The organism is Nonomuraea sp. NPDC050643, from assembly GCF_040654715.1.
Lineage (GTDB): Bacteria > Actinomycetota > Actinomycetes > Streptosporangiales > Streptosporangiaceae > Nonomuraea.
Window position 1 is genome coordinate 57672 of the sequence record NZ_JBFAIM010000008.1, and the last position, 57140, is coordinate 114811.

Genomic DNA, 57140 nt, shown 5'->3' on the forward strand with positions numbered 1-57140 from the left:
CGCCTGGCCCGACGACACCCGCTGGCCGCAGGCCGGCTGAGCCCTGACGTCAGCTCTCAGGCGGGGCGTCCATGTCCTCGAGCGCGAGCGTGGACGCCTCGTCCAGATCGAACCGGGCGCCCTCCTCGAACGCGTTCTTGTAGGCCAGGTCGCCCATCCGCCGCCGGCAGTCGTTGATGCAGGCGTTGTGGCCCTCGGTCAGGAACGGCGCCCCCATCTGCGGCAGCCCGGCCGTCCGCCAGTTCTGCTGCAGCGCCCCGAGCAGCTTGGCGGCCAGCTCGAGCTGGTCCTTGGCGACGAAGATCCGCGCCAATGTCTCCAGCACCAGCAGGGTGCCGAGCGTGTCGTGGAAGTGCCGCTTGATCCGCAGCCCCTCCCTGGCGCTCTCCAGCGCCTCCTGATGCCGGCCCGTCATCAGCTTGGTGTCCGACATCGCCCACTGCGCGTAGGAGCTGACCCACAGCTCGCCGCGCTCCCTGCACACCTGCAGGCAGTCCTGCAGCAGCGACTCCGCCTCATAGAGCTCGCCCTGCGCCGACAGCACCAGCGACAGCTCCACGATGGCGGGCAGCAGGCCGGGGTTGAGCTCCTTGTTGTCGGTGTTGAACTCGATCGCCACGCCCAGCAGCGCGCTGGCCTTCTGCAGGTCGCCCTGGAGCAGCGCCGCCGTGCCCTGCATCTTGGAGCCCAGGATCACCGCCCTGGAGTCGCCGACCCGGACGGCCTCGGTGCTGCAGTTCTCCGCCGCGGCCTGGGCGCCGGTGCTGTCGCCCTGGGCGCTCTTCACGTAGGACAGCACCCACAGCGCCTTGCACCGTTCCTTGCTGACGCCGGGGTTGGCCTCCAGCGCCCGCTCCAGGTAGAGGCGCCCCTCGCGGACGAACCCGCAGCACACCCACATGAACCACAACGACGAGAGCAGCGTCAGCGCCAGCACCGACTTGCCCGGCGTCTTGAGCGCGTGCTCCAGCGCGACCCGGACGTTGTCGTGCTCCTGCCGCATGCGGATGAACCAGTAGATCTGCCGCGGCCCCGACCAGGCGTCCTCGCTGCGCTGGGCCAGGCTCAGGTAGTACTCCAGGTGCCGCTGGCGCATCTGGTCGGCCTGGCCCAGCTTGTCGAGCCACTCCTCGCCGTATTCGGCCAGGGTGTCGATCAGCTTGTAGCGCACGCCGGCGTGGTTGCTCCTGATCAGCAGGATCGACTTCTCGACCAGCCCGGTCACCAGGTCGGTGATGTCCTCCGAGGGCAGCCTCCCGTCGGAGCAGACGAACCGGGCCGCGTCGAGCTCGAAGTCGTCCGCGAACACCGACAGCCGCGCCCACAGCAGCCGCTCGGCGGGCTCGCACAGCTCGTGGCTCCAGCCGATGGCCGCGCGCAGCGTCTGGTGCCGGGGCAGCGCCGTACGGCTGGCGCCGGCCAGCAGGCTGAACCGATCGGCCAGCAGCCCGAGGATCTGCTCCACCGACAGGGCCCGCAGCCGCACCGCGGCCAGCTCGATGGCGAGGGGGATGCCGTCGAGCCGGCGGCACAGCTCGGCGACGGCGCCGATGTTCTCCTCGTCGAGCACGAAGTCGGGCACGCTGGCCCCGGCCCTGGCCGCGAACAGTTGCACGGACTCGTTGGTGAACAGGCTCTCGGCCGGGTCGTCGCCGGGCACCTGCAGCGGCGGCACGGGGATCACGTGCTCGTAGGGCAGGTGCAGCGACTGGCGGCTGGTGGCCAGCACCTTCAGGTTGGGCGCGGCCTCGAGCAGCTCGTGGACCAGCTCGGCGCAGCCCTGCACGAGATGCTCGCAGGTGTCGATGATGAGCAGCATGTCGCGCTCGCCCACCCACTCCGACAGCGACTCCGACTCCGCCCGCGAGGACTGGTCGGCGATGCCGAGCGCGGAGGCGATGGTGTGCTTGACCATGCCCGCGTCCTGCAGCCGGGCCAGGTCGGCGAACCAGACGCCGTCGGGATATTGCGAGCGCACCTGATGGGCCAGCCGCAGCACCGTGCGGGACTTCCCGACGCCGCCGATGCCGGTGACGGTCACCAGGCGTGACTCGCTGAGGTGTCGTTTGAGGTTGGCGAGGAGACGGGTCCGGCCGACGAAGCTGGTGAGCTCCGCCGGCAGATTGCCTTCACGCCGCCAGCCTGTCGGGGTGGCCATGAGCAGCCTCACGGGGGGTAGGCGACACCTGCCCTCGCATCGTACCGCCGTGCCTCCCGGGTGTCCTTGGACCTGCGGACACGCCGGGTACTGGTTTGTACGTCCGGGTAGCATGTCCGACGTGGATGATTTTCTACCTGAGCAGACGGCGGACGACACCGACCTGGGCTGGGGCGACTGGCGGGAGAGCGACCCCGACTCCTTCCTCCTCGACAACAAGCCTCCGCACTGGGGCTGACCGTCATCGCCTACGACCTGCGCGCCGCCACTCCCGGTGACTACGACGCCATCGCCGCCGTGGCCGACGACTGGTGGGGCCGGCCGATCCTGCCCGTCCTGCCCAGGCTCTTCCTCGACCACTTCCACCGTACGAGCCTGGTCGCCGAGGGTCCTGACGGGCTGGCCGGCTTCCTGGTCGGCCTGCTGTCGCCGTCGCTGCCCGATGAGGCGTACATCCACTTCGTCGGCGTCTGCCCCGACGCCAGGACGAGCGGCCTGGGCCGCACGCTCTACGAGCGCTTCTTCGACCTGGCCCGCGACGACGGCCGCCACGTCGTCAAGGCCGTCACCGCGCCGGTCAACGCGACCTCCATCGCCTTCCACCGCCGCATGGGCTTCACGGCGAGCGACCCCGTGCCCGGCTACAACGGCCCCGGCACCAGCCTGGTCACGTTCGCCCGCACGATCTGACGTGCCTCAGGCGGTGGCCAGGTCGGGGCGCGACGTCCTGGCCTGGGCGAGCGCGGTGCGCTCGGCCTCCACCAGGTTCCGGCAGCGGGAGATCTCCCGCTGCACCCGGTCCTCGTCCCAGCCGAGCACGTCGGCCATGAGCCCGGCGATCAGCGGCGCCGCCTTGTAGGCCAGCTCACCGGACTCGATGAGCATCCGGGTCCGGCGGGCGACGATGTCCTCGGCGTGCAGGGCGCCCTCGTGGGTGACGGCGTAGCAGACCTCGGCCTTGAGCCACGGGCCCGGCTCGGCCAGCGGCTCGCCGAGCGAGGGATCCTCGACGTGCCCGACGCCAGGTCCCGGCTCTCCACGAGCGCCACCCGGAGCCCGCGCGAGGCGGCGTCCAGCGCGGCGCCCGCGCCCGTCACACCCCCGCCGACGACCAGCACGTCATAGGTCTGCTCGCAGAGCCGGTCGAGCGTCTCCTGGCGGGTCCGGGCGTCGAGTCTGCCGGTCAGGCCCATGGCGCATCGCTCACTTTCCGCAACATTTCGAGCACAAACCGTATGCATTCCCTTGGAGGGGGAATGCACACAACGCTCACGGATACCGGCGGGGGAGGTGTGCGGTGGCGGAACAGGTCGCCAGGAAGAGCCTGGCGGGCGAGATGGTCGCCGAGTTCGCGGGGACGATGGTGCTCATCCTGTTCGGCGCGGGCGTGGTCGCGCAGGTGGTGGCGGCGGGCCTCGGCGACCACGACAGCATCGCCTGGGCGTGGGGCATCGGGGTGGCGCTCGGCGTCTACGTGGCGGGCCGGACCACGGGCGCGCACCTCAACCCGGCCGTCACGCTCGGCTTCGCCGTCTTCCGCGGCTTCCCCTGGCACAAGGTGATGCCGTACGTGATCGCGCAGGTCGCCGGAGCCTTCGTCGGGGCGCTCATCGTGCGCTGGAACTACACCGAGATCCTGGCCATGGCCGACCCCGGGCACACGATCAAGACCCAGGGCGTCTTCTCGACCCTGCCCGGCAACGGCACCCTGCCGATCGGTACGTGGGGCGCGCTGCGCGACCAGATCATCGGCACCGCCATCCTGCTGTTCGTCGTCTTCGCCCTGTCCGACACCGCCAACATGGCGCCCAGCGCGAACCTCGGGCCGTTCGTCATCGGCCTGCTCGTCGTCGCGATCGGCATGTCCTTCGGCAGCGCCGCCGGCTACGCGATCAACCCCGCCCGCGACTTCGGCCCGCGCCTGGCCAGCTTCCTCACCGGCTACGGCGGCGCCTGGCGCGACCAGTACGGCTCCCTCTACTTCTGGGTCCCCATCGTCGGCCCACTGGTGGGCGCGTTCATCGGCGCCGGTCTCTACCAGGTGATGATCGCCCGTTTCCTGCCGCAGGGCGAGGACCGCGACACCGTGAAGCCGTCTGACTGAGGAGAACGCCATGCCTGACTTCGTCGGCGCCGTCGACCAGGGCACCACGAGCACCCGCTTCATGATCTTCGATCACGAGGGCGCCGAGGTCGCCAAATACCAGCTCGAACACGAGCAGATCCTGCCCAGGGCCGGCTGGGTGGAGCACAACCCGATCGAGATCTGGACCAGGACCGCCGCCGTCATCCAGAGCACGATCCAGCGCACGGGGCTGCACGACGGCGACCTGGCCGCGCTGGGCGTCACCAACCAGCGGGAGACCACGGTCGTGTGGAACCCGCGCACCGGGCGGCCCTACTACAACGCGATCGTGTGGCAGGACACGCGGACCGACCGGATCGCCGCCGCGCTGGAGCGCGACGGCCGCGGCCAGGTCATCCGCGACAGGACCGGGCTGCGGCCCGAGGCGTACTTCTCCGGCGGCAAGATCCAGTGGATCCTCGAGAACGTCGACGGCGTCCGCGAGGCGGCCGAGCGCGGCGAGGCCGTCTTCGGCACCACCGACACCTGGACCCTGTGGAACCTCACCGGCGGCGTCAACGGCGGCGCGCACATCACCGACGTGACCAACGCCAGCCGCACCATGCTGATGGACCTGGACACCCTGGAGTGGGACGACGAACTGCTGTCCTTCTTCGGCATCCCGCGCGCGATGCTGCCCGAGATCCTGCCGTCCGCCGACCCGGACCGCTACGGGACCACGCTCCGCTCCGGGCCCTTCGGCGGCGAGGTGCCGATCGCCGCGGCCCTGGGCGACCAGCAGGCCGCCACCGTCGGCCAGGTCTGCTTCGCGCCCGGCGAGGCCAAGAACACCTACGGCACCGGCAACTTCCTGCTGCTCAACACCGGCACCGACCGCGTCCGCTCCGAGAGCGGCCTGCTCACCACCGTGGCCTACAAGTTCGGCGACAGCCCCGCGGTGTACGCGCTGGAGGGCTCGATCGCGGTGACCGGCTCGGCGGTGCAGTGGCTGCGCGACCAGCTCCACGTCATCACCTCCGCCGCCCAGAGCGAGACCCTGGCCCGGCAGGTGCGCGACTCGGGCGGCATGTACTTCGTGCCGGCGTTCTCCGGCCTGTTCGCCCCCTACTGGCGGGCCGACGCCCGCGGCGCCATCGTCGGGCTTTCGCGCTACAACACCGACGCCCACCTGGCCAGGGCCACGCTCGAGGCCATCTGCTACCAGAGCCGCGATGTCGTCGAGGCCATGCAGCAGGACTCCGGGGTGGTGCTCGACGTGCTGAAGGTGGACGGCGGGGTCACGGCGAACGACCTGTGCATGCAGCTCCAGTCCGACATCCTCGGCGTGCCGGTCAGCCGCCCGGTCGTGGCCGAGACCACCGCGCTCGGCGCCGCGTACGCCGCCGGGCTGGCGGTCGGCTTCTGGAGTGACACCGAGGAGCTGCGGGCCCACTGGGCCGAGGACCGCCGCTGGCTGCCGACGGCGAGCGAGGAGCAGCGGGAGAAGGGCTACGCCGGCTGGAAGAAGGCCGTGAGCAAGGCGTTCGACTGGGGCGAGACCGACTGAGACCGACCCGGAGACAGCGCCCCCCGGTCCGTCGGGGTCTACGACATGAGGCCGTGAGAGGAGGTCCGGGTGCGTCCGCAGCGCCGCACCCGGACCGGCTCTCAATATCCGTTCCCGCTCCTGCTTGGATCGTTCCAGGCGTCGGCGAGCATCCGCGCGACCGCCGTGCTCAGCACCCGCACGCCCCGCGTGGTGCCGGGCTCGATCCCGACCAGCTCCTGCACGCGGCGCAGGCGGTAGTCGAGGGTGCGGGGATGGATGTGCAGCGAGGTCGCCGTGCGCAGACGGTTCATGTCGTTGCGGTAGTAGGCGTCCAGCGTGGTCACGAGTTCGGGCCCGCCGGACAGTCGTAACGCCACCTCCTTGAGCCACTCGTCCACCTGCGGCGTCTGCGCGGCCCCCAACTCGGGGAACATGTCCGCCGCACTGTACGGCCGCAGCGGCATCTTCTCGACCGGTGCCACCCGGCTGACCCGCCGGGCGAGCGAGGCGGCCGGCGCCAGCGCGGACGCCCGGCCCTTCGCCATGCCGACCGAGCAGGGCCTGCCGAGCGCCTCGGCCAGGTCGCGGCCCAGCTCCAGCCCCGTCTCCTCCGCCGCCGCTGCGCTGCGCGCGTCGGCTCCCGAGCACGGGACCAGCACCACGACCTCGTCCGGATCACACCAGAGCAGCGGCATCCGGTACCGCTCGAGCAGCGCCTGCGTGATCTCCTCCCGGCGTCCCCTCGGCATCCGCGGGTTGCGGTCGGCGACCCGTATCACGGTCACCATGTAGTGCTCGGCCAGCGGCATCCCGACGCTGGCGGCCAGCGGGCCCGCCATGTCGTCGTCGTCGAGCAGCATGCCGGCGAGCCTGCGGACCCGGGCCACGAGGGGCAGGAGCGGCTCCTGGCCCTTGAAGTAGCCGCGGGTGTGGGCCTGCGCCGCCGTCACGCCGTACCGGTCGAGCCAGTCGAGCATGAGCATGGTGTCGTCGACGTCGCACGGGCCGCCCGCCTCCGACATCTCGCGGAGCGTGGCGCCCGCGTGCAGGGCCAGGGCGTGCCGGTAGGCCACCACCGACACGCCCTGGGCGGCCCGCTCCTCGCCGGCGGATTCGATGAAGACGAGCTCCGACTCGAGTAACGGCTCATCCGCCTCCGTGAGTTCGATCGTGCGGCGTCGTATGATCACCGCGAGTTCGAGCATCGACGTCTTCGCCTCGGAGGCGATGACCTGATAGTCCGGTATTTCGTTCACACACGCCGCGACAACCCTCCGAGCGTTGTCGTCGATCCGGCGTTTGAGCGTGCCAAAGAAGTCCCCCATGCCTGATTCCCCCAGAAACGACTGAAGTTCGTTCCCCGTCACTTCACACGCATCCGCCTATTCGCGCGAAACTTGACTCTGGATCAACAACTCGGGTGGAAATCCGGTCCCCGTCCGGACGAACCCGTGCGTCGCGCACTGCGGACGCTAGCGCGCCGCGGGCCGCGGTGCGCCACGGGTTCGGGTGGCCGAAGAGGCGGGTGCGTCAACTCACCACGTCCTTGCGGCGGAAGCGCCGGAAGGCCAGGGCGATGAGCAGGGCCGCGTACGTGATCGACACCGAGGCGCCCTTGGCCATGCCGCTCCAGTCCAGTTCGGGCGCCAGGGCGTCGAGCCAGGCGTTGTTCCAGAACGTGGGCAGGAACTCGCGCAGCACCCCGAGGGCCTCGACGGCCTGCAGAATCGTGCACACGATCCACAGGCCGACCGCCCCGCCCACCGCGCCCAGCGGGGAGTCGGTCATGGTGGAGATCAGGAAGGCCAGGGCGGCCACCACGAGCTGGCTGACCAGGGCGTACGCGATCACGATGCCGAAACGTGGCAGCACGTCCAGCGCCGGGATCGTCTCGCCCGTGCCGGGCACCTGGATGTCGTCCCAGCCGAACGCCAGCGTGCCCGCCAGCAGCGCCATCAGCGGCAGGCAGACCACCGCCGCCGCCGAGTAGCCCAGCGCCACGATCAGCTTCTGCCGCAGCAGCCGATCCCGGGGGACCGGCGCGGCCAGCAGGTAGCGCAGCGACGACCAGTTCGCCTCGCTGGCCACGGTGTCGCCGCAGAACAGCGCGACCGCCACCACCAGCAGGAAGCTGGCCGAGACGGACAACGCGAACGCGGCGAAGTTCAGGCCGCTCTCCATGGCCAGGTCCGAGATGCGCAGCGACGACTGGCCCTGCTGGTTCGACTGCGGCCCGAACTGGAACGCGATCACGAGGATCCACGGCAGCGCCAGCAGCAGCCCGAACATCACCAGCGTCCGCCGCCGCTTGAACTGCCTGACGATCTCCACGCGCAGCGGCAGCGTACGGTGCGGCGCGTAGCCCGGCGCGGCGGTCATGCCTTGTCTCCGATGAGGTCGAGGAACACGTCTTCCAGGCGCGGCCCGTGCCCGTTGCCGAGGGCGGCCGAGCTGAGCAGCGACGACACCGGCCCGCTGGAGACCAGGCGCCCGCGGTGCATGACCACCACGTGGCTGCAGGTCTGCTCCACCTCGGCCAGCATGTGACTGGAGACGATCACGGTACGGCCGTCGCGCGCGTAGCGCTTGAGCACCTCGCGCATCTCCCGGATCTGGGGCGGGTCGAGCCCGTTCGTGGGCTCGTCGAGCACGAGCAGGTCCGGCAGCCCCAGCATGGCCTGCGCGATGGCCAGCCGCTGCCGCATGCCCTGCGAGTACGTGCGCACGGCCCGGTCCAGGGCCTTGCCCAGGCCCGCGATCTCCAGCGCCTCCTCGAAGCGCGCGTCGGCCTTGGGCCGGCCGGTGGCGGCCCAGTAGAGCTCGATGTTGTCGAGCCCGGACAGGTGCGGCAGGAAGCCCGGCCCCTCGACGAACGACCCGAGCCGGGACAGCGCGGGCGCGCCCGGGGTCACCCGGTCGCCGAAGATGCGGACCTCGCCGCCGTCCGGCTGGATGAGGCCCATCATCATCCGCATGGTGGTCGTCTTGCCGGCGCCGTTCGGCCCGAGCAGGCCCAGCACCTGGCCCCGCTCGACCCGGAACGACAGGTCGTTCACGGCGAGCTCCCCGTTCCGGTACGCCTTCGTCAGCCCGCTGATCTCCAGCGGCACCTCCTCGCCCGCCGGTTCACCGGCGGCCGGTCCGGCGCGGCGCGGGCGGCCCGTCGCGATCAGGACGCCGGCGACCACGATGGCGGCCAGCGGCATCGCCCACACCCACCACGCCACCCCGGCGGGCGGAGCGGCCAGCGTGCGGACCGTGGGGACCGCCAGCGCGGGAGAGACCAGCGAGACCTGGTACGTGGCCGGTTCGGCGGGCGTCGCGAACCCCATGTCGGTCGTGGTCACGACCAGCCGGAGCCGGTGCCCCGCCGCGAAGCGGTAGTCGACGGCCGGGAGCGTGATCGTGGCCTCCGCGCTGGTCGCGCCCTCGGGAATCGTCACCCGGACCGGCGAGACGAGCCCGGCGGGCAGGGCCGGCGGCTGGACGCTGTCGGCCACGTCGTACAGCTTCGCGAACAGCGTCGCCTCGCCCTTGCCCGACACCCTGACCTTGACGGACGGGCTGCCGGTGAGTTGGAGCGAAGCGGTCAGCGGCCGGGACTCGAACGTGGCGCTCTGTCCCGGCATGTCGAGCGAGAACCCGGCGCCGCCCTGGCCGGCCAGCAGGCCGCCGATGCCGGGCACGGTGGACACCGAGGCGGGCGCGCCGCCGGGCGGGTTGACGACGTTCTGGGCGGCGCCGGTCAGCTCGACGGTGGTCGTGTCGGTGCCGGCCAGCCCCGGGTAGGAGGCGGCCTCCGGGTGCAGGCGGATGCGCTGGCGGGTGCCCGGGTCGCGGCCGCCGTCGCGCGTCACCGTGAACGCGCTGACCGGCTGGGCCGACTCGTCGCCCTTGAGGTATCGGGCGAACCAGGCGGAGGACTGCTCGGTGAGCCATTCGGCCTCGCCGTTGCCGCCGTCGTGCCCGCCGTCGAACCAGGCCAGGCTGACCGGCGTGCCGGCGGCGGCGATGGCCTTGGCGTTGGCGTCGGCGTGGCTCAGCGGGAACAGCGAGTCGCGCTGGCCCTGGATGAGCAGGGTCGGCGCCTTGATCCGGCCGGCCACGGTGATCGGGCTGGACTTGCGCAGCAGGTCCACGGCCTCCTGGGTGGCCTTGCCGTCGGTGGCGACCCGCTGGTAGATGTCGCAGATCGCGGGCAGGAACCTGCCGCACCGCGCCTGCTCGGGTGTCAGCGGCTGGGCGCCGTCCCGCTGCCCGCCGGACAGCAGCGACGCCGTGTCCAGCGAGACGCCCTGGCCGAAGAAGATGCCGGCCCACATGCGCTTGAACACGCCGCTCGTGCCCGGGGCGCCGCTCGCGGCGGCGTTGGGGAAGAGCGCGTCGGACAGGTCGGACCAGGTGATCTGGGGCACGATCGCGTCGACGCGCTGGTCGTGGGCGGCCGTCATCAGGGCGATGGCGCCGCCGTACGAGCCGCCCGCGATGCCCACGCGGGGGTCGTTCGCGGCGTCGAGCTGGACCTCGGGACGCTTGGCCAGCCAGTCGATGAGCTGCTTGACGTCCTTGACCTCGTAGTCGGGGGAGTTGAGCGCGATCTGCCCGGTCGAGCGGCCGAAACCGCGCGCCGACCAGGTCAGGACGGCGTAGCCCTGCTGGGCGAGGGTGATCGCCTGCGCCCGCATGCTCTGCTTGCTGCCGCCGAAACCGTGGGCGAGCAGGACGACAGGCGCTCTCCCACCGTCGGGCGGCGGGAAGAACGTCGCATCGAGCTCTACCCGTTGGTCGTCGGCTGGTCCGTCGACGACATTGATCCTCTGATCCTGGCCTCGCACCTCGGGATCGGACGGCCACACAAGCCAGGTGGTCACCCCGATGAGGGCGAGCGCCACCACCAGGGCGGCCACACGCTTCATGCGCGCAGCCTACTTACCGCACCTGAGAGATCCCTGAGACGATGATCTTGCTCATGGTCGCGATCGTCCTGATCAGCCGCTGGATCAACCGCTGATCAGCCCTGGATGGCGTAGACCGTCGTCGCGTGGGCCACCGTGTCGTCGCCGCCCTCGGCCCTGAGCGTGATCTCGGAGAAGGCCAGCGTGCGGCCCAGCTTCGTGACGCGCACGTCGATGAGCACGTCCTTGCCCGCCACCGGCCGCTGGAACGTCGTGCTCTGCTGCACCGTGGTCATCGGCACGAACCCGCCGCGCGCCGAGGAGATGGCGATCACCGTGGCCGTGTCGGCGGCCGCCATCATCGCCTGACCGCACAGGCCGCCGCCCTCCCTGGCCAGTTCGCCGGACCACGGCAGCCGTACGAGGGCGTGACGTTCGCCGACCTCCTCCACGCGCAACCCGAGCCGCTTGATCCAGGGGGCGAAGTATTCCTGGAGGATCGCCTCTGCCTCTTGGGGAGTCACGGGCCCATCATGCACGCTGGACCTCGGACACCGGGAGGTTGCGCGATGGCGGTCGAGATCTTCACCCCGTCCACGTACGAGACGGCCGTGCCGTACGAGCTGTTCGCCGAGCTGCGACGGGAGTCGCCGGTGTGCTGGATCCCCGAGCCCGCGGCCGGGCCGTGGCGGGCGGGGCCCGGCTACTGGGCGGTGTTCCGGCACGCCGACGTCAAGCACGTCCTGCGTACCCCGGAGGACTTCTCCTCCCATCTCGGCGCCACCCAGATCCGCGATCCCGACACTCCGGCCGATCTCGCGTTCGTCCAGGTCCAGATGCTCAACATGGACCCGCCCGGCCATTCCAGGCTGCGCAGGATCGTGGCCGCGGCCTTCACCCCGCGCGTCGTGCGCGCGCTCGAACGCACGATCGCCGCGCGGGCGGCGGCGCTGTTCGCCGAGGGGGAGTGCGACTTCGTGGAGGTGGCCGCCGACCTGCCCGTGTGGACGCTGGCCCACGTCATGGGCGTGCCCGCGCGGGACAAGGGGCTGCTGTACGACTGGGCGTCGCGGGTGATCGGCTACCAGGACGCCGACTACGCGGAGCTGTCCACGGCCGACGTCGCGTCCCTCACTCCCATGGGCCGCCTGGCGGTCGCCGCCAGGCCCGAACTCGCGCCCGGCGTCAACCCGCGCTCCAGGGCGGCGCTGGCCGACATGTTCGCCTACGCGCACGCCCTGGCCGAGCGCCCCCTGGACGGGGAGTCGGTCATGTCGGCCATGCGGAAGGGCGGCCTGACCGGGGCGGAGTTCGAGAACATGTTCTTCCTGTTCGCCGTCGCCGGGAACGAGACGCTGCGCAACGGCATCCCCGGCGGCCTGCTGACCCTCCTCCAGCATCCCGCCGAGCTGGCCCGCCTGCGCGCCGACCCCTCGCTGCTGGACCGGGCGATCGAGGAGATGCTGCGCTTCTGGCCCCCGGTCATGCACTTCCGCCGCACGGCCACCCGCGACCTCACCCTCGCCGGGCAGCCGATCAGGGCCGGCGACAAGGTGGTCGTCTACCACGCCTCCGCCAACCGCGACCCGGCCGTCTTCCCCGACCCCGACCGCTTCGACATCGCCCGCCCTGCGGGCGAGCACGTCAGCTTCGGCTTCGGCCCGCATTTCTGCCTCGGCGCCCACCTGGCCCGCGCCCAGTTCCGCTCGGTGTTCACCGAACTGCTCGCCTGGGACGTCGAGCTCGCGGGCCCGCCGCGGCGGCTCACGTCCAACTTCCAGAACGGGCTCAAACACCTGCCGGTACGCCTGCGCCGCCGCTGAAAAGCCGGTGCGCCCGCGCCCGGTGATCGCCTACGCTCCCGGCCATGGACGACTATCTGCAGGTCAACCGGGCCAACTGGAACGCACGCGTCCCGATCCACGTCGGCAGCGACTTCTACGACGTCGAGGGGTTCAAGGCGGGCGGGAGCCCGCTGCGGCCGTTCGAGATCGAGGAGGTGGGCGAGGTGTCCGGCCGCCGGCTGGCGCACCTGCAGTGCCATTTCGGCCTCGACACGCTCGCCTGGGCCAGGCTGGGCGCCGAGGTGACCGGCCTCGACCTCTCCGACGCCGCGATCGAGCAGGCCACGAGGATCGCGGCCGAGTGCGGCATCCCGGCCAGGTTCGTCACCGCCGACGTCTACGACGCGGCCGAGGCGCTCGGCGAGACCTACGACATCGTCTACACGGGCATCGGAGCGCTGGTCTGGCTGCCCGACCTCACCCGCTGGGCCGAGACGGTCGCCGCTCTGCTCAGGCCGGGCGGGTTCCTCTACCTCGCGGAGTTCCATCCGTTCACCGACGTCCTCGACGACGAGACGGGCCGCGCCGTCACCAACGACTACTTCGAGCGCGGCCCGCACGTCTACGACTACCCGTACACCTACACGGGCTCCGAGGTCCTCGACCACCAGACCTCCGTGCAGTTCCGGCACCCCCTGGGCGAGGTCGTGAGCGCGGTGGCGGCGGCCGGGCTGCGGATCGAGTTCCTGCGCGAGCACGACCACACGCTCTTTCCCCGTTTCGGCACCCTGGTGGGGAGCGGCAAGGACTACCGGACGCCGGAGGGCGCGCCCCGCATCCCGCTCATGTACTCGCTGCGAGCGGCAGCCGGTAGTGCACCTCCTTCAGCGGCGGATCGCCCCGCGTGACCGTCCGGCCGGACGGCGTGAAGCCGTACCGCTCGTAGAAGCGCCGGGCGCGGGCGTTGCCGGCCAGCACCCACAGCCCGGCCTCCGCGCAGCCCGCCGCCTCCATGCGCGACCGGGCCGCCCGCATCAGCGCGTGTCCCATGCCGGTCGAGAACTCCTCCGGCAGCACGTAGAGGGCGTACACCTCCATGCCGGGGATGTCGTCGTCGCGGCTGGGGCCGTACAGGGCGAAGCCGCGGACGCGGCCGTCGCGCTCGGCCACGACGGCCGAGGCGCCGCCGTCCGCGAGGGCCTCCGAACGGGCCCGCACCATCTCGGGGAGCACCTCCAGCCCGTCGAGGAGCGAGGGCGGCATGACGTCGCGGTAGGCGACGCGCCAGGTGGCTATCCGCACCGCCTCGATCGCCGCCGCATCCTTGGGGAGCCCGGTCCGGATATCGAAAGACATGACGGGAATTGTCCCAGTGAGCGCCGTCCGTGGGGAGATCGCGCAACGGTCGAACGGGCCATCGCGGAGCGGCGCCACCGAGGACCGTAAGATTCACTCCCGTGAAGTCTCCAGCATCGTTCAAGAAGGCCGCCGCCTGGGCCCTGCCGTACTGGACCCGGGGGGAGGCGGGGCGGGAAACGCCGCACGACCTGTTCAGGGTGCTCTACTACGGCTGGCTGGTGGCGTTCACGCTCAAGGTGCTCGGTTCGGCCTGGGACGTCTCGTGGCACTTCAAGTGGCTGCGCGACGACCTGGCCCCGCCGCACCTGCTCAACTCCGCCGGCACGGCGCTCGCCCTCGCCCTGACCGTGATCCACGGCTACACCGGCTACGGCGTCGACAAGGCCGCGCTCAGGCTGATCCAGTGGGGCACCGGGATCTTCCTCGTCGCGGTGCCGCTCGACCTGATCAACCACCGTGTGAACGGGCTCGACATCACCTCGTGGAGCCCCTCGCACATCATGCTCTACCTTGGAACGTTCTTCATGATCGCGGGCGTGCTCCGGGGCTGGGTCATGGGCGCGCCGCCCGGCCGGGAACGAGCCGTCGTGCTGGGCGCGTTCTTCGCGTTCTTCCTGGAGAACGTGCACTTCCCCGAGCAGCACCAGGAATACGGCATCCTGTCGCTCGGCGCCTGGGACAACAAGGCCACCTACGCCGAGCAGATCCTGCTGGAGTTCGCCGCCGACCAGATGGGGCGGCCCATCGACCGGACCATGATGGCCGGGTTCACGCTGCCCGTGCCCGACTACCTCTACCCCGTCTACGCCGTGGTCGCCGGGCTGTCGGTGCTGGTCGTGGCCCGGCTGCTGATCGGCAGGTTCGGCGCGGCCACCCTCGTGGCCGCCGGCTACGTGCTCTTCAGGACCGTGGCCTGGCCGCTGCTCACCTTCACCGGGTTCCCGCCGTCGGCGGTGCCGTTCTTCCTGGTGGTGGCCGGGCTGCTGGTGGACGTGGCGTTCCTGGTGCGCATGCCCGCCGCGCGGGCCGTGCTGGGGGCGGCCGGGGTGACGGCGGCCGCGTACGGCGCGCTGGCGGCCCAGAACGCGATCATGGGCCCCGTGTACGGCGCCCTCAAGGGCCAGGAGGGGTTGCTGGGCGCGCCCCCGCTGGTCACGTCGTCGGCCGTGTGGGCCGGGCTCGGGCTGATGGGGGTCTGGCTGGCGATCGAGTGGCTCGCGGGCCGGCGCAACACCCAGCCGGTCGAAACCCCACCACGCCCCGTGGTCGCCCCCGTCACGACCTAGAGACCGCCCAAGGGAGCGCCCGTGGCGGATCTCGGGCGCTCGACTGCGGAGAAGTGCCCGTTGCGGACCTGGGGTGCTCGCTTGTGGAGGATCGCCCGTTGCGGATCTCGGGCGTTCGGCTGTGGAGGATCGCCCGAGGTGTCCGGTCGTGTGACGCCTCAGGCGATCGAGGCGCGGGTGATCGCCACCGCCACGCCGTACGCCAGCCCCATCACCCCCACCTCCGCCGCCGCCCAGCCGACCAGGGCGGTGGTCTCGCGGCGGCGGACGGCGGGCAGCAGGCGGAAGCGGATGTGCGCGGCCAGCGGCACCAGCAGCGCCACCAGCACGGTCTTGACCACGACCAGCCGCCCGTAGTCGCTGGTCACGATCGCCTCCGGCAGCGTCACGCCGGGGGTGAGGGCCATCGTGCCCAGCCCGGTGATCAGCCCCGACAGGGCCACCAGGAACAGGCACACCGTGGCCATGCGGGAGAACTTCGGCAGCACCTGGGCCAGCAGGTCGCGGTGCGGCGCGACGAACGCGGCCGTGGCCGCCAGCCCGCCCGCCCATGCCGCCGCGCCCATGACGTGGATCTCCATCGAGATCATGATGGGGTCGTGCCAGACCGAGTTCACCGCGTGCCCGGTGACCGGGATCGGCAGCAGCCCGAACAGCGCCACGATCACCCGCAGCTCGGCCGGCACCTTCTCGCCGAACCGCACCGCCATCAGCCCGATCCCGGCCGCCGCCAGCGCGCACGCCGCGCTGAACAGCAGGCCCTGCCCGGTGCCGACGCTCCCGACGTAGCCGGCGATCATCCCGAACGTCGGCATGACGCCGGGGTTGAGCTCGGCGGTCTGGAACACGATCGTGAGCAGGGCGCAGATCGCCCACGCCCAGGCGGCGAGCACCACCAGCGGGCGCACCCGCAGCAGGATCGGCTCGGTGCGTTCGGGGGCCCTGAACCCGAGCAGCTTGGGCAGCAGGCTCAGCCCGACCACGGCGACGGCGGCCACGTCGAGCAGCACGCGCACGATCGGCAGCCCGACGGAGACCACGGGGCCGGGCATGGGGATGCCCGGGACGGAGTCCTGGGCGGTGAACGAACTGGCCGCCACGGCCGCGACGACCGCGCACACGCCGAACGCGCCGGCGATGAGCCGCCCGCCGACGCGCTGCCGGGGCAGGGGAGGAGCGGCGACCGTCACGAACGCGTCCCCTCGACGGCGGACGTCCCGGCCTCGGCATCCCGAGCCGCCTCACCCTCGGACTCCGCACCCGTGCCCGTACTCGTGCTCGTGCCTGTGCTCGTGCGTGGCGCGGGGGAGGGGCGGCGCAGGGCGACGGCGGTGCCGGCGGCCAGGACGAGCAGCGCCCCGACGATCCACACCACGGCCATCCCGGCCCCGCCGTTGGCGGCCGCCTCGGCGGCTTCGGCGCTCAGAGCGTCCGAGCCGGTGGCGGTCCCGCCCGTGGTCCCGCCCGTGGGCGCGGCGGCGCCATTCGCCGCCAGCGTGAAGGTGATCTTGCCGGTGACCGGGTGCCCGTCGGCCGACAGGATCCGGTAGCCCACTGTGTACGGCCCGCCGGCGGGCAGCGGCTTGACCTTCACCGACACCCGCTCGGCCGCCACGACGGCGCTCCCGTCGGCCCAGGAGGACCCGTCGGCTCCCGTCAGGCCCACCTGCGCGTAGCCCTGGCGCACCGCCTGGTCGAAGACCAGCGTCACCCGTTCGGGCGCGGCCGTCAGCGTGGCCCCGTCCTTCGGGTCGCTGCCGACCAGCACGTTGTGCGCCTGAGCCGGGGACCAGGACATCCCCGTCGCGACCAAGGCGAGCAGCAGGGTCGTGAGTAGCCGCCGCACAGATCAGAACCTTCCATCGGACAGTCTCGAACCTGTATATGGTCCCATCCATGGAAGACCTGTTCGGCGGCGCGGCCCCCTACTACGCGAAATACCGGGCCGGCCACGGCGATCCGGCCATCGAGCACCTGGCGATGACGTTCGGCGGCGACAGCACGGTGCTCGACCTCGGCTGCGGCCCCGGGACCGTGTCCATCCCGCTGGCCGGGCGCGTGGGCGAGGTGCTCGCCGTCGATCCCGACGAGGAGATGCTGGCCGAGGGCCGGCGGCTGGCCGCCAGGGTGCCGAACATCCGCTGGCTGCGCGGCGACTCCACGACGCTGCGCGGGCTGCCGCCGTTCGACCACGTCGTCATGGGCCGCTCGTTCCATTGGATGGACCGCCGGGCGGTGCTGGCGGAGCTGGACGAGCTGCTGCCGCCGCACGGCGTCGTCGCGCTCATCGGCCCCACCCGCGACCCCGTGGAGGAGCCCTGGGAGCCGGTCATGCGACGGGTGCGCGACGCGTTCGGCGTGAACACCTTCCACGCCGCCAGCTCCTTCCAGGCCTCCGGCGAGCACCATCAGGAGGTGCTGGCCGCCTCGCCGTTCGGCGACCTCGACTCGGCGCTCTACGAGCAGCGCCTGACGTACGACCTCGACGCCGTGATCGGCCTGCAGCTCTCCTACTCTTACACCGCCCCCGCCCGCCTCGGCGACCGGCTCGCGGCCTTCACCGAGGAGGCCAGGAAGGCGCTGCTCGCGCTCAACCCGGCGGGCACGTGGGAGCTGGTGACGGTGACCGACGTCGTGATCGCCCGGCGGCCGGGCTCACGCTAGGCCCAGATGCCCATGACCTGCCAGATCCGGCGGGTGAGCGAATTGATCAGCCCGATCTCGGCGCACAGCTCCCGTGTCTTGCCGACCGAGTCGCGGATGTCCCGCAGGGCGTCCGGGTTGCGCAGATAGACCTCGGTCACGACCGTTTTGGGGATCTTGAACCGCCGGATCATCGCCCCCGGCGGCGCGAGCATGATGCGGGCCATCACCCCGAGGATGATCGGCGAGGCGACGCCCAGCAGCAGCCGCCGGTAGGCGGGCATCCGCGGCACCCGGTTGCGCAGGTAGTGCCGGGCGAAGGAGATGTGCCTGGCCTCCTCCGCGATGTGGATGCGCATGATCGTCTCTTCCAGCGGATGGTGCCGCCGGCCGTCCTTGAGCACCTTGCGCTGCACGTGGTCGATGGGGTCCTCGCCGCCCAGCACGAAGATGAAGAACAGCTCGGTGGAGATCAGCGGGATCCACGGCGCGACCTGGGCGATCACCGAGAGCGGTCCCGGCATGCCGCGGACGGGGAGCTTCGTGCGGTTGACGAACTCCTGGAACATCATCCCGTGATGTCCCTCTTCGATGGTCTCGTGGTAGACGTACCGGAACTCGGGGGCCCCGTTCGGCAGCCGGTAGGCGTAGTTGAGCAGCCCGCGCTTGAGCAGGTTCTCGAACTGCAGCCCGATCTTCATGGCCGTGGCCACCCGCCACAGGCCGATGCGGGCGCGCACCTCGGGCGAGCGGCTCCGGTACCACGGGTGGCCGCCCAGGCGGTCGAACTCGGGCAACTCCCAGCGTGGATCGGCCGGGTCCACCAGGAACTCCGGATCGTCCCACGGTATGTCCCGGTAGGGCTCCCAGTGCTTGTCCACCGACGCCTTCGAGAGGCGGTGGATGACCGTTTCGTACGCGCTCCTGCTCGCGACCTGCTCGTCGCGTTCCCTGGCGGCGGTAGAGCTCGGTGCGGATGTCATCGCCTGCACTCCTCTCCTCGCCCAGTAATTGTACGGAGAATCCAATAGCGCTGGGAAGGTGAGGATCACAGCTTTTCCGCGTCCACCCCCAGTTCGTTCGCCGCCGCCACGCGGACCAGCGCGTTCACCCGGCGCCGCGAGAGCACCTTGGGATGGGTGTGCGTCTGCACGGCCAGGCCGTCGATCAGCGCGAAGAGCCGCCAGCTCGTGTCGTCGGGGTCGGGGCACGCGAACTCACCGGAGGCCACGCCCGCCTCGATGATCGAGCGCATCAGCATGCGGCCCCGGGAGTCGATCCGGCGTGACATCTCCTCGAGCTCCGGGCTGCGCATCGCCTCGGACCAGGCGTCGATCCACAGCCGCCACCCCTCGTTGGGGATCGCGGGAGAGCACAGCCGCAGCAGCGTGCGCAGGCGCTCGACCGGTGTGCCCGAGGACCGCTCGACGTCGTCGAGCGCGTTGAGGTGCAGGCGGACCGCATGGCCGAAGGCCTGGGCGAACAGTCGCTCCTTGGTCTCGAAGTGGTAGAAGAGCAGCGCCTGGCTGACACCCGCGGCCCGGGCGATGTCCACGGTCCTGGTGTGCCCGAACCCCCGCTCCGCGATCACCTCGCAAGCCGTCTTCAGTAAATCCTCGCGCCGTAATCGGCTGAAACCTGTTGTCACAGCGAGTAACTCTAACTTCTGATCATTGTTATTTGTAGGACAAAACGGGCGCGGTCCGTTCTGGCATGAGGAACCCCGCCACGGGACCGGCGGCATCGTTCACCGACAGTCACTTTGATCATGGTAACCGGACACTGGCGTACTTTCGCGGTTGGGGTCAAAAAACCCGCATCACTCATCCTTTACCGCTATCTCCAGGACGAAACGGGCGCCGACTCGGCTGAAGACCTCCAGAACAGTGCTCTATGCGTGCCGCGGTCGCCTGACTAGAGTAAGTGAGCACTGATGCCGAGGAGTCGATGTGAATCTTGCTGATTATCGGCGTGCGGCCAGGGCGTGGCTGCAGGAAAACGCTCCATCCGACGACCCACCAGAGGCCGACGGGATCACCCGCGCCAAGGAGTTCATGGCCAGGCTCTACGACGCCGGCTACTCCGGGATCACGTGGCCCAGCCAATGGGGTGGCCAGGGGCTGACGCAGGCGGAGGAGCGCGCCTTCGCCGCCGAGGCCCGCGACCACACGCTCCCCACCTACGTCTTCTCGATCGGCCTCGGCATGACCGGGCCCACGCTCGTGGACCGGGGCACCGACGCCCAGCGCGAGCGGTTCGTCCGGCCGCTGCTGCGCGGCGAGGAGATCTGGTGCCAGCTCTTCTCCGAGCCCGGCGCGGGCAGCGACGTGGCCAGCCTGCAGACCAGGGCCGTGCAGGACGGCGACCACTGGGTGGTCAACGGCCAGAAGGTCTGGACCTCGGTCGCCCATCACGCCGACTGGGGCCTGCTGCTGGCCCGTACGGACGTGGAGGTGCCCAAGCACAAGGGGCTGACCATGTTCGTGGTGGACATGCACCACCCCGGCGTGACCGTCCGGCCGCTGAAGGACATGACCGGCCGGTCCAACTTCAACGAGATCTTCTTCGACAACGTCACCATCCCCGACGAGCACCGCGTGGGCGAGGTCAACGACGGCTGGAGCGTGGCCGTCACGACACTGCTGCACGAGCGGCTGTCGATCTCGTCGGGCGTCGGCATGGGCGGGCAGAAGGACAACCCCACCTCGCTCGACGCGCTGCGCCAGGTCGTCGACACCGAGGACCCGCTGGTCCGCGACGAGCTCGTCGAGCTGCACATCCGCACCCGGGCGCTGGCGCTGTTCAACCAGCGGCTGGCCCAGGAGACCAAGGCGGGCGTCTTCCCCGGCGCGCGCGGCAGCGGGGCCAAGCTGCTGCTGGCCGAGCTGACCATGTTCCAGGCAGACCTGGCCACGCGGCTCGTCGGCCCGGAGGCGGCGCTGCTCGACCACCCCTTGGCCCACGCCATCTCGCTGGCCCCGGCCATGGCGCTGGGCGGCGGCACCAACGAGATCATGCGCAACATCGTCGGCGACCGGGTGCTCGGCCTGCCGCCCGAGCCGCGCGTGGACAAGACCGTGCCGTTCAAGGACCTGAAGGTGGGGACGCAGGCGTGAAGCTCGTACTCAGCCAGGAACAGCAGGAGCTGCGCGCGGCCGTACGCGACTTCCTGCGCACCGCCTCGCCGCTGCCCAAGGTCCGCCAGGGCTACGACCCGCAGGTGTACGCCCGCCTCAACGGCGAGCTCGGCCTGTCCGGCCTGATCATCCCCGAGGAGTACGCCGGCGCCGGCGCCGGCCTCACCGAGCTGGCCGTCGCGCTGGAGGAGACCGGCGCGGCCCTGCTGCCCGGCCCGTTCCTGGCCACGGCCTTCGCCGCCATCGCGCTGACCCGCGTACCCGACAAGGAGCTGATGACCGGCATCGCCGAGGGCCGGATCGCGGCCACGCTCGACGAGACCGAGCTCTCCTTCGACGGCGCGTCCGCGAGCGGCACGGCGGCCCAGGTGCTGTCCGGCATGGAGGCCGACGTGCTCGTCGCCCCCGCGCGCACCGGCGGCGGCGACCTGGTCATGGTGGCCGTCGAGCTGGCCGGCCCCGGCGTGACCAGGACCGCGCTCGAGACGCTCGACCTCACGCGCGGCCAGGCGAGGGTGGCGCTGGACGCGGCGCCCGCGAGGGTGCTCGGGGCGGCGCCGGAGACCGGGATCGGCGACCGGCTGTGCGTGGCGCTGGCGGCCGAGCAGCTCGGCGTGATGCGCGCGGCGCTGGACGCCATCGTCGCCTACGCCAAGATCCGCGTCGCCTTCGGCCGCTACATCGGCTCCTACCAGGGCGTCAAGCACAAGCTCGCCGACATGCACGGCAAGCTCGAACAGGCCGAGTCCATCGTCAGATACGCCGCCTGGGCCGCCGACGAGGAGCCCGGCGAGCTGCCCGGCGCCGCCGCCCTCGCCCAGGCGTACGTCGGCCGCGCCTGCTTCGAGGTGGCCCGCGACCACCTGCTGCTGTTCGGAGGCATCGGCTTCACCTGGGAGCACGACGCCCACCTGTTCTACAAGAGGGCCAAGGCGGACGAAGTGCTGCTGGGCCCGCCCCGCATCCACCGCGCCCGCCTCGCACAGTTGCTGGAGCTCTAATGGACGTCAGCCAGTTGCCCGGTTTCTACGCCATCGCCGCCGCCGACCCCGATCGTCTCGCGGTCATCGACACCGACGGCACGCGCACCACGTACGGCGATCTGCTCGCCCGGGTCAACCAGGTGTCCCACGGGCTGCGGGCCCGGGGGCTCGGCACCGGTGACGTGGTGGCGGGCGTGCTGCCCAACGGCATCGACGCCCTCGTCATGATCATGGCGACCGGGCAGACCGGGCTCTACTACGTGCCGATCAACTGGCATCTGACCGCCGCCGAGGTCGCGTACATCCTGCGCGACTGCGACGCCAAGGTGGTCGTCACCGGCCCCGGCTTCGACGTGCCGGGCGCGGAGGCCGGCACCGGCGGGCTCGCGGCCGGGCAGCCGGCCGACGCGCCCGCCGACCGTACGGCCGGGGCGATCATGTGGTACACCTCCGGCACCACCGGCTTCCCGAAGGGTGTGCAGCGCCCGCTGCCCGGCGCCGAGCCGGAGTCGCTGGTGCCGCTGTACATCTGGTTCTTCGGCGAGGTCGTGGACCTCAAACCGGGCGACGCGGTGCACCTGGTCACCTCGCCGATGTACCACTCGGCGCCGTGCGCGCACGCCCAGTTCGCGCTGCACCTCGGGCACACGGTGGTGATCACGCCCAAGTTCGACCCGCAGAACATCCTCGAGCTCATCGAGCGCCACCAGGTGTCCAACGCCATGATGGTGCCGACCATGTTCCACCGCATGCTGCAGCTTCCCGAGGACGTCCGGGGCAAGTACGACGTCTCCAGCCTGCGCCAGGTCATCCACACGGCCGCCGCCTGCCCGGTCTCGGTCAAGCAGCAGATCATGGACTGGTGGGGGCCGGTGCTGTACGAGTACTACGGCTCGACCGAGTCCACGATCGCCTTCTCCGTCAAACCGCTCGACTGGCTCGCCAGGCCGGGCACGGTCGGCCGGCCCGCCCCCTCGTTCGAGGCCCGCATCCTCGACGAGGACGGCACGGACCTGCCGCCCGGCGAGCCGGGCATGATCTACGTCAAGTCCGGCCTCGGCACGTTCGAATACCGGAAGGACCCGGCCAAGACGGCCGCCAGCATGCGGGGCGAGTGGTACACGCCCGGCGACATCGGCTACCTCGACGAGGACGGGTTCCTGTTCCTGTGCGACCGGCGTACCGACCTGATCGTCTCGGGCGGGGTGAACATCTACCCCGCCGAGATCGAGGCGGCCCTGCTGGAGCACCCGGCGGTGGCCGACGTGGCCGTCATCGGGGTGCCGGACGAGGAATGGGGCCACAACGTGGTCGCCCTCGTCCAGCCTGCCGAAGGCGTGACGCCGGGGCCGGAGCTGACCGCCGGGCTGCTGGAGCACTGCGGGCCGCGCATCGCCCGGTTCAAGCACCCGAAGGTGATCGAATACCGCGCCGCGCTACCCCGCACGCCCACCGGGAAGATGTCGCGCTCACGGGTGCGCGAGGACTACCTCTCGGTGGCGGAGAACACCAGCTCCTCGGAGTAGCCGCGGCCGTCGCCCAGGTAGAAGCGGGTGGACAGGGTGCGCTCCGCGGTGTCGACGACCGTGCTCCACAGCGTGCGGAACGGCAGTTGCGGGTCCTCGGGCTGCGCGACCGCGCTCAGGCTGTCGCGCAGATCCCCGGGGGTCATGGTGACGCCCTTGCTCTGCTCGTACAGCGTGCGCAGCCGTCCGTACGAGGTGAAGCTGGTCTCGGTGTCCTTGGGCAGGTTCATCGGGTCGCGGTGGCGGTGCAGCAGGTGGTTGGTGACACAGAGCGGGCCGTCGCCGAACTCGATGACGTGCTCGCTGCCGTCCCTGCCCCGCTCCCACACGAACGCCTGCCCGTACGCGTCGGCCACCAGGTAGTGCAGGGCCACGCCGTGGTCGTAATGCTTGGCGCCCAGCAGGGCCTGCTTGGCCTGGTCCGCGTTCTCGCAGGTGTCGACGAGGAACCGGGGGAGCTGCACGTTGCCCAGCCCGACCTGCGGCCCGGCGCTCTCCGGGGGCGCGGCGTTCTCGAAGTCGGCGACCAGCAGGACGACCGCGAGCCCGGCCGAGTTGACGCCGTCCATGCAGCCGTCGAGGTCCGACATGGTGATCACGGTCGAGGAGAGGCCCTCGTCGGGGATGGTGGTGATCACGTACGGGCGTGAGGCCATGGGCAGCTCGTTCGGCCTCGGAGCCTGGCCCATGATCTCGCTGGCGGTCATCGGGAAGAAGTCGTAGTTGCGGCCGATCCTGCCGTGGCCGTCCTCGGCGGCCGACGGGGGGACCCACAGGGCCGAGCAGCCGGAGCCCTCGGGCACGAAGTTCAGGCCGTCCAGGGCCAGCGCGTCCTGGTCGGGGTCGAGCCCGAGCGCCGCCGCCGCGCCGTCCATGCGGGCGTGGTGCTGCGGCCAGTGCCGTTCGAACCACGTCCTGCGGGCGCGGTTCACGATCGGGTCGGCGGGCACGGGGGACCAGCCGAGGCGGCGGGCCTCCTCGGTGAGCGCCTTGCCGATCTCGTGCTGGCTGCCGGTGAGGGTGAGATGGGTGACGGTCTGGAAGTCGTCCTTGCCGCCCGCCACATGCGTCATGTTCTTCATGCTCCAGAGCCTGCCCGCGCGCGCTGACCGGGGCCTTACCGGCGGCTGACCGCCCGCCGATAGCGCTCTGACAGCGCCAGTACGTGCTCGGCCAGCTCCGGCGGGTCCAGCACCTCGAAGTCCACGCCGACGAACCCGATCCACACCGCCATGCCGTTGATGTCGTCGCCGCCCAGCTTGAGCAGGCAGGTGGCGTCGTCCACCGCCTCGATCTCCAGGCCCAGCGGCAGCGACCGCATCCGCTCGGCCGGGGCGTGCAGCAGCACCGTGGCCCGGTAGCGCCACATCGCCGTGCTGACGCCCTTCTCCACGTACGTGGCCACGTCGCCGCCCTCCGGCAGCTCGCGCGGCGTGAACCGGGGCCCGGACGGCGTACGCGGGCGCACCCGGTCCACCCGGAACGTGCGCCAGCCCCGCCGCTCGGTGTCGTAGCCCACCAGGTACCAGCGGCTACGCCGGTGCACCAGGCGGTGCGGCTCCACGTCCCGTACGGTCACCTCGCCCTCGTGGCCCGTGTAGTCGAAGCGGAGCCGCTCGTGGTCGCGGGCCGCGTTCGCGATCGTGGTCAGCACCTCGGGGGCGACGGACGGGGTGTTGCCGGGGATCTGCACGGTGTAGGTGTTGAGCGCGTTCACCCTGCGGCGCAGCCGGGAGGGCAGCACCTGCTCCAGCTTGGCCAGGGCGCGCACCGAGGTCTCCTCGATGCCCTCGACCCCGCCGCCGGCCGCCCGCCCGAGCCCGACGGCGACCGCGACGGCCTCCTCGTCGTCCAGCAGGAGCGGCGGCAGCGCCGCCCCCGCGCCCAGCCGGTAGCCGCCCGCCGCCCCCGGCGTGGCGTGCACGGGGTAGCCGAGGGAGCGCAGGCGTTCGATGTCGTTGCGGATCGTCCTGGTCGAGACCCCGAGCCGGTTCGACAGCTCCGGGCCCGACCAGTCCCGGTGCGCCTGCAGGAGGGAGAGCAGCTTGAGCAGGCGGGCGGAGGTTTCCAGCATGGGCACCAGTGTGCCCGCTAATGCGGCAAGGTGGCTTCCGTGTTCAGGACGATCTTGCCCAGGAAGTGGCCGTCCTCGCTCCGGCGATGGGCGTCGGCGATCCGCTCCAAGGGGAACACCTCGGCCACCGGCAGCCGTACGAGGGCGTCGGGGTCCCCGGCCGAAGACCGTTCCGGCGTGCCGGCCGATCCGCCGCCGGTCGAGAACCGGACGCCGAGCCGGGCAGCGCTCATCGGGTCCGCGATCGTGACCACCTTGCCGGGATCGCCGGTGAGCTCGACCGACAGCTCCAGCTCACCCCGGCCCGAGGCGTCCAGCACCCGGTCCACCGGCCCCGGCAGGCGCTCCGCCAGGCCGTCGCCGTAGGTGACCGGATGCACGCCCAGACCGCGCAGCACCTCGTGGTGACGCTCGCTCGCGGTGCCGACCACCCGGGCCCCACGGGCGAGAGCGAGCTGCGCGGCGGCCAGGCCGACACCGCCCGCGACCGCGTGGATGAGCAACGTGTGCCCCTTCTCCACGCCCAGCTCGCCGAGCGTGCGCCGGGCGGTCCCGAGGGCGACGGGCAGCGCGGCCGCCTCCTCGTACGTGAGATCGTCCGGCTTGGCCCGCAACGCCGCCGCGTCGGCCACCGCGTGCGTGGCCGCCGCCCCCGACGCGACCTGCCCGAACACCGCGTCACCCAGCCGCCACCCGGTCACCCCCGGGCCGAGGGCGTCGATCGTCCCGGCCAGCTCGATCCCCGTACCCTGCGGGCCGTCGATCGGGACGCCGGAAAAGCCGGCTCGCAGCTTCCAGTCGATGCCGTTCACCCCGGCCGCCCTGACCGCGACCCGCACCTGCCCCGGGCCCGGCTGGGGGAGCGGGATCTCCTCCAGCTCCAGTACGTCGGCGCCGCCGTGCTCCCGGTAGCGGACGGCCTGGGCGGTGACGAGCAGGAGCGCCTTGCCCAGCAGCTCCCGGGCCTCCAGGGCGGCATGCGCCTCGCTCGCGCGCTCCAGGGGCAGGGCCAGCCCGACGACGGTCGTCAACCGGCCCGCCGCGGTCTCCGCCATGGTGAGCTCGGCCAGCCGCCTGAGCTCGTCGGGGGCGAACTGGACCTGCTCCATCCCGACCACCCGTACGCCGCGCCGCTCGGCCTCCGCGGGATCGATCAGCGCCGTCGACCCGCTCGGCACCCCGTACGCGAAGAACCGCCCACCCGCCCCGACCAGCCGGAACGCCGCCCCACCGACCTCACCACCGACCCCGTCGAACACGACCTCGAACCACCCCCCACCGGGCTCACCCGCACCCGCGCCCAGCCCCGCACCCGCACCCGCGTCCGGCCCCGCACCCGCGCCCAGGGCCGCGTAGTCGATGGCCTCGGCCGCGCCCGCTTCCAGGGCCGCCGCTCGCTTGGCCGGGTCGTGGGCCGCCGCCGTCACGTGGGCCCCGGCGGCGGCCGCGAGCCGCACGATCGGCAGCCCCAGCGCTCCACCGGCCCCCGTGACCAGCACCCGCGCCCCAGGCTTCAGCCCGGCCGCCCCCACCAGGCTCAGGGCCGCGGGTCCCACCTGCAGCACCGCCGCGGCCCGCCACAACGGCACCTCGTCGGGCACCACGACCACGGTCGCCACGTCGGCGACAGCCCGCTCGGCGTACCCGCCGCCGGGGAGCAGCGCGGCCACCCGCCGCCCCACCCACGCGGCCTCCACTCCGTCACCCACGGAGAGCACCCGCCCCGCGACCCCGGTGCCCGGCACGAACGGCGGCTCGGCGGGGTACCAGTCCCGGCCCCACCCCGCCCGCAGTTGCGCGTCGATCGACATGACGTCCACCACCGAGACGCCGATCACCACCTGCCCCGGCCCCGCGACGGGCTCCGGCGCCTGACCGGCCACGAGCACCTCGGGACCGCCGTACTTGGTTACCTCGACAACGTTCATGCACCCGAGTCTGTGACCTCAAGCAAAGTTGAGGTCAAGTCGGGCGGGAGGCGGACCGCGAACGACCTGGCCACCTCCCGCTCGGCGGCCGATCAGCCGAACAACTTCTGCGCCTGCTGAATGACCACGATCACGGTCAGCGTGCCGAAGAACGCCACCGACCAGATGAGCGCCCCCAGCCGGTACGACCGGACCCTGATGGCCTCGGGCAGCGCCCGCCGGTTGAGGATGATCAGCAGGATCGAGTAGACGAACATCATCACGGCCGCGAAGCACGCCGAGAAGACCAGCAGGATGAGCGGCTGGTCGAAGCCCGCCAGCAGGACCCCGCTTCCGATCAGCGCCATCGCCCAGACCGTGAAGAAGTAGACCCGGTTCACGGAGACGGTCTTGTCACGCAGGTAGACCGTCTTGATCGTGTCGGAGGCCAGCCGCGAGGTGTAGTCGACGATGCCCATCGCCGAGGCGAACAGCGCCAGCGCCCCGATCACCCAGAACAGGATCCCGAACCAGGGGCCCACGACCTCCTGCAGAACCTGCCCCTCGACCTCCAGGAAGGCGATGCTGTTCTCCAGCCCCTCCCGGCCGAAGACCGTGGAGTAGGCCAGCATCGACATGAGCGCGATCGTCACGAACGACACCATGGCGAACGTCCACGCCTGCTCGATGTTCGCGAAGCGCCACCACTGCTTCCAGCGCGCCAGGTTCTCCTTGGTCGGCGGGAACTGGAAGCCCGTCGAGGCGGCCGCCTCCTCGTGCCCGGTGACGGGGCTGACCAGGCGCGGGACGTACAGGCCCATGCCGAAGCCCTTGTCGCGGATCCAGTTGCTCTGGCACAGGTTCTGGCCGCCGCCCGCGCCGGCGTACGCGATGGCGCCCATCAGCACCGCGAAGTCCAGCGGCGGCACCGGGAACCTGGCGCCGACGCTCAGGCCCTTGCCCAGTTCGATCCAGCTCTGGGCGTTGATCGCGACCAGGATGGCGACCACGATCAGCGTCGCCACCAGGGCGATCTTCACGAAGATCACCCGTTCGAGCAGGGTGTAGATCACGGGCGCCAGCGTCAGGCCGAGCGCGATCACGATCAGCATGCCGATCGCGATCCACCGCACGGAGCCCTGGCCGGAACCGGTCAGGTAGGTCACCATGGTCGCCGACGTGGTCACCCACCCCGGCCACAGGTTCGAGCACAGTGTCATGATCACGAAGAACAGGCCCCAGTGCTTCCACATCCGGCTGAACCCGGTGAGCGCGGTCTCGCCGGTGGCCAGGGTGTAGCGCTCGATCTCCATGTTCAGGAACCACTGGGTGATGATGCCGATCGCGGCTCCCCAGATGAACACGAGACCGACTTGTGAGGCGATGTACGGCCAAAGAATGAATTCGCCCGACGCCAGTCCCACGCCGGCACCGACCAGGCCAGGGCCGATGATGCGCCAGGCCGATCGGGGAGGTTCGGGCAGGTCTCGAACGGCGACGGTGGGCAGGACGCGCGCAGGAACGGTCGGGGTGAATTCCGCCATGCGGATCTCCTTGTTCGGCTTGCCTATCCGCCACATTACAGAGACCCGAAACTCCTGTGGAATAGCTAGTTGATCAGCAGCAAATATTCTCCTCTTTCGGTAAATCCCACGACTTGTCCACCCGCGTCCATCGCCCCGCCGAGCGCATCCCGTACGGCCGTCCGCCAGGCCCTCGCCGCCTCCGGATCCGTCCGCCGCAGCGTCTCGACATCGGCCGGCGTCGCGACCGAAACCACCGACCCCGCCGCCTTTCCCGCCGCCGCGACCGGCCGCCCGTCCTCCGCCTCCCACAGCACGGGGTAGGCCCTGCGCGGCGGCTCCTCGACGGCCTCGCTCCCGGGCCCGATCCGCCAAACCGCCAACAGCCGGTCGGACGCGTCCCCCTCGTTGATCTTGTCGGCCATGATGCCGTAAAAGTCCGGCAAATACTTCTCCGGCCGGGCGCCCAGCTTGACCAGATTGAACCGGGCGTTACGCCGTACGAGGGGGTCGAACGTCCACGTGATCCGCTCCAGCCCCCGCTCCAGGCACCAGTCGCGCTGGTGGCACTTGAGCGCGTATCCGACACCACGGCCGATGGCGGCCCCGGTCACGTGCGAATGCAACGACCGCCCGCTGCCCAGAAACCCCACGGACGCCCCCACCAGAGCGTCCCCTTCGAACGCCCCCGCCACATAGTTGCCCGTGTGGGCGAACCCGATCATCAACTCCACCGGGATGGGCACGTTACGCGGATCCGGGTGCCAGATCTCCTCGAAGAGCGCGTAGACCTGCGCGAACTCGCCGATCTCCCGCAACTCCCTGACCACCACGCCGGCCGCGGCCGCCGCCTCTTGGTGACTACCCATCCCCCTATTTACGCACGCCCGCCCGCTGAGCTCCCGCCGGGTCCATGACCTGCCAAGATACCTCTCCGTATCCACCCCCTCACCCTCCCGTCACTCCTCCACCCATGGTCGTCGAAGCATCACTTTCTGTAGTCATGGTGCGTGCGGCGCCCCACTGCCGAGGCGCCCGTCGACCAGGGAGGTTCCCATGAGGTTCATGCTGACCGCGGCCCGCGGACTGGCCGTACTCGGACTCTGCACGGCCACGGCCCTCACCGCCCTCCCCGCCGCCGCCGCCACACCGGGGGCCGAGCTCTACATCACGGTCACCCCCCGCCATGACGGCGCGTACTCGATGCGCCTCACCTGCGACCCCGACGGCGGCCTCCATCCGGACCCGCTGGGGGCCTGCGCGGTGCTGAGAGAAGTCGGCGGCCACGTCGACGACCTGAACGTCAACCCCGGCCCCTGCCCCCTGATCTACGACCCGGTCGACGTCGAGGTCTACGGCCACTGGTACGACATGCCGGTCACGTACAACGCAGAGTTCCCCAACGAATGCGCAATGCACAGAAAACTAGGCCCAGTCGTCTAACCCCACCCAGTCGTCTAACCCCACCCAGTCGTCTAACCCCACCCAGGAGCCTGCCCGCAAGCCGCGGGCAGGCCCCACCCCCCCATTACGCACGAGCCTCACCCAAGCCACCTGCCCACCCACTGCCGGACCACCCGGCCCAGCAGGCGTTGCCGGTCCACTGAACCCCAGGCGATTCAGCGCACCGCGTCCACCAAGGCGCGTAGGAGGGCGGTGCGGCCCGGCAGCTCGGAAAGGATCACATGCTCGTGATCGGCATGCGCCCCACCCCCCACCGCCCCCAGTCCATCGAGCGTCGGGCACCCCACCCCGGCCGTGAAGTTGCCGTCTGAAGCGCCGCCCACCGAGGCCGAGGTCAGCGGCGCCAACCCCAGCCCCTCCGCCAGCTTCTGCGCCACCGCGAAAAGGGGCGCCGACATCGCGCTCTCCAGCGGCGGCCGGTTGGGACCGCCATCGATCTCCAGGTGGGTGCCGGGTACGACGGACCGGAGCGAGCGCATCGCCGTCTCCACCCGTTCCTGCTCCGCCACCTCCGCCACCCGCACGTCCACGGCCACCGTGGCCGCGCCCGGGACCGTGTTGACCGCCGTGCCGCCCGACAGGAGTGTCGGCGTGACGGTCGTCGCGCCCGCGCCGATGGCGGCGATGGCCAGGATCTGGTGCGCCAGCTCGATCCCCGCGTTCGCGCCCTTCTCGGGTTCGAGCCCGGCGTGCGCCGCCCGGCCGTGGACGTTGACGGTGTAGAAGGCGGTGCCCTTGCGGCCGGTCTTCAGCGCTCCGCCATCGGCGCTGGCCTCCATGACGAAGGTGGCGGCCAGCCCGCGGGCGGTGTCCTGGATGAGCGGCGCGGACGTGCGTGAGCCGACCTCCTCGTCACCCGTCACCAGCAGGGTGACCCCGTCGAGCGACCCGAGCCCGGCCAGCGCGTGGAACGTCTGCACCAGCCCCGCCTTCATGTCGAACACCCCCGGCCCCCGCGCCACCCCGTCCACCACCGACCAGGGATGCGTGGCCAGGGTGCCCATCGGCCAGACGGTGTCGTGGTGGCCGAGCAGGAGGACCTTCGGAGTGCCGAACGTCCACCGCAGGTGCGTGACGCCGTCGATCACCAGGAACTCGGGCCGGATGCCCAGGTGCCGCGCCCCCATCACGGCCACGACCTCGGCGCTGCGGGCCACGGCGGCGAGGTCGCTGGAGAAGGACTCGCACACGACCAGCTCCTCGAGGTCGGCGACCATGCCGTCCACATCCAGGCTGGCCCCGACGTTCACATCCAGGCCGCCGCCGTCCACATTCAGGCCTGCGCCGCCGGCGGCGGCCACGCCACCGCCATCGCCACCGGCCCTGGAGGCGGTCGAATTCGTGTCGGAGCCGACCCCGGTGGCCGGCTCCGATGAGGGGTTGCCGGGTGAGGTGCCGGTCATGCCAGTCGCTCCCCGAAGAAGCGGTGGACGTTTCCGCCGATGATCTGCATGACGTCCTTCTCCGGCAGGCCGCGGGCGAGCAGGCCCTCGGTCACCATGGGCAGCCCGGCCGGGCCCTCCAGCCCGGGAACGGCGGACTTCGGATCGACCCCCCTGGTGTGGACGTCCTCGCAGCACGGCGGCGTCAGGTCGTCCATCACCTCGCGGATGAAGTCGGGCCCGAGGCCCACGTGGTCGAGGCCGGCGACCGACACGATGTGCTCGATGTGGTCGAGCAGGCGGTCGAGCGTCATGTCCTCCGTGCGGTCGGCCAGGAACGGGGCGAAGAAGTTGACGCAGATCACGCCCCCGGTGGCGGCCACGCCGCGGAGCTGGTCGTCGGTGAGGTTGCGGTGGTGGTCGCGCAGCGCGCGGGCGGAGGAATGGGTGGCCATGACCGGCTTGGTGGCCAGCTCCAGCACGTGTGCGACGCCGGAGGCGCCCAGGTGGGAGACGTCGAAGACGACGCCCAGCCGCTCAAGCTCCGCCAGCGCGGCCACGCCGTGGGTGGTCAGCCCGCTGCCCGTCGCGTCTTCGCCGCTCCCGTCGGCCAGGGGCGTGCGGCCGAAGTGGGCGATGGAGGCCACGCGCACGCCCAGCCGGTGGAGGGTCGGGATCAGCTCGACGCTCGCGTCGATGCCGGGCATGCTCTCCATCGCGAGCACCAGCGCGATCTTGCCTTCGCCGAGCGTCCGGTCGATGTCGGCCGCGTCGAGGCAGAGCCGCACCCGATCGGCGTTGCCCTCGGCGATCACGTGGGCGCACTCGATCATGCGCAACGTCTGCCGCAGCGCGCCCTCGGGCAGATACTGGTCGTCGATGAAGACCGGCAGCACCTGGAGGTCGACGCCGCCCTCGAGAAGCTGCGGCAGCCATCTCTCGCGGAAGAACGAGGCCCACTGCCCCGGCGGCCGGGCGGAGACGGCCATGAGCAGATCGTTGTGAGTGTCGGCCACGACGGCACGCTGGTGCAGGGGAAGCGTCATGCGTTGGACGTTATCGCGTGGCCGGACCTGCTCCAATGAGCCCAGGGTCCGATCTTTTGGATCACTTGTACGACCGGAGTCCGACCCCCGCCCGGACCGCGTCCTACCCCGATCCGACAACCCGGTACGCCGGCCGCGGCGGCCTGGCCGTGAGCCTGCGGTAGAGCGTCGTGGGCCCCGGCCAGTTGTTGGTGACGCGGCCGTCGGCCGTCTTGTACCAGCTCTGGCAGCCGCCGCCCCACACCATCCGGGCCATCGCCGCGTCGAGCTGCCTGCGCCACGCCGCCATCGCCGCCGGCCGCACCTCGATGGGCCCGCTCCCGGCCAGGTGCGGAAGGCACGACATGATGTGGTTCACCTGGCATTCGATCATGAAGATGATGGAGTTGTGCCCGAGGTTGGTGTTGGGCCCGTACAGCATGAAGAGGTTGGGGAAACCGGGCACCGAAATGCCCAGATAAGCCTCCGCCCCGCCCTCCCACCGCTCCTCCAGCGTCCGTCCCTCGCGTCCGACGACCTCCATCGGCGCCAGGAACTCGGTGCTCTTGAAGCCGGTGGCGTACACGATCGTGTCCACCTCGTGCAGGCCGTCGGCGGTCTCGACGCCCTTCGGCGTGATGCGGACGATCCCGTCGGTGACGAGCGAGACGTTCGGCCTGGTCAGCGCCGGATAGAAGGTGCTGTCGATGACGACCCGCTTGCAGCCGGGCGGGTAGTCGGGGGTCAGTCGGGCCCGCAGCGCCGGGTCGGGCACCTGGGCCTCCAGGTGCCGCAGGGCGCGCTGCTTGAGCAGGTTCACGCTCCAGCCCTGGGCGAGGGCGGGGTAGAGGGTGCCTTCGGCGTACCGGTAGATCCATTCGCGGTAGGCGCGCTGCAGCCCCGGCACGAAATGGAACGCGAGCTTGGCCAGCGGCCCGAACGTGGCGTCGGGCTTGGGGATCACCCAGTTGGGGGTGCGCTGGAAGACGTGCAGGTGCTCCACCTGCTCCGCGATGCGCGGGATGAACTGCGCCGCCGACGACCCGTTCCCGATCACGGCGACGCGCCTGCCGGTGAGATCGTGATCGTGGTTCCAGCGCGCCGAATGGAAGGAGACCCCCTCGAACTCCTCCATGCCGGAAATATCCGGTAGCTGAGGCCGATTGAGCTGCCCCACCCCCATCACGACCACGTCGAACGCCTCGGTACGCTCCTCGCCGCCCGCCGACGTGGTGACCTGCCAGCCCGAACCGCCGAAGACGGCCCGGCGAACCTCCGTACCGAAGCGGATCTTCCCCCTGACGTCGTATTTATCGGCGCAGTGCGCGAGATATCCAAGAATCTCCGGCTGCTCCGGATAGCGGCGCGTCCAGCTCGCGTACTTCTCGAACGAGTACGAGTACAGATGCGAGGGAATGTCGCACCCCGCCCCCGGATAGCTGTTGTCGCGCCACGTGCCGCCGAGATCGCCGGCCTTCTCGAAGACCGTGTACGAGCGGATCCCGACCCGTTCGAGCTGAATCGCCATGCACAGCCCGCCGAATCCCGCTCCGATGATCGCGACGCTAGGTGCCATGACGCCCTCCGCACACTGGTCAGTATTCACTTACATTACGCCCGAATCCCGTTCTGGCGACACCCCTTCCCACGCCTGCCGCACCCGTACCCGCAGGCCGATAGTCTGCGCACGTGGCTGCTGTGACGTTGACGGACGTGATCGAGGTGCTCGAGGCGGCCTACCCGCCCGCCCGAGCCGAGTCGTGGGACGCGGTGGGCCTGGTCAGCGGCGATCCCGCCCAGCAGGTGCGGCGGGTGCTGCTCGCGGTCGACCCGGTCGCCGCCGTGGCCGAGGAGGCCCTCGACTGGGGCGCCGACCTGATCGTCGTCCACCACCCCCTCTATCTGCGCGGCACCACCAGCGTGGCCGCGACCACCCCCAAGGGCCGGCTCGTCCACACCCTGATCAAGAACGACATCGCCCTCTACACCGCCCACACCAACGCCGACGTCGCCAACCCCGGCGTGTCCGACGCGCTGGCCAGGGCCGTCGGCCTGGTGGGCGATCTGGTGCCGCTCAAGCCGTTCCCCGACGACCCGTGGCGCGGGCTGGGCCGCGTCGGGGAGTTGCCGGAGGAGACGACGCTGGGGGAGTTCGCGGCGCTGGCGGCGAAGGGCCTGCCCCGCACGTCGTGGGGCATCCGCGTGGCGGGCGACCTGTCCCGTCCGGTCACGCGCGTCGCGGTCAGCGGAGGCGCGGGCGACTCCCTTCTCAGTACGGCCGCGGCCGCCGGAGTCGACGTCTTCCTCACGGCCGACCTGCGGCATCATCCGGCGAGCGAGTTCGTCGAGTCGGGCGGCCCCGCGCTCATCGACGCCGCCCACTGGGCGACCGAATGGCCCTGGCTCGACAGTGCGGCGTCCATCCTGCACGCCAGTGGCGTTACCGTTGAAACACGTGTCTCCGCCACGGTCACCGATGCTTGGACAAGAGGATATTGATCATGAAAGCAGCCCCCGAGGCACAGAAACGACTGCTCGACCTGGCAGAGCTCGACTCCGTGATCGATCGGCTGGCCCACCGCCGCCGCACCCTGCCGGAGCTGGCCGAGATCGACGAGCGGTCGAAGCTGTACGCCAGGCTCGCCACCCAGGTGATCGAGGCCGAGACCGAGGCGGGCGACCTGGCGCGCGAGCAGACCAAGGCGGAGAGCGACGTCGACGCGGTGCGCACGCGCGCCGACCGCGACCAGAAGCGTCTCGACTCCGGAGCCGTGACCTCGCCGCGCGACCTGGCGAGCCTCCAGTCCGAGATCACCTCGCTGCACAAGCGCCAGGGTGATCTGGAGGAGGTCGTGCTGGAGATCATGGAGCGCAGGGAGGCCGCCGACACCAAGGTCACCGACCTGGCGACGCAGCGCGACGAGGTCCGCACCGCCCTGTCCACGGCCGAGGACCGCCGTGACACGGCGCTGGCCGAGATCGACAAGGACTCGGGCGATGTCCAGGGCCGCCGCTCCGGCGTCTCCGGCGAGATCCCCGCCGACCTGCTCAAGCTCTACGAGAAGCTGCGCGACCAATATGGCGTGGGCGCCGCCATGCTGCAGGGCGGGCGGTGCCAGGGCTGCAAGGTGGCCCTGTCCATCGCGGAGATGAACCGCATCAAGGCCGCGCCCCACGACGAGGTGATCCGCTGCGACGAGTGCCGCCGCATCCTCGTACGCACGCCAGAGTCGGGCCTGTGACCTCATACGTCATCGAGGCCGACGGCGGTTCGCGGGGCAATCCGGGGCCGGCCGGCTACGGCGCGGTCGTCATGGACGCCTCCGACGGCCAGGTGCTGGCGGAGGCGGCCGAGGCCATCGGCGTCACGACCAACAACGTGGCCGAATACCGCGGCCTGATCGCCGGGCTGAAGGCCGTGCTGGAGCTGGGCGGTGACGGGGCGGCGGTGGCCGTCCGGATGGACTCGAAGCTGGTCGTCGAGCAGATGGCCGGCCGTTGGAAGATCAAGAACGAGGGCCTGCGCCCGCTGGCGGCCGAGGCGGGTTCCCTGGTCAGGCGGCTGCGGGTGACGGAGTGGACCTGGATCCCCCGCGAACGCAACAAACACGCCGACCGCCTGGCCAACGAGGCCATGGACGCCGCCGCCAAGGGCCTGACCTGGAAGGCCGGTGGCACCACCGCGGACGCGCCCCCGCGCGAGCCCGGCACCGCGTCTCCGGGCGAGCAGAGCACGGCGTCTCGGGGCGACACGAGCGCGACCTCCCGGTCCCGGGGCAAGACGGGTGCCGCGAAGGGCGGGCCGTCCGCGCAGCAGACCGACCTCCTCGACGCGGGCGACATTTCCGACCTGTCCGCCCCCACCGCCTCGGTGGCCACGGCCCAGCAACGTACCCGGGGCACCGGCACCGGCTGGGCCCCGCCCACCCGCGTCGCCACGTCGCTGCTCCTCCTGCGGCACGGCGAGACCGAGCTGTCCGTCGAGCGCCGCTTCTCGGGCCTCGGCGACGCCGAGCTCACCGCCAACGGCCTGGCCCAGGCGGCAGCGGCGGCCCAGAGGCTGGCGCGGGAGCCGTACCGGCTGGATGTGATCGTCACCTCACCGCTCAGGCGCGCCCGCCAGACCGCCGAAGCGGTCGCCCAGCGGACGGGCGTCGAGGTGGAGGTGGACGAAGACCTCAGAGAGGCCGATTTCGGCGCCTGGGAGGGCCACACGTTCACCGAGGTGCAGCGCCGCTGGCCCGACGAACTGGCCGCCTGGCTCGCCGACCCCGAGGTGGCCCCGCCGGGCGGCGAGAGCTTCGCCACGACCGCCCACCGCGTCGAGGCGGCCCGCGAACGGCTGGTGGAGCGCTACGAGGGCAAGACGGTCCTGGCGGTCTCGCACGTGACCCCGATCAAGATGCTCCTGCGCCTGGCCCTGCTGGCGCCGCTGCAGGCCCTCTACCGCATGCACCTCGACCTGGCCTGCCTGTCGCTGATCGAGTATTACGCCGACGGGCCCGCCGTGGTGAAGTCGTTCAACGACACCGCGCACCTGCGCTGAACCGTCGCGCCGGTGAGGGCCGTGCCGGACGCCACCAGTGTGCGTCCGGCACGGCCCGCGAGCGCCACCGCCCCCCTCAGGCGATGACCAGGCCATTCCAGCCGATCGATCTTGCAGACGGCTTGGAGACCGCTTGAATTTGATAGTCTTCCGCAGACGAGTCGGCCGGGCGGCCGCGTCGGGCCGAAGGGCCCGCCGAGGAAGGTCCGGGCTCCACAGGGCAGGGTGGTCGGTAACGCCGACCCGGGGTGACCCGCGGGACAGTGCCACAGAGAGCAGACCGCCTTCCGGTTCCGGCCGGGAGGTAAGGGTGAAAGGGTGGTGTAAGAGACCACCAGCACCCACGGCGACGTGGGCGGCTAGGTAAACCCCACCCGGAGCAAGGTCAAGAAGGAACGCTCTTCGGAGCGTTCCGCGCGCGACGTTCGAGGGCTGCCCGCCCGAGTCGCGCGGGTAGACCGCTCGAGGCCGCCGGCAACGGCGGCCCTAGATGGATGGTCGCCCCTTCATCACGAAGGAACAGAACCCGGCCTACAGGCCGACTCGTCACCCCATCTGACCTGCAACGCAGCCCCCCAAGGGTATTTGGGCGCACTCACTTCTTCGGCCGGCACTGAGCCGAGAATTTGTCCGCCAGTTTGCGGAAATTGTCTCGGCGATCCTGTCACATGCGCATCATGGTGTTGATGGCGTTTCCTGCGTATCTGAGGAAACCCATCAGGGCACTTCGCGGCCGTTCGGTGTCAGTTGACGCGGCGGGCGTCTCCGAGGACGTGTGCCATGCGCGGGATCACCGGCTGCGGGGCGAAGCCGAAGCGGTCGACCTTCTCCACCGCGAACCCGGCCCGCTCGATCGCCCGCAAAGTGTCCCGGTTCGGGTTGCAGCCCGCCGCCGCCCGGCGCCACGCGGGCGCGATGAGGTCTTCGAACAGGCCCAGCATCCGGTTGGACGAGCGTACGTGCTCGTAGAAGCGCAGCCGCCCGCCGGGCCGTAGCACTCGGCGGATCTCCGCCAGCGCCCGCTCCTGTGACGGCACCGAGCACAGCACCAGGGAGACCACCGCCGTGTCGAAGGTCGCGTCGTCGGCGGGCAGCGCGTCGGCGTGGCCGTTCACCACCGTCACCGGGACCGGCGCCGAGGACGCCTGTGCCGTCGCCAGGCCGCGCAGCGTGTCCTCCGGCTCCACGGCCACCACCTCCGTGACCGTGGGCGGGTAGTGCGGGAAGTTGCGGCCGTTGCCGGCCCCGACCTCGATGATCCGGCCCTCGAGTTCGCCGGCCAGCCGCCGCCGATGCTCGTACGCGCCCCGCCGGTCGGCCAGTGCGGACGCCTCCGCGTACATCCTGGCGAAGCGAGGGTGCTGGAAGTCCATCGAGATCCTCTCGGGCCGGCGTGGTCATTCCAGCATGCCCCGTCAGCTCAGCCCCCGCGCGACCATCTTGCTGACGTGCTCGATCGCCTTCACCCCGGCCCCCATTGACCGGTGCCGCCGCGAGATCACCGCGATCAGGTACGTACGTCCGCCCTTCCGCACCCGCCCCATGCTGTTGACCGTCCACCGCCCGCCATCCCGCTCCCGGGGCAGCCACCCGTTCTTGAGCGCCGCCCCCGTACCGGCCGCGCTGACGCCCCACGCCTGCTCCGGAGCCACGTCGCCCATCAGGCGCAGCACGTACGCCCGATGCCTGGCCGACAGCGGGCTCTTGGGTGAGACGAGCGCGCTCAGCAGCCGGACCTGGTCGGCGGCGCTGGTCGTGGTGGAGCCCCAGGCGCCACCGGGGCCGGGGCGGGTGTGGCGCAGGCCGAGCCGTTTGTTGGCGGCGGCCAGGCCGGACGCGCCGCCGATCGCCGACCACAGCGCGGACGCGGCGGCGTTGTCGCTCACCTTGACGGCCCGCGCCGCGGTCCGCCGCTCCCAGGCCGACGTCTTCCGGCGCTGTCGCTGAGCCTTGAGCAGCAGCGCCATCACGATGTTCACCTTGACGATGCTGGCCGTGGCGGTCCGGAGCCCGCGGTTGTAGGTGAACGAGCGTCCGGTCGACAGCTCGCGTACCGACACCGACAGGTCGCCGGGAAGCCCGTTCAGATAGCGGTCCAGCGACCGCGTCAGTGAGGCCGCGGGCGCCTCGGCGGAGGCGCCTGCCACGGGGACGCCTGCCACGGGGATGACGGCCGCGGGGATGACGGCCACGGGGACAAGGGGTACGGGGACGAGGGGTACGGGGGCGTCCGGCGTCAGAAGGAGCAGGAACGCGAGCGCGGACAGCAGCGCGACGGGCCGGCGCGCCACGGACTTGGCGGGCACGCCGGCCTACACGAAAGCCGGCGAAAACGGCGACGGGTGATGCGGAGCCATGAAACGCATGGCAGGCAGCATTCCGGCGCGGGTGTTTCCCGGCCGTTAGCCCAGGCGGGAAACACCCCGGCCGTTAGCCCAGGCGGGAAACACCCCGGCCGTTAGCCCAAGCGGGAAACACCCCGGCCGTTAGCCCAAGCGGGAAACGCCCCGGCTATTGGCACAGGCGGGCGATGCCCAGGGCAGCGCCCGCCGAGGAGACGTTACGGGTGTGCCGGTCCCAGGAGGACGGGCAGCTCGCGTACGTCATTGCCGATGAACGACGGCTGCGGCCGCAGTTCGTCAGCAGGCCGGGCGAGGCGGAGGTCCGGGAACCGGCTGAACAGGGCGGGCAGCGCGATACCGGCCTCCAGCCGCGCCAGCGGCGCCCCCAGGCAGAAGTGCATGCCGTGCCCGAACGCCAGGTGCTGGCGGTCCTTCCGGTCGATGTCGTAACGGTCGGGGTCGGGGTTGGTCGCGGGGTCGCGGCCGTGCGCGCCGAAGCCGATGAGGATCAGGTCGCCGGGGGCGATGGTGACGCCCTCGCCGAGGGGGATGGGGGCGGTCGCGTACCGGAGTGGCAGGTGCATGATGGGCGGGTGCTGGCGCAGGCTCTCCTCGATGACGTCGCTCCAGCGGTCGAAGGCCCGGCGGACGGCCCCTAACTGGTCGGGGTGCGTCAGCATGGCGACGGTGGAGTGGTCGATGAGGGAGACCGTGGTCTCGCTGCCCGCCCCGATCATCAGGATCAGCGTGCTGACCAGCTCGTCCATGCTGAGCCGGTCGTCGTCGCCGTCCGTCGTGGTCAGCAGCAGGCTCGTCATGTCGTCGCCGGGCCGCTCGCGTTTGGCGGCGATGAGCCCGTGAATCGCGGCGAACATGCGCGTCTGGACCTCCCCGGCCTGCTCGGCGGTGAGGCTGGTGTCCAGGACGGCGTTGATGGCGGAGAGCATGGCCGGCCGGTGCTCGTCCGGTACGCCGAACAGGTCGCAGATGACCCGGCTGGGGATGCGGTAGGAGAAACGGGCCCGCAGGTCGACCGGCCGGTCGGCGGGGGCGGTGGCCAGGTCGTCGAGCAACGAGGTGACGATGGCGTCGATCGCGGGACGCATGGCGTTGATGCGGCGGCCGGTGAAGGCCCGGCCGACCAGGTCCTTGAGGCGTTTGTGGTCGCCGCCGTCGGTGGTGAACATGCTGATGACGTCCACCCAGGCGGCGAGCCAGGCGATGGAGAAGGGACGGTAGCCGGGCCAGGACTTGCGGGCGTCCTTGGAGACGTCCGGATGGGTGAGCAGATGCTTGACGACGTCGCCGCGGGTCACCGACCAGGCGACGAGGTCTTCCGGTAGCAGGACCCGGACGGCGGGTCCGGCGGCGCGCAGTTGGTCGGCCTGCTCATACAGGCGTGTGCCGGTCGGGTCGAGGATCGTGGTCACGGATACCTCCGGCGGGCAGAGAGGACACAGGTGCGGTGGTGGGGGTGTCTGCCGATTGGGGGCGGAAGCGGATGCCGAGGGTCGCGGGGCACTGGTGGAACGGGCCGGGCCGATGGGGGACGTCGGGGTCGATGAGGTCGAGTTTCCACAGCCGGTCGAGCAGCGTCTCGATGCCGGTCTGGGCGATGACGGCGGCGTGGCTGTCGGCCGGGCAGCGGTGCGGCCCGGCCGACCAGGCCAGGTGGGAGCGGTTGTCGTAGCCGGGGTGGGGGAGTGCGGGGTCGGTTCCGGTGGCGGCGTGGCTGATCAGGATCGGTACGCCGGCGGGGATGGGCACGCCGTACAGGGCGGTGTCGTGGCGGGCGTAGTGGACGGAGAAGTTGGCCATGGGGGAGTGCGTCCACAGCACCTGCTCCATGGCCCGGCGCACGGTGACCGCCCCGCCGGCCAGGTCGCCGGCGTAGCCGTCGTCGGTCAGCAGCAGCCGCACCGTGGAGGCGATCCAGGCGGCCGTGGGCACGGTTCCGGCGCCGATGAGGACGACGAGCTGGTGCAGGATCTCCTCGTGCTTGAGCCGGGCGGGGTGCGCCAGCATCCAGGACGTGCAGTCGTCGCCGGGCTTGGTGCTCTTCATGTGGATGATCTCGGCCAGGCACTGGGCCAGGTCGGCCGCCGCCTGCTCGGCCTGCGGGCCGGCGTTGATCATGCCTTGGCAGGCCGTGAGCATGCGCTCGACCAGGGGCGGAGGGCAGCCGAGCAGGTCGGTGAAGACCCGCAGCGGCAGCGGGTCGGCGTACTGGCACATCAGGTCGGCGTGGCCGTCGTCGGCGAAGTCCGCGATGAGGCGCGCGGCGTGGAAGCGGGTGCGGTCGTGCAGGTGGTGCAGGTTGATCCGGGCCAGGCAGTCGTCCATGGGGCGGCGCAGCCGGGCGTGCTGCTCGCCGTCGGCGTACAGGAGGCTGGGGCGGAAGGCCATCAGGGCGAGGACCGGGCTGTCCTGCGGCACGCGCCCCTTGGCGAGGTCGCCCCACAGCCTGCTGTCCTTGCTGTACGTGGCCACGTCGTTGAGCAGGTCACGGGCCGCGTGCCGGCTGGTGACGACGAGCGCGTGCACCCCTTCGGCGATCTCGGCCCAGGCGATGGGACCCGCGGCCCGCAGCGCCCGGTAGGCGTGCTCGGGGCGGATGGCGAACGCGTCGCCGTACAGGCGGACCGAGGCGGCGGAGGATGGCATCATCGGGCGGGCTCCAGGCGGGACTGCGTGAGGATGGCGGCGACGAGGGCGATCAGGCCCTGCTTGGCGGAGCGGAGCTCGCGGGCGTCCAGGTCGACCAGGGCGCGGTGGCGCGGCAGGCTGAGGCTGTCGCGCAGGTCGGCCTCGGCGTAGCGGGGGGCGCCGTCGAAGTGGTTGACGGCGACCGTGTAGGGCAGGCCCGCCTCCTCCAGCAGGTCGATGGCGGGGAAGCTCTGGTCGACGCGGCGGGTGTCGACCAGGACCAGTCCGCCCAGGGCGCCTTCCATGAGGCAGCGGACCATCCCGCTGAACCGCTGCTGACCCGGGGCGCCGAACAGATAGAGCACGATGTCTGCGGTGAGGGTGAGACGGCCGAAGTCCATGGCGACGGTTGTGGTGCTTTTGTCGCGTAGGTCGTCCAGGTCGTCCACGAGTTGCCCCGCTTGGGTCATTTGTTCTTCTGTGCGCATCGGCCGGATTTCCGACACGGTGCCGATAAAAGTGGTTTTACCCACTGCGAACGGTCCGAGTACGACAATCTTCACCGGGCGGGCCGCGGCCGGCACATAACGATCAGAGTTTGTGTAGGGCATCCAACACCTGCTGGAGGAATTCGACATCGAAATGTCCGGCGGTGGGCGCATAAGGCGCGCGAGCGGTCACGTGGCCGCCGTCGATCAGCTCGGCGACGATGACCTTGACGACCGCGCCGGGCAGCCGCAGATGGTGGGCCACCTCGGCCACCGACAGCACGCCCGGCAGGCACAGCACCATCGTGCGGTGGGCATGGGGGGACAGGCCGGTCAGCGGCCGCTCGGGATCGGCGATGAGGAGGGTGGCCTCGTCCAGCGGGGAACGCCCGGCGCTGCCACCGGTGGCGGCGTGCGAGCGCACCACACCCGCCCGCCGCTGCCCCGAGTCGCTCACGGCCGCTTGCCCCGCTCCCGGGCGCCCAGCACCGGCTGCAACCCCCTGATCGTCTTCATGATGGCCTGGATGGCCACGCCGACCGGCCCGGTCGTGGAGCCCCCGCGGACCGACACGGCCAGCCCGGTACGCTCCCCGGCCGCGAACAGCAGCACGGTCACATCGGTCAGGTCACTGATCATGTGCCGCCACGGCGCCGACAACTGCTGCTCGGGCGGCATGCCGCAGAACCCGGCGAGCTGCCGCTGCAGCGACTGCAGGCCGGCCATCATCGCGGCCGTGCGCTCGCCCTCCTCCTGGCTGAGGCGCTCCGAGCGGGCCAGCAGCAGCCCGTCGGTGGTGAACAGCATCGCGTTGACGATGGCGTCGTGGTCGTTGACCAGCCGGTTGAGGGTGCCGGTCATGTCGATCGTGTCGGCGGTGGGCTGGGTGGTCATGGTTGAGACCGTCCTTGATCGGTGTCGCTGTCGGCGTATCCGGCGCGCAGCGCCTCGAAGAGCGACTCCATGCCGGCGTCCTCACCGTCGGCGGGAACGGTGTCGGTGATGGGACGCTGGACCGGCCGCGCGGCCGGTGCGGGTGCCGGCTGGTGTGCCCGGCGTTTGGGCAGGCCGGCCGCCGTGGTGATCGTCGTCTCCGGCGGGGCCGGGTCTTCCACGGGGGGAATGTCGGGCGGAGGGGGCGGCGGGGCCTCGGGTTCGGTGCGGACGTCGCCGGTCCGCGCCTGCGCCAGCAGCCGCGTGGGCACCAGGCAGACGGCCTTGACGCCGTAGCTGCTGGAGGGGGCGCTGACGTCCACGTGGAACCCGTAGTCGTACGCCAGCCGCCCCACCACGGCGAACCCGAGCCGGCGCTCGTCCTTGAGCGTGGCCGCCTCCATGTGCGCGTGCCGGGTGAGCTGCTCCTCGGCCTCGGCCCGCTGGAAGGAGTTCATGCCCAGCCCGCGGTCCTCCACCACGACGCGGTAGCCGGCCTGAACCTCCTGTACGTAGACGTCGACCCGGTCGTCGGAGTAGCTGGTGGCGTTGTCCAGCAGTTCGGCCAGGGCGACGATGACGGGCTCCACGACGCGACCCTCGACCCAGACCTCCCCGGGGTCGGGCTGGTAGGCGTAGTCCACCCGCAGGTAGGGGCCGATCCGCCCCCTGGCGCTCTCGACGATCTCCCGGAAGGTGCAGTCGTCGCGCTGGATGCCCGGCCACGAGCCCGCCAGGATGCGCAGCCGCTGCAGGCTGTGCAGGGCCTGGGTGGCGGCGTGGTCGATCTCGATCAGCCCCTGGTGGTAGGGGCCGATGTCGGTGTGGACGCTCAGCTCCTCGTCGATCTTGATCTGGAGTCTGGTGAGGGCCGCCTGGGCGGTGTCGGTGACGCCGCGCACGCCCGCGCGGGCCGCCGCGGACACGTCGCTGCGCATGGCCGCCGCCCTCGCGCGGAGCAGGTTCTCGGCCTCGTCGCAGTGGGCGGCCACGGGGGTGCCGGCCAGGAACGGGTGCAGCAGGCCCGGATTCTCCACGCCGGGATAGCCGGCCTCGACGTCGGCCACCGCTCGTAACCGGTCGATCAGGCGGCCGAACTCGCCGACGACCGCTTCGTACCATTGCCCGTTGGCCTCGGCCTGGCGCTGGGCGGCCTCGGCCTTCTTCAGCGCGGCCTCGGCCCGCTGCTCGGCGGCGAGCGCCGTCTGCCGGGCGATGTCGGCGATGCGGGCCGCCGCGCGCTTGGCGGCGATCTGCCGGATGAGGGCGCCCGCCAGCACGGCCATGACGGCGATGACCGTGCCGCCGAGCAACGCACCGATCAGGAGATCAGATGTGATCATGACAGGTCCTTGGTCGGGGTGCGCGCCGTCCGGGGAGGAAGGGGGAATCGTGGCGGCTTCCGGCCGGCCGATCATTTGCGGGTGGGACACGAACGGCGGTGCTTGAACTCCCTTTTACCAGTTCGTCACTTGACCACACAGGTAAATCGCGGCCCAGTCCCCTTGTCTTTTGTCACTACGGCATTTATCTCTCACAACCACATAACGGGTCAGAGTTGGACTTTATCGCGTCCGCTATATGCCGAAATTGGGTGACAAAGAATGGCAATTCGGTGAGGGGCGAAGGTGCTGACCCCCGGCTGTCTCGCTACCATCGGCGGCCCCTGCGACGGGGACATAGCTCGACACCGGGGCACCTCCGCCCCTCCGGCCCCTGGGAGTCGAGACCGGCGTCGCGAGGAGCGCCATGGGCATTGGAGAACCTCGCTGGCACCGCGACCCTAACCCCGCCCCCACCGCCCGGTCTGCGCAGGAATACTCAGAACGCGCCCTCCACCGGGCTCTCGCCGCTCATCACCCGGCGCTCGAGCTCCTTGACGGCGACCGTCGGCCGCAGCGGCGGCACCATGTGCACCCGCGCGGAGCCGATGTCGAAGAACAGTCCCACCAGCTCCAGCTTGCCCGCCCTCACCTGCTCGTCGACCTTCCGGTACGTCCGCAGGTTCTCGAGCTGCTGCTGCACGTTGACCCGGCACAGCACGTCGAGCGCCCCGCTGTGCAACCGGTCGCCCTCGGTCTCGATGAACGTGGCCAGGCTGTGGTCACCGTGCCGCAGCCACCTGCGCAGCCCCGGCAGGCTGCCCGCCTGCACCCCACCGCTCAGCACCCCGGCCATCGCCCCGCAGCCCGAGTGGCCGCACACCGTGATCGTGTTCACGCCCAGCACCTGCGTCGCGTACTCGATCGCCGCCACCACCGAGTCGTCGTGCGGCTCCGTCCCCCTGCGGGGCACCAGGTTGCCGATGTTGCGCACCGTGAACAGGTCACCCGGGCCGCTCGCCGTGATCAGACTGGGCATGATCCGGGAGTCGGCGCACGTGATGAACAGGTGCGTCGGCTGCTGCTTGCGGGCCAGCTCGGTGAAGATGGGGCGCACCAGCGGCGCCGTACGCCGGTGGTATTCGCGCGCGCCCGCCGTCAGCAGGCACTCCGCCGGCCCGTCCACGCCGCTCTCCTGCGGCACCGTGGGGCGGGCGGGGCGGCGGCGCCGGTGCGCCCACGGCAGCCACCAGCGGTCCGGCGCCTTGGGCGGCGACTTGGCCGGGAACATGCGCGCCCCGCTGGCCGCCAGCGCGTACCACTCGTCGTGCAGCTCGTCGATGTCGACCGTGCCGCCCATCCGCTCGTGGTCCAGCCGCCAGGAGTGGATCGCCTCGAAGGCGCCGTTGTCCATGAAGTCGATGTTCAGGTCGAGGTCCACGGCGGTGCCCGCGGGGATCGCCCGCAGCTCGTTCGTCAGCCTCGGCACCCCGAGGAACGTCAGCGACCCCGAGATCGTCACGTGCAGCCGCCCGTCGCGGTCCTCGCGCTTGAGCACCGTCACCCAGGTCAGGCGGCGCAGAGCGAGCAGCGCGGCCAGGGCGAGGCCCGCCAGCACCCCCTCGGCCAGGCCGAGCAGGATCACGGTGATCATCGTCACCACGTACACCGGCACCTCGCCGTGCCCGTGCACCTTCCTGACGTGACCCAGGTTCACCATCTGCACGCCGATGAACACCAGCAGCGCCGCCAGTGCCTCCAGCGGGATGAGCTGGATCGACCAGCCGAAGCCGAGCGCGAACATCAGCACCCACACCCCGTGCAGGATCGCCGACCAGCGGGTACGCGCGCCCGCCTGCACGTTCGCCGTGCTCCGCACGATCACCCCGGCCACCGGCAGGCCGCCGAGCGCGCCGGTGACCATGTTCGCCACGCCCTGACCGGTCAGCTCCTGGTCGAGGTCGGCGCGGCGGCCTCCGTGCATGCCGTCGATCGCCACCGAGCACAGCAGCGACTCGCACCCGGCCAGCAGCGCCACCAGCAGCACCGCCGCCACCACCAGATGCCAGTCGCCCTGCGGCAGCACCGGGAAGGCCCACTCCGTGACGCTGTTGGACAGATCCACCCGCGTCACGTCCCAGCCGAACGCCCACGCCGTCACCGCCGCCACGAGCAGCGCCGCCAGCGGCGCCGGCACCGCCTTGACCCGCTTGGGCATGCGCGTCCACAGCGCCAGCACGGTGATCGTGAGCAGCCCGACGGCGACCTTGTGGCCGTGCAGGTCGGCGATCTGACCCGGCAGCTCCAGGATGTTGGCGATGGCCGAGCGCTGCGAGCTGCCGCCCAGCACGACGTGGAGCTGGGCCAGGGCGATGATCACGCCGACCGCGGCCAGCATGCCGTGGATGACGGCCGGCGACACCGCCAGCGCCGCCCTGGCCGCCTTGAACACCCCGAGCACGAGCTGTACGGCCCCGGCCAGCAGGGTGATCATGCAGGTGGCCCGCCACCCGTAGGTGTGCACGAGATCCACGACCACCAGCGACAAACCGGCGGCGGGGCCGCTCACCTGGACTGCGGAGCCACCGAGGGCGCCCGCCACGATCCCGCCCACCACGGCGGCGATCAGACCGGCGGCCAGCGGCGCCCCGGACGCCATCGCGATGCCCAGCGAGAGGGGCACCGCGACGAGGAAAACCACGAGCGAGGCCGGCACATCATATCGGAGGGTGCCGATCCGGCTACTCTGCGTGTCGCGGAACATGGAGCAAACCCTATTGCTCCGTCGACCCTGCTTTAAGGGCGTGTCACATGGGTTTTACGCATTAATGGGCGCTGGAGATCATCTGTAGTAGTCGTGCGGGAAGTCCTGCTCCGGGGCGCGGCGGTGGTTGCCGCCGTTGGCGGCCCCGTTGCCCTGCGGCTGACCGCCCTGCGCGGGCCAGGCACCGCTCTGGGAGCCGTTGCTCGACGGCGGCTCGGGCCACAGGGCCGCGGGAGCCATCGTGATGTCGCCCGTCTCGTAGGCTCCCGGCCCGAACGGCGACGACGACGGAGGAGCGGCCGGCACCGGGGTCGAGGTCGACAGGACGTCGTCGTAGGACGAGACCGCCCGGCCAGGCACGGTCGGCGTGCCGGTGGCGGGGGAGGGCCCGGTGAGCGGGTCGGAGTCGTCGGCCACGGCCCACCCGGAGCGCACCTCGTAGGAGGCGGGGTAGGACGTGCGCCCGGCGGGCTGCTCGAACGCCGGCCACGAGCTCGCGGAGGCGTAGGGGTCGGAGGCCGAAGCGGGAGTGGGGTCGTCGAGGATGTCGGGCGGAGTGGGCCAGGCGCCGGCCGGCGTCGCGGGCGGGTTGGTCCAGGTCGTCTCGAGCGGGTCGGCCACGCCGTTGTAGGCGGGGAACGGGTCGCTCGTCGGCGCTCCGTGGAGGGGAGCGGGCTGGGCGGCCGGGAAGTTGCCGCTGGAGTTGGCGCTGGAGTTGGCGCTCACCGCGGGGAACGCGCCGCTGCTCGCCGCCGGGGCGTAGGAGCCGTTGCCACCGCCCGGGTAGGAGCCCCCGGACACCGGGAAGGAGCCACTGCCATTGGCGGCGGGAGAGGCCGGATAGGAGCCGCCGGCGGGCCTGTTGGAGGACACGCCATTGGACGACAGGCTGTTGGAGGACACGGAGGCGGGCCGCGGCACGGGGGCCGGCTCCGGGCGCGTGGGGGCGGGCACCGGCTGGGCGCCCGCGCCGAGGATGCTCATCACGTCGGCCGTCGGCGCCGCGAACGTCATCGTGCGCTGGTCGGCCATCTCGGCCGGGGTCGGCGGGGTGACGCGCTTGGCGGGCTCGACCAGATCGGCGAGGTTGGCCGTCGCGGCGGCCGCGGAGGGCTGGCGCTGCGGAAGAGGGGCCTGGACGGTGGCGGCGTTGGGGTCGGCCGCGGCCACGGGCTGCGGCTTGGCGCGTTTCGCGGCGGGGCGCTCGGGCTCGCCCTCGGCGGGCCGCTCACGCTGAACGGGGCGGGAGGCGCCCTTCCTGGCGGCTACGGTGCCACCCGCGCCGAAGCCACCCTCCTCCGCGTCACTGCGGATGTTGGCCCAGAACTCCTCGTCGTCATCGTCGGAGTTGGGGTTGCCCCACTCGTCGACACCCCGCCTGCCACGCTGTCCGGTGCGGACCGGCTTCGGCTTGGGCTCGTCAAAGGGGCTGAAGTCAGGGCTGAAATTGGCCATTCGCGGCTCATGCGCCGCGAACTCGTCCGTGGAGCGAGCATGGGTCATCTCCTCCTTCTCGGCCATCTCCTTCAGCCGTTCCGGAGGAAGCGAGCTCTCCCGGCGATTCATCGAACGCATGCCCAGTGCCACGACGACGAGCACGAGGAGCACGACAGCGACCAAGCTCACTACGACCGCGATCATTGCACCACCCTCAAAGCCATGGCCTCCTTCTGGCACCGATGAGATCGCGCGGCCATCGACGCGATCTGCCCCCTTTGATCACCAGTGCCTAACAATTGGATCTGATTGTGTCGGACCACTATGAGAGTTGTCACACCCTACGTGAAGAATTGGTACACCTGCACTACCTGTCGTGTTCGTCCGGTCACTCGACGTTCACCGCCGTGAGCCGGCCTCGCGCGATGGTCTGATCCGCGATCTGCTTCAAGATCTCGGGGAGGGAGCCCTTCTTGGGATCGACCTTGCCGTCCAGCATGTAGACGCTGAAGCGGTAGTTGCCGGACTGCGGGCAAGGGGCCTGGTAGCCGGCCTTGCCGCCGGTCACCGTCGCCTGGCCGGTCCCTTCCGGGGGATCGGCGGCCGCGTTGGCGCCCAGCTCGGTCGTGGTGGCCGGGATGTTGTAGAGCACCCAGTGCACGGCCGAATCCGAGGTTGTGTGGCCGTCGACCACGATCGCGATCGACTTGGCCTCCGACAGTGGCTGGCTCGACCAGCGCAGCGGCGGGCTGCTCTGGTCGCCGCGGCAGGAGTATTCGCGAGGCAGCGGTTTGCCCTCGCGCAGCTTCGGACTGGAGACGTTGATCTCCGAGATGTCCTTCGCTTGTGACCTGCCGATAAAGCTGCCGCAACCCGACAAGGCGAACGCGGCGGTCACCGCTGTCACACTGACAGCGATCCGTCGCACACGTGATGCCGTGTTACACAGCCCCATGCCGGACGATGCTACGCGGCTCTCGGCGGTGCGCAGACCGTTTCCCGATGGTCGGTGCTCGGTAAAGGATCCGAAATCGGCAAGAATCACGGCATCTGGGGAGTGAGCTTGGACACAAGGATGACCTGCGGCGCACGCACGGTCACCGAAATCGCTCGTACCGGGGAACCCTCCCTGGCCTGCCGCTTCACCACGGCGGGAGCCGGGCTCCGATCGGCCTGCTTACCCTGACAAATCGGGCAGGGTTTCGGTCAACGGCCACCCGCAAAAACCAGGTGCGCCAGCTCCCCCGAACCGGTAGAGGGCACAAATACCGTACGGACGCGACCCGTCACGCCGCGTTCCACCCGCGGCCCGCGCTCCGGGTACGTGCCTTTCCACGCGCGACCTGTGCTAAGGGCTCGGGCACGTGAGCGTACGGCGGGTGCGCCATGGGCGCTCGGGGCGCGGGGAGCCCTGGTGCGGGGGTACGCGAAGGCGGCTGCCACGTCGCGTGAGGCACGCGCGCTGTGGTGCGGTTTCGCGCCGGCCGGGCCTGGCTGGCCCCGAACGTGGCGCCGCCGACGTGGCCAAGCTCGACAGCCTGCGGCCGGCCGCCACCGAGCATGGCACCAGCCCCGATCCCGGTGGCGGCAGACACGCCGGGACGTCCGGGGGATCTTTACCGCCCCGCTGGCCGATCACCTCCGCGCCGCGCGCCCTAAGCTTGGGCTTGTGACGTCTACAGGCCCGCTGCGCGATCCGGCGAACCGCGTTTCGCCCAAAGCCGTCCGCCTGTGGTTGCTCGAGTCGCTGGTCGCCCTGGTGTTCTTCGTGGGCGGCTCGCTGCTGGTGTCGCGGTGGGTGGGCGGAAGCGACTGGTCATGGGTGCCCCGATGGCTGGCGGCCGACCCGTGGCTGCTGCCCGTGGGGGTCGCGGTGGTGACGGTGCCGTTCCTGGTGGCCGAGCCGTTCGTGCGGTACGCCGTACATCGCTGGGAGCTCTCAGGGGACGTCGTCTACGCCAGGTCGGGGTTCCTGACCAGGGAGTGGGTGTTCGTGCCCGTGAGCCGCATCCAGACGGTCGACAAGGGGCAAGGGTGGTTCGAGCGGATGCTCGGGCTGGCCACGCTCGAGATCCGCACGGCGTCCCACGCGGGCTCCTCGACGATCAAGGGCCTTGACTTCCAGGTGGCGGCGGGGCTCGCCGAGCGGCTGGCGCACCGGGCGGAAGAGCTCAGAGACGACGCGACATGACCGGTCCCCGCCCGGACGACCCGGCGCCCTCCCCGCCGGAGGAGCCGGCTCCCCGTCCCGCCGACTCCGGTGCCGGACACACTCCCCCGGCCGAGGCCGTCCACCCGGCGCGGCCAGAAGACACCCCCGCACCTCCTCCTGAGAACCCACCGCCCCCTCCTCCCGGCTACGGGCCACCGCCCCCTCCCGGCCATGGGCCGCCGCCCCCTCCCATGCCGGGTTACGGCCCGCCGCCCGGCATGCCCGGCGGCGGAGGGCGGGCGCCGTTGCGGCTCAGCCCCAAGGTGCTGCTCATCGAGCCCGTACGCACGCTGCCCTCCCTCCTCCTCCCCCTGGTCGGCGTCATGTTCGTGGGCGGCTTCTCGCCCAGCTCGTACGGATGGGCGGCGGTGGGGGTGATGGCCTCCATCGTGATCGCGGTCGTCAGATGGGCCACCTTCACCTACGAGATCGTCGGCGACCGCCTGGAGACCAAGCGCTCACTGATCAGCCGATCCATCCGCACGATCCCCATGGAGCGCATCCGCGGCGTCGACGTCTCCACGCCTCCCATGCACCGGCTGCTCGGCCTGGCCGTGCTCAAGATCGACACGGGCGCGAGCGGCGGCAACGAGGAGGCCAAGCTCAGCGGGGTCACCCTGGAGGAGGCCGAACGGCTCAAGTCGGTGCTCCTGCGCCGCGCGCCCCGGCCCGAGGCGGACCTGCCGGAGGCCGCCGTCTCCCCGGCCGCGCCCAAGGAGCAGCCGATCATCAGGGTGCCCCGCAAATGGCTGCTCTACGGGCCGCTGTCGGGGGCCTACCTGCTCACGCCGTTCGCGTTCGTCGGCGGCGCGGTGGGGCTGGCCTTCCAGTGGGGCGACGAGCTGGGGGTCAGCCAGGACGCCGCGTGGAGCGTGGGGGAGTGGATCTGGGACCGCCCCTACCTCCTGCTGGCGGTGGTGGTGCTGCTCGTGCTGGCGATGCCGTTCACGGGCGGGCTGATGTACGCGATCTTCAACTGGGACTTCGTGCTCAAGCGCCGTGACGGCTACCTGGTGGCGGAGCGCGGGCTGATCAACCGGCGCAGCGTGTCGCTGGAGTCGCAGCGCGTACGCGGCTACGAGATCGTGGACGGCCTGGTCGAGCGGTGGGCCCGCGTCACCCGTGCCTGGGCCATCGTGACGGGGCTCGGCGACTCGCAGACGCGGGGGCAGCTCCTGCCCGACGTACCGCGTGCGGTGGCCTTCGAGGTGACCACCGACGCGATCGGCCCCTACCGCGCCGAACTGCGCCCCCACCCGCCCGTGGCCCGCAACAGGCGCCTGTTCCGGGCGGTCGTCCCCTGGCTCGCGGCGGCGGCGGTGAGCGGGGTGGCGGTGTGGATGACGGCCGGGACGGTGTGGTGGATCCTCCTGGTGCTGTCCCTGCTGCTGGCGGGCGTCGGGGTGCCGCTCGGCCTCGACCGGTACGCCTCGCTCGGGCACGGCTACGACGGGGTGCGGCTGTCGGTGCGGTCGGGGTCGCTGAGGCGCTCCCAGGCCGTGGTCGAACGCCGGGCCGTGGTGGGATGGCGGCTGCGGCAGACCTGGTTCCAGCGGAACGCCGGGGTGCTCACGCTGATCGCCGGGGTCGGGGCGGGCAAGGGCGGCTACTCGGCCATCGACGTGTCAGAGGCCCAGGCGGTGGACTTCCCGTCCGAGGTGACCCCGGAATGGCTGGCCCCCTTCCTCGACCGCCACCCCTCGGACCACTCCGAGGACTGAACCGTCCGGCCCGGGGCGGCGGTCATGCGCCGTTCACCGGGAACAAGGGCGACGAGCGGCACCGGTGCGCGCAGGGTCACGCGGGCACGAGGTGAGGCGCCGGCGCGACGGACGGCACCGAAACGCACACCCAGAGCCCGGGCACGGTATCCGGGCGCAAGGGCTATGGGCCGGGAACGCGCGGCCGGGGGTGTGGCGTGGGAGCACCCGCCGGACGGGGGCCTGCGGTCGTTGCTTCGGCGCGCTGGGGCTGAGCATGCGTGCGGAGCCTTGGGTCGCGGATCCATGTGCCGGGCTGAGGATGAGTGTGGGGCCTTGGGCCGGGGGTTCGTGTGCCGGGCACGGCGGACGCGTGGAGCCTTGTGGCGGGTCCCTGCGTTGGGGGCGGGAGTGGGCGGCCTTGGGGCGGGTTCAGGTGCCGGGCAGGGTGGGCGCGTGGAGGCTTTGGGGTGGTTCATATGCCGGGTGAGGGCATGGGTGAGGGGCCTTCGGCGGTGCGCGGCGTGGTGGCGGGGGCGTGGAGCCGGCAGGAGGGGTGTGCCGGCCGCCGGCCCTTGCCGCGGGGTCCCGGAGCGGGTTTCGGGTCAGTCCTGGCGGCGGGCGCCGAACATGATCTCGTCCCAGGTCGGGACCGATGCCCGGCGACCCCGCGAACCCTTGCGCGCCTGACGGGCGGCCGGGGCGGGAGGGGCCGACGGCACAGGCGCCGCAGGGTCCTCCTTCGCCTCACCCTTGCCCCGCGCCGCGGGCACCGCGGGCTTGGGCTTGGGTGCGGGCGCAGGAGCCTTGCTCTCCTTGACCGGCTCCGGCTCCGGCTCCGCCTCGGCCTCCGGTACGGCCTGAGCCTCCGCCTTTGTGTCGGCCTTTGTGCCCACCGTGTCGGTCGTCGGCTCAGGTGAGGACGTCTTGACCTCAGCCGTCTCAGCCTCGGGAGCCGTAGCCGGAGGCGTCTCTGCCTTGGCCGCCTGAGCCTCAGTCGTCTCGGGCTTAGACGTCAGAGCCTCGGCCGTGGTGGTCTCCGCAGCCTCGGGAGCCTTGGTCTCGGACGTCTCCACCTTGGCGATGGTGACTTCGGGTGCTTGCGGAGCCTGGGTGGCCTCGGCCTTGGGGGCCTGAGTCTCGGTGGTGGCTTCCGGTGTTTGGGCTTGAGCGGTCGCGGCTGTTGGGGCCTCGACGGTCTCGGGTGCCGCAGCCTCGACGGTGGCGGTCTCGGGCTCTGAGGGCTCGGTCGCCGCTGCGGCGGGTGCCTCCGTCTTCGCGGCAGGGGCGTCCACCGCCTCGGGCTGGGCGGTGGCCTCGACCTTGGCTTCGGTCGCGGCTGCGGGCTCCTCGACGGGGGCCGAGGCGGTGTCGGTGTCCGGGACCCGGCCGATGGTGCTGCTCGACGCAGGGGCCGTCTCGGAGATGGGCGACGAAGCCTCGGCGGGCGAGGAGACGGCTTCCGGTTCCGTGGTGACGCTGTCCTGGACCGAGAGCGCGCTGTCTTGGACCGGCTCCGAGGCGGCGGTGCTCTGGACCGGGGCGGGAGTGACGCTGTCCGTGACGGGTGGCTCGGCGATGGGGCCGGGCGCGGCGGACGGCTCCGCGACGGCGGGTGTCGTGACGGCGGGTGTCGTGACGGTCGCGTCGGCCTGCGCCGAGGATTGCGCCGCAGGAGTGGGCTCGGTGGCCGCTACGGGGCTGACCACGGCCTCCGCACGCGGGGTGGAGGTGGCGTCGAGCTCTTCGGTGGTCGCCGGTGCCGTGGCAGCGTCCGGCGTGGTGGAGGTGCCCGGGTGGGCGATGGCCTGGGGGCTCGTTTCGGGCCGCGGGTCGCTGGTGACAGACGACACCCCAGAGGTCGGCTGCGCCGTCTGTCCCTGGGCGGTGGCATCGCTCTGCGCCACGGCCTGGCCCTGGGCAGCGCTTTGGCTCTGCACGGCCGTTTGGTCCTGCGCAGCCGTTTGGTCCTGCGCAGCCATTTGGTCCTGGGCAGTGGGCTGGACCGATGCAGGGGTCTGGGCGGCTGCAGGGGTCTGGGCCGATACCGGGGTCGGCTGTTCCGGCGCGGGGGTCGGTGCCGCTGCGGGCGACTGCCCGGCTGCGGACTGCCCAGCGGCGGACGGCTGGGACACAGACGGCTGGGACACAGACGGCTGAGGCACGGCGGGCTGCGTCACGGTGGGCGTGGCAGTCTGCGCCGCGGTGGGCGGTTGTGCCGTCGCGGGCTGGTCGGCGGTGGTGGGAGCCTGTGGGGTCCGGTCGCCGGTGGTCGGTTCTGGGGCCGGAGGGCGGGTGGAGGCAGGGGTGGCCGGGGCGTAGATGGAGTCGCTCTCGCGCTCGGCCGGACGGCCCGAGCCGAAGTCGGGCAGCCATGGCGAAGACCCGCCGCGGCGGGACGTGGTGTCGCCGGGGCGGGCATAGCCGGTTTCGCGGGCGGGCGGTTCGGACCGGAAGGGGTCGCGTGACGGCGGTTCCTGCCGGGGCTCGCTTTCCCTTACGGGGTCCTGCCGCAGCCCGACCTCTCTGGCGAGGTCCGGTGGAAGGACCGGGTCCTGGCGCTGACCGGTCTCGCGGCCGGAATCGGGCCGCAGGCCCGCCTCCCGGGCGGGGTCTTGGCGCGGGTCGCGAGCCGGGTCTTGGCGGTGGTCCCGGCCTGTGTCACGGCCCAGGTCTCGGCCCGGGTCTCGGCCCGGGTCACGGCTTGTGTCCCGGCCTGGGTCACGACCTGGGTCCCGGCTTGAGTCTCGGCCCGGGTCTCGGCCCGGGTCCTGGCGCAGGTCCCTGGTCGGGTCGTGGCGGTAGTCGCGGCCCGCGTCCTGGCGGTAGTCGCGGGTCGGGTCCTGGCGGTAGTCGCGGGTGGGGTCGGGGCGAAGGTCGCGGGTGGGGTCCTGGCGGAGGCCGGGGTCGCGGTCGAAGGGGACGGGCGTCTCCGGCGTGCGGGTGTAGGCCGTCTCGGACCCCCTGGCCGGCGGGTGGTAGCCGACGGCCGGCTCCTCCGGCTCACGCCGGATGACCGAGGGGAACGGCAGCGCGTCGCCCGACAGCGGCGGCACCGGCTGCAGCTTGGCCACCCGCGGCGCGAACGGCGTCACCGTGGTGTCCTCCACCACCGTCGGATCCGGGTCGAAGTCGGCCGCCGACAGCCGCATCGCCTCGTCGTCGTGCGCCGTCACGTGCCGCTTGCGCGGGTCGAAGAGCCACTCGGCGTGGCGGGTGTGACCGTTCCACACGTAGCCGAGCTTGACCCGCCACAGGCCGTCGTCACGCTTGGCGGAATCCCAGTCGATCTCGTCCGTGGGCACGCCGCGCCTGGTCAGCCGCTCCGCCACGAGATCACCGAGAGTCGGTCCTGGCGCGGATTCGCCCGGCATGCGGACGGCCACGCGCTGCGCCTGCTGAGCGACGTATTCCCGCTCCTGCAGCACCGGCCCCTCGAACCAGCGGACTCGCTCGACCGGGATCCCGGCGGTCGCGGCGATCTCTTCCGCCGTCTCTCCGGCTCGGATGCGGGCCTGGATCTCCTTGGGGCGCAACGGACTCTCCACTTCGATCTCGTACTGGCCGAGACGGGAGAAGTTGCCGCGGACGGCAGCACGGAGCCGGTCGTCCACGGGAAGCGTGAAGCGCGTACCACGCCCGGCAGTAGCCAGCACGAGGTAGGTGCCGTCCTCACTCACCGCGACGAGTCGGAGCTCCTGCATGCGAGTCCCTTCGTCAGCGTCGCCATTCTTCCCCCGGACCCTTGAGTCTCTCGCGTGTGCCGGTTGCCTGCCAGCACCGTACCCGGCATGTCCGAACATCGCCTTCCTGGGATAGCCCAGGGGTGATGTGACGCCGGTCACATTTGGAGAATCCATGGCTCTAGAGCCCACCATTGCGTATGTGGAGGTTAAAGGCCCTCGATGGATTCTGGCGAATCGCGCCAGGTGACGCCGTGCAGCCGAGCCGGGACGCGAGAGTGGCCGGACCGGCCGATGGGTGGAGCTC

The 57140-nt window shown here is 71.4% G+C and carries 50 protein-coding genes, 1 other RNA gene and 1 pseudogene (2 of these 52 cut by a window edge); 19 read left to right on the forward strand and 33 right to left on the reverse strand.

Annotated elements, in window-relative coordinates; translation table 11 throughout:
• On the forward strand, window positions 1-40 hold the 3' end of the coding sequence (locus AB0I15_RS12495) for a hypothetical protein (protein WP_358093808.1). 827 nt of this gene lie to the left of the window's left edge; only the last 40 of its 867 coding nucleotides appear in the window; its start codon lies beyond the left edge, outside the window; it ends in the stop codon at window positions 38-40.
• 9 nt (window positions 41-49) lie between these two features.
• On the opposite strand, the gene AB0I15_RS12500 is transcribed toward AB0I15_RS12495, so the two are convergent.
• Window positions 50-2170 carry a tetratricopeptide repeat protein gene (locus AB0I15_RS12500; protein WP_358093811.1) on the reverse strand — a complete coding sequence of 707 codons (2121 nt, stop codon included), beginning with the start codon at window positions 2168-2170 and terminating at the stop codon, window positions 50-52.
• Window positions 2171-2455: 285 nt separating this feature from the next.
• Here AB0I15_RS12500 and AB0I15_RS12505 point away from each other — a divergent pair, with 285 nt between their 5' ends.
• Window positions 2456-2848 carry a GNAT family N-acetyltransferase gene (locus tag AB0I15_RS12505; RefSeq protein WP_358093814.1) on the forward strand — a complete coding sequence of 131 codons (393 nt, stop codon included), beginning with the start codon at window positions 2456-2458 and terminating at the stop codon, window positions 2846-2848.
• A gap of 6 nt (window positions 2849-2854) precedes the next feature.
• Here AB0I15_RS12505 and AB0I15_RS12510 read toward each other — a convergent pair whose 3' ends face one another.
• The gene (locus AB0I15_RS12510; protein WP_358094390.1) at window positions 2855-3142 is read right to left on the reverse strand and encodes a glycerol-3-phosphate dehydrogenase C-terminal domain-containing protein; all 288 of its coding nucleotides are present in this window, start codon (window positions 3140-3142) and stop codon (window positions 2855-2857) included.
• Between AB0I15_RS12510 and AB0I15_RS12515 the strand changes: the two genes are divergently transcribed.
• On the forward strand, window positions 3089-3283 hold the full coding sequence (locus AB0I15_RS12515) for a hypothetical protein (RefSeq protein ID WP_358094408.1): 195 nt from the start codon (window positions 3089-3091) through the stop codon (window positions 3281-3283). The genes AB0I15_RS12510 and AB0I15_RS12515 overlap by 54 nt on opposite strands.
• Here AB0I15_RS12515 and AB0I15_RS12520 read toward each other — a convergent pair.
• Window positions 3214-3399 (reverse strand): annotated as a pseudogene (locus AB0I15_RS12520) (hypothetical protein); the annotation flags it as partial. The gene AB0I15_RS12515 and the pseudogene AB0I15_RS12520 overlap by 70 nt on opposite strands.
• A gap of 56 nt (window positions 3400-3455) precedes the next feature.
• On the opposite strand from AB0I15_RS12520, the gene AB0I15_RS12525 reads away from it, so the two are divergent.
• Entirely contained in the window at window positions 3456-4262 is an 807-nt protein-coding gene (locus AB0I15_RS12525) for an MIP/aquaporin family protein (protein ID WP_358093817.1), read from the forward strand.
• A 10-nt stretch (window positions 4263-4272) separates the two neighbouring features.
• Window positions 4273-5790, forward strand: a complete 1518-nt coding sequence (gene glpK / locus AB0I15_RS12530; RefSeq protein ID WP_358093820.1) for a glycerol kinase GlpK — start codon at window positions 4273-4275, stop codon at window positions 5788-5790.
• A 101-nt stretch (window positions 5791-5891) separates the two neighbouring features.
• On the opposite strand, the gene AB0I15_RS12535 is transcribed toward glpK, so the two are convergent.
• From AB0I15_RS12535 to AB0I15_RS12550, 4 genes are all read right to left on the reverse strand, one after another.
• Window positions 5892-7028 carry a helix-turn-helix domain-containing protein gene (locus tag AB0I15_RS12535; RefSeq protein WP_358093823.1) on the reverse strand — a complete coding sequence of 379 codons (1137 nt, stop codon included), beginning with the start codon at window positions 7026-7028 and terminating at the stop codon, window positions 5892-5894.
• Between the two features lie 274 nt (window positions 7029-7302).
• Window positions 7303-8151, reverse strand: a complete 849-nt coding sequence (locus tag AB0I15_RS12540) for an ABC transporter permease subunit (protein WP_358093826.1) — start codon at window positions 8149-8151, stop codon at window positions 7303-7305.
• Window positions 8148-10688: a CocE/NonD family hydrolase gene (locus tag AB0I15_RS12545; RefSeq protein WP_358093830.1), complete on the reverse strand. Its 2541-nt coding sequence runs from the start codon at window positions 10686-10688 to the stop codon at window positions 8148-8150. The genes AB0I15_RS12540 and AB0I15_RS12545 overlap by 4 nt, the downstream gene beginning before the upstream one ends.
• A 95-nt stretch (window positions 10689-10783) precedes the next feature.
• Window positions 10784-11191, reverse strand: a complete 408-nt coding sequence (locus AB0I15_RS12550) for a PaaI family thioesterase (protein ID WP_358093833.1) — start codon at window positions 11189-11191, stop codon at window positions 10784-10786.
• A gap of 45 nt (window positions 11192-11236) precedes the next feature.
• On the opposite strand from AB0I15_RS12550, the gene AB0I15_RS12555 reads away from it, so the two are divergent.
• Window positions 11237-12490, forward strand: coding sequence for a cytochrome P450 (locus tag AB0I15_RS12555; protein WP_358093836.1), 1254 nt, complete (start codon window positions 11237-11239; stop codon window positions 12488-12490).
• Window positions 12491-12534: 44 nt separating this feature from the next.
• Window positions 12535-13359 (forward strand): class I SAM-dependent methyltransferase, encoded by an 825-nt coding sequence (locus tag AB0I15_RS12560; RefSeq protein ID WP_358093839.1) that lies wholly within the window; start codon window positions 12535-12537, stop codon window positions 13357-13359.
• Here AB0I15_RS12560 and AB0I15_RS12565 read toward each other — a convergent pair.
• Entirely contained in the window at window positions 13295-13807 is a 513-nt protein-coding gene (locus AB0I15_RS12565; protein WP_358093842.1) for a GNAT family N-acetyltransferase, read from the reverse strand. The genes AB0I15_RS12560 and AB0I15_RS12565 overlap by 65 nt on opposite strands.
• Window positions 13808-13908: 101 nt before the next feature.
• On the opposite strand from AB0I15_RS12565, the gene AB0I15_RS12570 reads away from it, so the two are divergent.
• Entirely contained in the window at window positions 13909-15096 is a 1188-nt protein-coding gene (locus AB0I15_RS12570) for a hypothetical protein (protein ID WP_358093844.1), read from the forward strand.
• A 158-nt stretch (window positions 15097-15254) separates the two neighbouring features.
• On the opposite strand, the gene AB0I15_RS12575 is transcribed toward AB0I15_RS12570, so the two are convergent.
• Both AB0I15_RS12575 and AB0I15_RS12580 read right to left on the reverse strand, forming a co-directional pair.
• Complete coding sequence (locus AB0I15_RS12575; protein ID WP_358093847.1) at window positions 15255-16286, reverse strand: CopD family protein; 1032 nt, start codon at window positions 16284-16286, stop codon at window positions 15255-15257.
• Complete coding sequence (locus AB0I15_RS12580) at window positions 16283-16942, reverse strand: copper resistance CopC family protein (protein WP_358093850.1); 660 nt, start codon at window positions 16940-16942, stop codon at window positions 16283-16285. The genes AB0I15_RS12575 and AB0I15_RS12580 overlap by 4 nt, the downstream gene beginning before the upstream one ends.
• Before the next feature lie 50 nt (window positions 16943-16992).
• On the opposite strand from AB0I15_RS12580, the gene AB0I15_RS12585 reads away from it, so the two are divergent.
• Window positions 16993-17760: a methyltransferase domain-containing protein gene (locus AB0I15_RS12585; RefSeq protein ID WP_358093853.1), complete on the forward strand. Its 768-nt coding sequence runs from the start codon at window positions 16993-16995 to the stop codon at window positions 17758-17760.
• On the opposite strand, the gene AB0I15_RS12590 is transcribed toward AB0I15_RS12585, so the two are convergent.
• Both AB0I15_RS12590 and AB0I15_RS12595 read right to left on the reverse strand, forming a co-directional pair.
• Entirely contained in the window at window positions 17757-18722 is a 966-nt protein-coding gene (locus tag AB0I15_RS12590) for a diiron oxygenase (RefSeq protein WP_358093855.1), read from the reverse strand. The genes AB0I15_RS12585 and AB0I15_RS12590 overlap by 4 nt on opposite strands.
• A 65-nt stretch (window positions 18723-18787) precedes the next feature.
• Window positions 18788-19387 carry a TetR/AcrR family transcriptional regulator gene (locus AB0I15_RS12595; protein WP_358093858.1) on the reverse strand — a complete coding sequence of 200 codons (600 nt, stop codon included), beginning with the start codon at window positions 19385-19387 and terminating at the stop codon, window positions 18788-18790.
• 301 nt (window positions 19388-19688) lie between these two features.
• Between AB0I15_RS12595 and AB0I15_RS12600 the strand changes: the two genes are divergently transcribed.
• From AB0I15_RS12600 to AB0I15_RS12610, 3 genes are read left to right on the forward strand one after another with little or no spacing between them, the layout of a single operon-like run.
• The gene (locus AB0I15_RS12600) at window positions 19689-20855 is read left to right on the forward strand and encodes an acyl-CoA dehydrogenase family protein (protein ID WP_358093861.1); all 1167 of its coding nucleotides are present in this window, start codon (window positions 19689-19691) and stop codon (window positions 20853-20855) included.
• Window positions 20852-21877, forward strand: a complete 1026-nt coding sequence (locus tag AB0I15_RS12605; protein WP_358093864.1) for an acyl-CoA dehydrogenase family protein — start codon at window positions 20852-20854, stop codon at window positions 21875-21877. Before AB0I15_RS12600 ends, AB0I15_RS12605 begins: the two co-directional genes overlap by 4 nt.
• Window positions 21877-23385 (forward strand): AMP-binding protein, encoded by a 1509-nt coding sequence (locus AB0I15_RS12610; RefSeq protein WP_358093866.1) that lies wholly within the window; start codon window positions 21877-21879, stop codon window positions 23383-23385. The genes AB0I15_RS12605 and AB0I15_RS12610 overlap by 1 nt, the downstream gene beginning before the upstream one ends.
• Here the strand turns inward: AB0I15_RS12610 and AB0I15_RS12615 are convergent.
• The 5 genes from AB0I15_RS12615 to AB0I15_RS12635 form a co-directional block, all read right to left on the reverse strand.
• Window positions 23346-24467: a C45 family peptidase gene (locus AB0I15_RS12615; RefSeq protein WP_358093869.1), complete on the reverse strand. Its 1122-nt coding sequence runs from the start codon at window positions 24465-24467 to the stop codon at window positions 23346-23348. The genes AB0I15_RS12610 and AB0I15_RS12615 overlap by 40 nt on opposite strands.
• A 35-nt stretch (window positions 24468-24502) precedes the next feature.
• Window positions 24503-25459 (reverse strand): YafY family protein, encoded by a 957-nt coding sequence (locus AB0I15_RS12620; protein WP_358093871.1) that lies wholly within the window; start codon window positions 25457-25459, stop codon window positions 24503-24505.
• Between the two features lie 17 nt (window positions 25460-25476).
• Entirely contained in the window at window positions 25477-27387 is a 1911-nt protein-coding gene (locus AB0I15_RS12625; protein WP_358093874.1) for a zinc-binding dehydrogenase, read from the reverse strand.
• Window positions 27388-27479: 92 nt separating this feature from the next.
• The gene (locus tag AB0I15_RS12630) at window positions 27480-28910 is read right to left on the reverse strand and encodes an Nramp family divalent metal transporter (RefSeq protein ID WP_358093877.1); all 1431 of its coding nucleotides are present in this window, start codon (window positions 28908-28910) and stop codon (window positions 27480-27482) included.
• 65 nt (window positions 28911-28975) lie between these two features.
• Complete coding sequence (locus AB0I15_RS12635) at window positions 28976-29758, reverse strand: GNAT family N-acetyltransferase (protein WP_358093879.1); 783 nt, start codon at window positions 29756-29758, stop codon at window positions 28976-28978.
• Between the two features lie 187 nt (window positions 29759-29945).
• On the opposite strand from AB0I15_RS12635, the gene AB0I15_RS12640 reads away from it, so the two are divergent.
• A complete protein-coding gene (locus AB0I15_RS12640) occupies window positions 29946-30332 on the forward strand; it encodes an SSI family serine proteinase inhibitor (protein WP_358093882.1) in 387 nt (128 codons plus the stop codon).
• A gap of 176 nt (window positions 30333-30508) precedes the next feature.
• Here AB0I15_RS12640 and AB0I15_RS12645 read toward each other — a convergent pair whose 3' ends face one another.
• The 3 genes from AB0I15_RS12645 to AB0I15_RS12655 all read right to left on the reverse strand — a co-directional run bounded on the left by AB0I15_RS12645 (window position 30509) and on the right by AB0I15_RS12655 (window position 34336).
• Window positions 30509-31756: a M20 family metallopeptidase gene (locus tag AB0I15_RS12645; RefSeq protein ID WP_358093884.1), complete on the reverse strand. Its 1248-nt coding sequence runs from the start codon at window positions 31754-31756 to the stop codon at window positions 30509-30511.
• A complete protein-coding gene (locus AB0I15_RS12650) occupies window positions 31753-32781 on the reverse strand; it encodes a membrane dipeptidase (RefSeq protein WP_358093887.1) in 1029 nt (342 codons plus the stop codon). Before AB0I15_RS12650 ends, AB0I15_RS12645 begins: the two co-directional genes overlap by 4 nt.
• A 103-nt stretch (window positions 32782-32884) precedes the next feature.
• Window positions 32885-34336 carry an NAD(P)/FAD-dependent oxidoreductase gene (locus tag AB0I15_RS12655; protein ID WP_358093890.1) on the reverse strand — a complete coding sequence of 484 codons (1452 nt, stop codon included), beginning with the start codon at window positions 34334-34336 and terminating at the stop codon, window positions 32885-32887.
• Between the two features lie 122 nt (window positions 34337-34458).
• Between AB0I15_RS12655 and AB0I15_RS12660 the strand changes: the two genes are divergently transcribed.
• From AB0I15_RS12660 to rnpB, 4 genes are all read left to right on the forward strand, one after another.
• Window positions 34459-35259 carry a Nif3-like dinuclear metal center hexameric protein gene (locus AB0I15_RS12660; RefSeq protein WP_358094392.1) on the forward strand — a complete coding sequence of 267 codons (801 nt, stop codon included), beginning with the start codon at window positions 34459-34461 and terminating at the stop codon, window positions 35257-35259.
• A 2-nt stretch (window positions 35260-35261) separates the two neighbouring features.
• On the forward strand, window positions 35262-36002 hold the full coding sequence (locus AB0I15_RS12665) for a C4-type zinc ribbon domain-containing protein (protein ID WP_358093893.1): 741 nt from the start codon (window positions 35262-35264) through the stop codon (window positions 36000-36002).
• Window positions 35999-37306 carry a bifunctional RNase H/acid phosphatase gene (locus AB0I15_RS12670; protein ID WP_358093895.1) on the forward strand — a complete coding sequence of 436 codons (1308 nt, stop codon included), beginning with the start codon at window positions 35999-36001 and terminating at the stop codon, window positions 37304-37306. The genes AB0I15_RS12665 and AB0I15_RS12670 overlap by 4 nt, the downstream gene beginning before the upstream one ends.
• A gap of 157 nt (window positions 37307-37463) precedes the next feature.
• Window positions 37464-37856, forward strand: an RNA gene (gene rnpB, locus AB0I15_RS12675) — RNase P RNA component class A.
• 193 nt (window positions 37857-38049) lie between these two features.
• Here rnpB and AB0I15_RS12680 read toward each other — a convergent pair.
• From AB0I15_RS12680 to AB0I15_RS12730, 11 genes are all read right to left on the reverse strand, one after another.
• Window positions 38050-38679 (reverse strand): class I SAM-dependent methyltransferase, encoded by a 630-nt coding sequence (locus AB0I15_RS12680; protein WP_358093897.1) that lies wholly within the window; start codon window positions 38677-38679, stop codon window positions 38050-38052.
• Between the two features lie 42 nt (window positions 38680-38721).
• Entirely contained in the window at window positions 38722-39612 is an 891-nt protein-coding gene (locus tag AB0I15_RS12685) for a serine hydrolase (protein ID WP_358093900.1), read from the reverse strand.
• A gap of 254 nt (window positions 39613-39866) precedes the next feature.
• Entirely contained in the window at window positions 39867-41078 is a 1212-nt protein-coding gene (locus AB0I15_RS12690) for a cytochrome P450 (RefSeq protein ID WP_358093903.1), read from the reverse strand.
• The gene (locus tag AB0I15_RS12695) at window positions 41038-42315 is read right to left on the reverse strand and encodes a cytochrome P450 (RefSeq protein ID WP_358093906.1); all 1278 of its coding nucleotides are present in this window, start codon (window positions 42313-42315) and stop codon (window positions 41038-41040) included. The genes AB0I15_RS12690 and AB0I15_RS12695 overlap by 41 nt, the downstream gene beginning before the upstream one ends.
• On the reverse strand, window positions 42312-42905 hold the full coding sequence (locus AB0I15_RS12700) for an ATP/GTP-binding protein (protein ID WP_358093909.1): 594 nt from the start codon (window positions 42903-42905) through the stop codon (window positions 42312-42314). The genes AB0I15_RS12695 and AB0I15_RS12700 overlap by 4 nt, the downstream gene beginning before the upstream one ends.
• On the reverse strand, window positions 42886-43239 hold the full coding sequence (locus tag AB0I15_RS12705) for a DUF742 domain-containing protein (protein ID WP_358093912.1): 354 nt from the start codon (window positions 43237-43239) through the stop codon (window positions 42886-42888). The genes AB0I15_RS12700 and AB0I15_RS12705 overlap by 20 nt, the downstream gene beginning before the upstream one ends.
• Window positions 43236-43676, reverse strand: a complete 441-nt coding sequence (locus AB0I15_RS12710; RefSeq protein ID WP_358093915.1) for a roadblock/LC7 domain-containing protein — start codon at window positions 43674-43676, stop codon at window positions 43236-43238. The genes AB0I15_RS12705 and AB0I15_RS12710 overlap by 4 nt, the downstream gene beginning before the upstream one ends.
• Window positions 43673-45058 (reverse strand): hypothetical protein, encoded by a 1386-nt coding sequence (locus AB0I15_RS12715; protein ID WP_358093918.1) that lies wholly within the window; start codon window positions 45056-45058, stop codon window positions 43673-43675. Before AB0I15_RS12715 ends, AB0I15_RS12710 begins: the two co-directional genes overlap by 4 nt.
• Window positions 45059-45536: 478 nt before the next feature.
• Window positions 45537-47801, reverse strand: coding sequence for a bifunctional SulP family inorganic anion transporter/carbonic anhydrase (locus AB0I15_RS12720; protein ID WP_358093921.1), 2265 nt, complete (start codon window positions 47799-47801; stop codon window positions 45537-45539).
• Between the two features lie 78 nt (window positions 47802-47879).
• Window positions 47880-49442, reverse strand: coding sequence for a hypothetical protein (locus AB0I15_RS12725; RefSeq protein ID WP_358093924.1), 1563 nt, complete (start codon window positions 49440-49442; stop codon window positions 47880-47882).
• 184 nt (window positions 49443-49626) lie between these two features.
• Window positions 49627-50136: a YbhB/YbcL family Raf kinase inhibitor-like protein gene (locus AB0I15_RS12730; RefSeq protein WP_358093926.1), complete on the reverse strand. Its 510-nt coding sequence runs from the start codon at window positions 50134-50136 to the stop codon at window positions 49627-49629.
• Between the two features lie 771 nt (window positions 50137-50907).
• On the opposite strand from AB0I15_RS12730, the gene AB0I15_RS12735 reads away from it, so the two are divergent.
• Window positions 50908-51429 (forward strand): PH domain-containing protein, encoded by a 522-nt coding sequence (locus AB0I15_RS12735; RefSeq protein ID WP_358093929.1) that lies wholly within the window; start codon window positions 50908-50910, stop codon window positions 51427-51429.
• 212 nt (window positions 51430-51641) lie between these two features.
• Window positions 51642-53171 carry a PH domain-containing protein gene (locus tag AB0I15_RS12740; RefSeq protein WP_358093932.1) on the forward strand — a complete coding sequence of 510 codons (1530 nt, stop codon included), beginning with the start codon at window positions 51642-51644 and terminating at the stop codon, window positions 53169-53171.
• A 584-nt stretch (window positions 53172-53755) separates the two neighbouring features.
• Here AB0I15_RS12740 and sepH read toward each other — a convergent pair.
• Both sepH and AB0I15_RS12750 read right to left on the reverse strand, forming a co-directional pair.
• Window positions 53756-56854, reverse strand: a complete 3099-nt coding sequence (gene sepH / locus AB0I15_RS12745) for a septation protein SepH (protein WP_358093935.1) — start codon at window positions 56852-56854, stop codon at window positions 53756-53758.
• 160 nt (window positions 56855-57014) lie between these two features.
• Window positions 57015-57140, reverse strand: partial view of a protease inhibitor I9 family protein gene (locus AB0I15_RS12750; RefSeq protein ID WP_358093938.1) — the 3' end only. Its footprint extends 822 nt past the window's final position; 126 of the gene's 948 nt are visible here — the last part of the coding sequence; its start codon lies beyond the right edge, outside the window; the stop codon is at window positions 57015-57017.

What these genes read in the sequence shown, in the direction of transcription:
- AB0I15_RS12555 (WP_358093836.1), top strand. Translation starts at nt 11,237, where the DNA reads ATGGCGGTCGAGATCTTCACCCCGTCCACGTACGAGACGGCCGTGCCG.
- AB0I15_RS12710 (WP_358093915.1), bottom strand. Translation starts at nt 43,676, where the DNA reads ATGACCACCCAGCCCACCGCCGACACGATCGACATGACCGGCACCCTC.
- AB0I15_RS12625 (WP_358093874.1), bottom strand. Translation starts at nt 27,387, where the DNA reads ATGAACGTTGTCGAGGTAACCAAGTACGGCGGTCCCGAGGTGCTCGTG.
- AB0I15_RS12715 (WP_358093918.1), bottom strand. Translation starts at nt 45,058, where the DNA reads ATGATCACATCTGATCTCCTGATCGGTGCGTTGCTCGGCGGCACGGTC.
- AB0I15_RS12560 (WP_358093839.1), top strand. Translation starts at nt 12,535, where the DNA reads ATGGACGACTATCTGCAGGTCAACCGGGCCAACTGGAACGCACGCGTC.
- AB0I15_RS12645 (WP_358093884.1), bottom strand. Translation starts at nt 31,756, where the DNA reads ATGACCGGCACCTCACCCGGCAACCCCTCATCGGAGCCGGCCACCGGG.
- AB0I15_RS12630 (WP_358093877.1), bottom strand. Translation starts at nt 28,910, where the DNA reads ATGGCGGAATTCACCCCGACCGTTCCTGCGCGCGTCCTGCCCACCGTC.
- AB0I15_RS12665 (WP_358093893.1), top strand. Translation starts at nt 35,262, where the DNA reads ATGAAAGCAGCCCCCGAGGCACAGAAACGACTGCTCGACCTGGCAGAG.
- AB0I15_RS12640 (WP_358093882.1), top strand. Translation starts at nt 29,946, where the DNA reads ATGAGGTTCATGCTGACCGCGGCCCGCGGACTGGCCGTACTCGGACTC.
- AB0I15_RS12720 (WP_358093921.1), bottom strand. Translation starts at nt 47,801, where the DNA reads ATGTTCCGCGACACGCAGAGTAGCCGGATCGGCACCCTCCGATATGAT.
- AB0I15_RS12615 (WP_358093869.1), bottom strand. Translation starts at nt 24,467, where the DNA reads ATGAAGAACATGACGCATGTGGCGGGCGGCAAGGACGACTTCCAGACC.
- AB0I15_RS12650 (WP_358093887.1), bottom strand. Translation starts at nt 32,781, where the DNA reads ATGACGCTTCCCCTGCACCAGCGTGCCGTCGTGGCCGACACTCACAAC.
- AB0I15_RS12725 (WP_358093924.1), bottom strand. Translation starts at nt 49,442, where the DNA reads ATGATCGCGGTCGTAGTGAGCTTGGTCGCTGTCGTGCTCCTCGTGCTC.
- glpK (WP_358093820.1), top strand. Translation starts at nt 4,273, where the DNA reads ATGCCTGACTTCGTCGGCGCCGTCGACCAGGGCACCACGAGCACCCGC.
- AB0I15_RS12620 (WP_358093871.1), bottom strand. Translation starts at nt 25,459, where the DNA reads ATGCTGGAAACCTCCGCCCGCCTGCTCAAGCTGCTCTCCCTCCTGCAG.
- AB0I15_RS12700 (WP_358093909.1), bottom strand. Translation starts at nt 42,905, where the DNA reads ATGCCCTACACAAACTCTGATCGTTATGTGCCGGCCGCGGCCCGCCCG.
- AB0I15_RS12585 (WP_358093853.1), top strand. Translation starts at nt 16,993, where the DNA reads ATGGAAGACCTGTTCGGCGGCGCGGCCCCCTACTACGCGAAATACCGG.
- AB0I15_RS12545 (WP_358093830.1), bottom strand. Translation starts at nt 10,688, where the DNA reads ATGAAGCGTGTGGCCGCCCTGGTGGTGGCGCTCGCCCTCATCGGGGTG.
- AB0I15_RS12565 (WP_358093842.1), bottom strand. Translation starts at nt 13,807, where the DNA reads ATGTCTTTCGATATCCGGACCGGGCTCCCCAAGGATGCGGCGGCGATC.
- AB0I15_RS12590 (WP_358093855.1), bottom strand. Translation starts at nt 18,722, where the DNA reads ATGACATCCGCACCGAGCTCTACCGCCGCCAGGGAACGCGACGAGCAG.
- AB0I15_RS12740 (WP_358093932.1), top strand. Translation starts at nt 51,642, where the DNA reads ATGCCGGGTTACGGCCCGCCGCCCGGCATGCCCGGCGGCGGAGGGCGG.
- AB0I15_RS12540 (WP_358093826.1), bottom strand. Translation starts at nt 8,151, where the DNA reads ATGACCGCCGCGCCGGGCTACGCGCCGCACCGTACGCTGCCGCTGCGC.
- AB0I15_RS12635 (WP_358093879.1), bottom strand. Translation starts at nt 29,758, where the DNA reads ATGGGTAGTCACCAAGAGGCGGCGGCCGCGGCCGGCGTGGTGGTCAGG.
- AB0I15_RS12695 (WP_358093906.1), bottom strand. Translation starts at nt 42,315, where the DNA reads ATGATGCCATCCTCCGCCGCCTCGGTCCGCCTGTACGGCGACGCGTTC.
- sepH (WP_358093935.1), bottom strand. Translation starts at nt 56,854, where the DNA reads ATGCAGGAGCTCCGACTCGTCGCGGTGAGTGAGGACGGCACCTACCTC.
- AB0I15_RS12655 (WP_358093890.1), bottom strand. Translation starts at nt 34,336, where the DNA reads ATGGCACCTAGCGTCGCGATCATCGGAGCGGGATTCGGCGGGCTGTGC.
- AB0I15_RS12610 (WP_358093866.1), top strand. Translation starts at nt 21,877, where the DNA reads ATGGACGTCAGCCAGTTGCCCGGTTTCTACGCCATCGCCGCCGCCGAC.
- AB0I15_RS12680 (WP_358093897.1), bottom strand. Translation starts at nt 38,679, where the DNA reads ATGGACTTCCAGCACCCTCGCTTCGCCAGGATGTACGCGGAGGCGTCC.